The organism is Paenibacillus sp. P4_A9 (assembly GCF_056402415.1).
In genome coordinates this window covers 57,672-109,309 of sequence record NZ_JBFUHL010000014.1, presented here as the reverse complement: position 1 = coordinate 109,309, position 51,638 = coordinate 57,672, and the positions used below count along the sequence as shown (strand labels likewise).

41 protein-coding genes and 1 riboswitch (1 of these 42 only partly in view) are annotated in these 51,638 nt (G+C 44.9%); of the genes, 34 read left to right on the top strand and 7 right to left on the bottom strand.

Going from position 1 to position 51,638, the window contains the following annotated elements:
• Both AC1DVJ_RS12840 and AC1DVJ_RS12835 read left to right on the top strand, forming a co-directional pair.
• Nucleotides 1-1,316 (top strand): helix-turn-helix transcriptional regulator (locus tag AC1DVJ_RS12840; RefSeq protein ID WP_477591246.1); only part of this gene is annotated, 1,316 nt, incomplete at its 5' end.
• Between the two features lie 35 nt (nt 1,317-1,351).
• On the top strand, nt 1,352-2,494 hold the full coding sequence (locus tag AC1DVJ_RS12835) for a hypothetical protein (RefSeq protein ID WP_477591244.1): 1,143 nt from the start codon (nt 1,352-1,354) through the stop codon (nt 2,492-2,494).
• 99 nt (nt 2,495-2,593) lie between these two features.
• On the opposite strand, the gene AC1DVJ_RS12830 is transcribed toward AC1DVJ_RS12835, so the two are convergent.
• Complete coding sequence (locus tag AC1DVJ_RS12830; protein ID WP_477591242.1) at nt 2,594-5,833, bottom strand: hypothetical protein; 3,240 nt, start codon at nt 5,831-5,833, stop codon at nt 2,594-2,596.
• 317 nt (nt 5,834-6,150) lie between these two features.
• Here AC1DVJ_RS12830 and AC1DVJ_RS12825 point away from each other — a divergent pair, with 317 nt between their 5' ends.
• The 14 genes from AC1DVJ_RS12825 (at nt 6,151) to AC1DVJ_RS12760 (ending at nt 21,687) form a co-directional block, all read left to right on the top strand.
• A complete protein-coding gene (locus AC1DVJ_RS12825) occupies nt 6,151-8,448 on the top strand; it encodes a helix-turn-helix domain-containing protein (RefSeq protein ID WP_477591240.1) in 2,298 nt (765 codons plus the stop codon).
• 218 nt (nt 8,449-8,666) lie between these two features.
• Nucleotides 8,667-9,551 carry an ABC transporter permease gene (locus AC1DVJ_RS12820; protein ID WP_477591253.1) on the top strand — a complete coding sequence of 295 codons (885 nt, stop codon included), beginning with the start codon at nt 8,667-8,669 and terminating at the stop codon, nt 9,549-9,551.
• Between the two features lie 37 nt (nt 9,552-9,588).
• Entirely contained in the window at nt 9,589-10,479 is an 891-nt protein-coding gene (locus tag AC1DVJ_RS12815) for a carbohydrate ABC transporter permease (protein WP_477591238.1), read from the top strand.
• Nucleotides 10,480-10,508: 29 nt separating this feature from the next.
• Entirely contained in the window at nt 10,509-12,035 is a 1,527-nt protein-coding gene (locus AC1DVJ_RS12810) for an extracellular solute-binding protein (RefSeq protein WP_477591236.1), read from the top strand.
• Between the two features lie 44 nt (nt 12,036-12,079).
• Nucleotides 12,080-12,994: a dihydrodipicolinate synthase family protein gene (locus tag AC1DVJ_RS12805; protein ID WP_477591234.1), complete on the top strand. Its 915-nt coding sequence runs from the start codon at nt 12,080-12,082 to the stop codon at nt 12,992-12,994.
• Between the two features lie 43 nt (nt 12,995-13,037).
• Nucleotides 13,038-13,775 (top strand): histidine phosphatase family protein, encoded by a 738-nt coding sequence (locus AC1DVJ_RS12800; protein ID WP_477591232.1) that lies wholly within the window; start codon nt 13,038-13,040, stop codon nt 13,773-13,775.
• 162 nt (nt 13,776-13,937) lie between these two features.
• A complete protein-coding gene (locus AC1DVJ_RS12795; protein WP_477591231.1) occupies nt 13,938-14,861 on the top strand; it encodes a metallophosphoesterase in 924 nt (307 codons plus the stop codon).
• The gene (locus tag AC1DVJ_RS12790; protein WP_477591230.1) at nt 14,854-15,735 is read left to right on the top strand and encodes a metallophosphoesterase family protein; all 882 of its coding nucleotides are present in this window, start codon (nt 14,854-14,856) and stop codon (nt 15,733-15,735) included. The genes AC1DVJ_RS12795 and AC1DVJ_RS12790 overlap by 8 nt, the downstream gene beginning before the upstream one ends.
• A 12-nt stretch (nt 15,736-15,747) precedes the next feature.
• On the top strand, nt 15,748-16,461 hold the full coding sequence (locus tag AC1DVJ_RS12785; protein WP_477591229.1) for a metallophosphoesterase family protein: 714 nt from the start codon (nt 15,748-15,750) through the stop codon (nt 16,459-16,461).
• Between the two features lie 23 nt (nt 16,462-16,484).
• The gene (locus AC1DVJ_RS12780; RefSeq protein WP_477591227.1) at nt 16,485-17,495 is read left to right on the top strand and encodes an alpha/beta hydrolase family protein; all 1,011 of its coding nucleotides are present in this window, start codon (nt 16,485-16,487) and stop codon (nt 17,493-17,495) included.
• A 498-nt stretch (nt 17,496-17,993) separates the two neighbouring features.
• Nucleotides 17,994-18,722 carry a (Fe-S)-binding protein gene (locus AC1DVJ_RS12775; protein ID WP_477591251.1) on the top strand — a complete coding sequence of 243 codons (729 nt, stop codon included), beginning with the start codon at nt 17,994-17,996 and terminating at the stop codon, nt 18,720-18,722.
• The gene (locus AC1DVJ_RS12770; protein WP_477591225.1) at nt 18,719-20,233 is read left to right on the top strand and encodes a LutB/LldF family L-lactate oxidation iron-sulfur protein; all 1,515 of its coding nucleotides are present in this window, start codon (nt 18,719-18,721) and stop codon (nt 20,231-20,233) included. Before AC1DVJ_RS12775 ends, AC1DVJ_RS12770 begins: the two co-directional genes overlap by 4 nt.
• The gene (locus tag AC1DVJ_RS12765) at nt 20,226-20,966 is read left to right on the top strand and encodes a LutC/YkgG family protein (protein ID WP_477591223.1); all 741 of its coding nucleotides are present in this window, start codon (nt 20,226-20,228) and stop codon (nt 20,964-20,966) included. Before AC1DVJ_RS12770 ends, AC1DVJ_RS12765 begins: the two co-directional genes overlap by 8 nt.
• 13 nt (nt 20,967-20,979) lie before the next feature.
• Nucleotides 20,980-21,687, top strand: a complete 708-nt coding sequence (locus AC1DVJ_RS12760; protein ID WP_477591221.1) for a FadR/GntR family transcriptional regulator — start codon at nt 20,980-20,982, stop codon at nt 21,685-21,687.
• 351 nt (nt 21,688-22,038) lie between these two features.
• On the opposite strand, the gene AC1DVJ_RS12755 is transcribed toward AC1DVJ_RS12760, so the two are convergent.
• A complete protein-coding gene (locus AC1DVJ_RS12755) occupies nt 22,039-23,076 on the bottom strand; it encodes a diguanylate cyclase domain-containing protein (protein ID WP_477591219.1) in 1,038 nt (345 codons plus the stop codon).
• Nucleotides 23,077-23,147: 71 nt separating this feature from the next.
• Nucleotides 23,148-23,239: riboswitch (cyclic di-GMP riboswitch) on the bottom strand.
• A 267-nt stretch (nt 23,240-23,506) separates the two neighbouring features.
• Between AC1DVJ_RS12755 and AC1DVJ_RS12750 the strand changes: the two genes are divergently transcribed.
• The 12 genes from AC1DVJ_RS12750 to AC1DVJ_RS12695 all read left to right on the top strand — a co-directional run bounded on the left by AC1DVJ_RS12750 (nt 23,507) and on the right by AC1DVJ_RS12695 (nt 42,216).
• Nucleotides 23,507-24,388, top strand: coding sequence for a carbohydrate ABC transporter permease (locus AC1DVJ_RS12750; protein ID WP_477591217.1), 882 nt, complete (start codon nt 23,507-23,509; stop codon nt 24,386-24,388).
• Nucleotides 24,388-25,269 carry a carbohydrate ABC transporter permease gene (locus tag AC1DVJ_RS12745; RefSeq protein WP_477591215.1) on the top strand — a complete coding sequence of 294 codons (882 nt, stop codon included), beginning with the start codon at nt 24,388-24,390 and terminating at the stop codon, nt 25,267-25,269. The genes AC1DVJ_RS12750 and AC1DVJ_RS12745 overlap by 1 nt, the downstream gene beginning before the upstream one ends.
• A gap of 168 nt (nt 25,270-25,437) precedes the next feature.
• The gene (locus tag AC1DVJ_RS12740; RefSeq protein ID WP_477591213.1) at nt 25,438-27,231 is read left to right on the top strand and encodes a sensor histidine kinase; all 1,794 of its coding nucleotides are present in this window, start codon (nt 25,438-25,440) and stop codon (nt 27,229-27,231) included.
• A 40-nt stretch (nt 27,232-27,271) separates the two neighbouring features.
• Complete coding sequence (locus tag AC1DVJ_RS12735; protein ID WP_477591210.1) at nt 27,272-28,912, top strand: helix-turn-helix domain-containing protein; 1,641 nt, start codon at nt 27,272-27,274, stop codon at nt 28,910-28,912.
• A 111-nt stretch (nt 28,913-29,023) separates the two neighbouring features.
• A complete protein-coding gene (locus AC1DVJ_RS12730; protein WP_477591208.1) occupies nt 29,024-30,331 on the top strand; it encodes an ABC transporter substrate-binding protein in 1,308 nt (435 codons plus the stop codon).
• A 146-nt stretch (nt 30,332-30,477) separates the two neighbouring features.
• Nucleotides 30,478-35,196, top strand: a complete 4,719-nt coding sequence (locus tag AC1DVJ_RS12725) for an InlB B-repeat-containing protein (protein ID WP_477591206.1) — start codon at nt 30,478-30,480, stop codon at nt 35,194-35,196.
• Nucleotides 35,197-35,292: 96 nt separating this feature from the next.
• Nucleotides 35,293-35,421 (top strand): hypothetical protein, encoded by a 129-nt coding sequence (locus AC1DVJ_RS12720; protein WP_477591204.1) that lies wholly within the window; start codon nt 35,293-35,295, stop codon nt 35,419-35,421.
• A gap of 153 nt (nt 35,422-35,574) precedes the next feature.
• On the top strand, nt 35,575-37,122 hold the full coding sequence (locus AC1DVJ_RS12715; protein WP_477591202.1) for a multicopper oxidase family protein: 1,548 nt from the start codon (nt 35,575-35,577) through the stop codon (nt 37,120-37,122).
• Nucleotides 37,123-37,260: 138 nt separating this feature from the next.
• Nucleotides 37,261-40,317 (top strand): efflux RND transporter permease subunit, encoded by a 3,057-nt coding sequence (locus AC1DVJ_RS12710; RefSeq protein ID WP_477591200.1) that lies wholly within the window; start codon nt 37,261-37,263, stop codon nt 40,315-40,317.
• Between the two features lie 27 nt (nt 40,318-40,344).
• Nucleotides 40,345-40,878 (top strand): RNA polymerase sigma factor, encoded by a 534-nt coding sequence (locus tag AC1DVJ_RS12705; RefSeq protein WP_477591198.1) that lies wholly within the window; start codon nt 40,345-40,347, stop codon nt 40,876-40,878.
• Nucleotide 40,879: 1 nt separating this feature from the next.
• Nucleotides 40,880-41,389 carry an anti-sigma factor family protein gene (locus AC1DVJ_RS12700; protein WP_477591196.1) on the top strand — a complete coding sequence of 170 codons (510 nt, stop codon included), beginning with the start codon at nt 40,880-40,882 and terminating at the stop codon, nt 41,387-41,389.
• A complete protein-coding gene (locus tag AC1DVJ_RS12695; RefSeq protein ID WP_477591194.1) occupies nt 41,386-42,216 on the top strand; it encodes a hypothetical protein in 831 nt (276 codons plus the stop codon). Before AC1DVJ_RS12700 ends, AC1DVJ_RS12695 begins: the two co-directional genes overlap by 4 nt.
• 90 nt (nt 42,217-42,306) lie before the next feature.
• On the opposite strand, the gene AC1DVJ_RS12690 is transcribed toward AC1DVJ_RS12695, so the two are convergent.
• Nucleotides 42,307-42,594 (bottom strand): hypothetical protein, encoded by a 288-nt coding sequence (locus tag AC1DVJ_RS12690; protein ID WP_477591192.1) that lies wholly within the window; start codon nt 42,592-42,594, stop codon nt 42,307-42,309.
• Nucleotides 42,595-42,626: 32 nt separating this feature from the next.
• Nucleotides 42,627-42,950 (bottom strand): COG4705 family protein, encoded by a 324-nt coding sequence (locus tag AC1DVJ_RS12685; protein ID WP_477591190.1) that lies wholly within the window; start codon nt 42,948-42,950, stop codon nt 42,627-42,629.
• A 627-nt stretch (nt 42,951-43,577) separates the two neighbouring features.
• Here AC1DVJ_RS12685 and AC1DVJ_RS12680 point away from each other — a divergent pair.
• Nucleotides 43,578-44,108 carry a hypothetical protein gene (locus tag AC1DVJ_RS12680; RefSeq protein ID WP_477591188.1) on the top strand — a complete coding sequence of 177 codons (531 nt, stop codon included), beginning with the start codon at nt 43,578-43,580 and terminating at the stop codon, nt 44,106-44,108.
• Here AC1DVJ_RS12680 and AC1DVJ_RS12675 read toward each other — a convergent pair.
• Complete coding sequence (locus AC1DVJ_RS12675; protein ID WP_477591186.1) at nt 44,093-44,764, bottom strand: phosphatase PAP2 family protein; 672 nt, start codon at nt 44,762-44,764, stop codon at nt 44,093-44,095. The genes AC1DVJ_RS12680 and AC1DVJ_RS12675 overlap by 16 nt on opposite strands.
• Nucleotides 44,765-44,843: 79 nt before the next feature.
• Here AC1DVJ_RS12675 and AC1DVJ_RS12670 point away from each other — a divergent pair, with 79 nt between their 5' ends.
• The 5 genes from AC1DVJ_RS12670 to AC1DVJ_RS12650 all read left to right on the top strand — a co-directional run bounded on the left by AC1DVJ_RS12670 (nt 44,844) and on the right by AC1DVJ_RS12650 (nt 49,614).
• Entirely contained in the window at nt 44,844-45,518 is a 675-nt protein-coding gene (locus AC1DVJ_RS12670) for a response regulator transcription factor (protein WP_477591184.1), read from the top strand.
• Complete coding sequence (locus tag AC1DVJ_RS12665) at nt 45,515-46,936, top strand: sensor histidine kinase (RefSeq protein ID WP_477591182.1); 1,422 nt, start codon at nt 45,515-45,517, stop codon at nt 46,934-46,936. Before AC1DVJ_RS12670 ends, AC1DVJ_RS12665 begins: the two co-directional genes overlap by 4 nt.
• Nucleotides 46,937-47,019: 83 nt before the next feature.
• Nucleotides 47,020-47,634, top strand: a complete 615-nt coding sequence (locus AC1DVJ_RS12660) for an undecaprenyl-diphosphatase (RefSeq protein WP_477591180.1) — start codon at nt 47,020-47,022, stop codon at nt 47,632-47,634.
• Nucleotides 47,635-47,679: 45 nt separating this feature from the next.
• Nucleotides 47,680-48,798, top strand: a complete 1,119-nt coding sequence (locus tag AC1DVJ_RS12655; RefSeq protein ID WP_477591178.1) for an MGDG synthase family glycosyltransferase — start codon at nt 47,680-47,682, stop codon at nt 48,796-48,798.
• A gap of 21 nt (nt 48,799-48,819) precedes the next feature.
• On the top strand, nt 48,820-49,614 hold the full coding sequence (locus tag AC1DVJ_RS12650) for a polysaccharide deacetylase family protein (protein ID WP_477591176.1): 795 nt from the start codon (nt 48,820-48,822) through the stop codon (nt 49,612-49,614).
• An 83-nt stretch (nt 49,615-49,697) separates the two neighbouring features.
• Here AC1DVJ_RS12650 and AC1DVJ_RS12645 read toward each other — a convergent pair whose 3' ends face one another.
• Both AC1DVJ_RS12645 and AC1DVJ_RS12640 read right to left on the bottom strand, forming a co-directional pair.
• Nucleotides 49,698-50,366: a DUF2642 domain-containing protein gene (locus AC1DVJ_RS12645; RefSeq protein ID WP_477591174.1), complete on the bottom strand. Its 669-nt coding sequence runs from the start codon at nt 50,364-50,366 to the stop codon at nt 49,698-49,700.
• Nucleotides 50,367-50,401: 35 nt separating this feature from the next.
• On the bottom strand, nt 50,402-51,638 hold the 3' portion of the coding sequence (locus tag AC1DVJ_RS12640; protein WP_477591172.1) for an arsenic transporter. The gene runs 104 nt beyond the window's last position; 1,237 of the gene's 1,341 nt are visible here — the last part of the coding sequence; its start codon lies off the right edge, out of view; its stop codon occupies nt 50,402-50,404.

Sequence of the window (51,638 nt, the reverse complement as noted above, 5' to 3'; positions counted from 1 at the left end):
AATTGTACCAATTAGTTGATTCGAGGGCTGGTGCAAGAACGAAGAGCAGTGATGAGTTTGATGATATATTGGATTTTCTTGGTAGTTTAGCAAATAGTGAATCAAGTATGAAAAGCGAACTTCAGGGACAATTGCCTCAGTTGAAGGAGTTATTTGTATTCAAATTGCTGCAGGGTGACATTGATGCCAATGATATTGAACAAAAGTTAGCCGGATTTGGTTATGCTTATTGGTCTTCTTTTACCGTGCTGTCATTGCAACTGGATCAGTTGAAGAACACCCGCTTTCAGGAGTCCGACACGGATCTGTTGATGTTTGCGATCAATAACATTGTGACAGAGCTCGTTTCTCAGAACAATGGCTTGCAGCCTATTCTCTACAATCGTTCGCAAGTGACGGTGGTAGGAACCAATTCTATGGATGAGGAACAGTTTAAGCGTTCGATTGCTGAACTGGCGAATAAGATTCAACGTACGATTTTGCAATATATGAAAATCAAGGTCAGCATCGGCATTAGCCGACCGCACCGTTTTTTCAAAGAAGCTCCTCATGCGCTTCATGAAGCAGAAGAAGCACTAAAGTATCGTATTACTTTAGGTGAAGGCTCGATTTTGTTTATAGATGAGGTGCAGCCAAACAGGATGACTCGTGACTTTTTTCCTGAAGAACTTAGTCAAAAGCTGCTTGATGCAGTAAAGCTGGCTGAGCTTTCGATCGTAGAGGAAAGTTTGAAGTGCTGTATGACTGAACTGTTCAGTGATACGCTATCACAGCGTGAAGTGCAAATGGCGCTCGTTCGTTTCATTATCATTTTTATGAAGGAAGTCGAAGTCGAATCTGAATTGTACGAGAGACTCCATGCGACGCAGCGGAGCTTGTTTGAAGAGAAGGTCGAGATGAAGACGGCTCAGGAAGTGGAGGCGTGGTTTCGCGAGGTTGTTGTACTTCCAATGACACACTACATGGAGAGCCGAGCGAAGGATCATTACAAAACGATCTCAGACCGAATGCGGCATATGATTCATGAAGAGTTCGATACCGATATTACATTAGAATCGTGTGCAGACCGGCTGAGCTACCACCCTGATTATATAAAGAAGGTATTTCGTAAAGAAACGGGCATCAATTTCAGCGATTATGTGGGTCAGTATCGGATGGATATGGCGAAGCAATGGCTGCGCGAGACAGACTTGAAAATCAACGAAATTGCTGAAAAGTTAAGATATACAAATGCACAAAATTTTATTCGGTTTTTCCGTAAACTGGAAGGGAAAACGCCGGGGCAATATCGCAATGAGCATCGGGAAAATGAGTAATCAAAATATAGAAAGCAAAAGGCAGGGATGGACAAGTGAGCAGAAACTTGTACTGCAAACCAGAGAAATCTGATCTGTTTGTTCCGTGGGTAGACCCAGAGTCTGGCGTTACCAGTTATTTATTAAAAGATCGTCATGCGCCTTTTCAACAAGCATTTTACTTTACAAACTCAAATATGACTAATGATGGGCGATACATGTGGTTTTATKCGTCATATCCGCCATCGCCGGGTCAGTGTATGGGCATTGTGGACATGCAGAAGCAAGAAGTTCGGATTTATCCAGAGACACGATTTGTGTCAGAAGCACCATGGATTGATCCGGAGACAGGGGAAGTGTATTGGGCAATTGATGCCAATGTGTACAAACGGGGACCAGAGGCTAATGACGTTCCGCAGCTACTCGGTTTTTTCCCGAAATCAACATTTGGCAGCGAAATTCGCCGTATTACCACACATTTGACACGTTCAGCTGACGGAAAGAGTTTGAATCTGGATTTGATCGCCGGAGATACCTGGCGTTTGTGCACGATGGATATTGAAACAGGCAAGCTGGATGAGTGGCAATCGTTCAAGGCTTGTTATAAGCACGCCCAGTTCAGCCCAACTGATCCTGATCTTATTATGTTGTGTCAAGATCATTGGAACGATATTAAGACTGGTGAGCATTTCGGTTATAAAAACCGTATCTGGCTTATTCGTCGCGGAGAAGAAGCAAAGCCACTATATGCAGATGGTTCAGGCCGCAACATGCATATGCACACCCATGAATGGTGGGCGAAGGACGGAAACGGCATTTGGTATGTGGATTATGATTATGGTACGGAGTATTACGATTTATTTACTGGCGAGCGGACCAACGTATGGCCGCATGGCACATGCCATTCGCATGCCTCGACTGATGATCGATATCTAGTCGGCGATATAGGCACGTATCAGTGGAATAAAGGTCCAGCGTTATCGTTGGTCGCGTTCTATAACACTGTAACAAAAAAGGAAATTGCCATTGCGAGTGGCATGCCTAATCCGCCAGAAGTCACTAAGCGCGGGTTCTTCCATGCACACCCGCATCCGCAATTTGTGCTTGATGATGAGTACATCGCCTACACGTCTACAGTACGAGGGACACTAGATTATGCCATGGTGAGAGTAGCGGACTTGATCACCCGCACTTCATAAACAGTAGAATGGATTACAAACACTGAAAAAGTCGTTGTTTTGTTGCCTAGAGCAATAAAACAACGACTTTTGATTTATCCCCGATTATTTTACTTTTCATCACGAATCAAGATGGCACGACAACTCCATATACGTGATTGAACCGTCAGGTGCTGCGACTTTCAGTCTGTAGCCTGTTACAACAACTGCATCAGGACTTATTGCTGTTCCCGAAGCATCTACAACCGAAAGTGCTTTGACAGGCTTCAGTGAGATAATTCCATCTAGAACAGCTTGTACCAGAGCACCTGGTATAACAGCTAAACCACCCTTTTCCGCTACATCTAGCACTTTATTCGTATAAGCAAGATCTAACGCTGCATCGGGAAGCGCGACAGAACCAAGAAGGCTTGCAGGAAGAAAGACTGGATACACATAAGATTCGAGCAGATTTTCCTGGACAGCACTATCAAAATGAGTAGAACCTGTTACACTTTCCATGGTCAATGGAGGCTTTGTTAGATAATCTTTGATGAATGTCCTGCATTGAATGCCGCTAAATTCATAGCTGGAGACACCTCTTACCTGAACAGCACCGCCAACCAGACCGCCCAGCAAAATATCCAGATTGTTCAATTTGACGTTAGTGCCATTGTCAATCACAATGGCATAGCGGTCATACCTTAAAGTATCGTCATACGTAATCTTGCTGTCAGACACGGTTACTTGATCAACATATTTCATAAGGATGCCATAGGCAGGAAAGATGGTGGCATTGGTATACGCTGATGTCCGATAGTTGCCATTATTTTTAGCTTCTGCTATTACGCTGAAAGCATCTGATAACTGGGGCACAAACTTGGCTGCGTTATACGAAGCTGTTAACTGAACATTCTTTAAGGTAACATTTTTGACTGGATAAACGGTTCCTTCAATCATGGTTCCGACAGAACCAAAGTCCCAGGTATCTGCACCGGTGCCTGCACATCTTTTATATCCTTGGATCAGAATAGGAAAGCCGCCGTGTCCTCCAGCATTTCTAGACAGAACTGCACCATCTACTGTCACGTTAGAGAGAGAACCTGGTCTTCTGATCTCATTCGGAAGCCTTACGCTAATGCCATTCACTTGAGCCTCATAACGGGGCAACACACCAAAAGCGATACCACCTGATGTATTGGCCAAGTTTAACTTGGAGAAGAACACATTACGGATGTTGGAGCCATCATTGACCCAGATCGCAACACCTGTTTTGTTGGAATTGGTAGTCAGCGTCAAGTCAGTTACAGTAATATTCTCCATATCACCAACCGTTTCAGAACCCAATTGGAATACGTTCCCGCCCCTAATATCTCCTGCAACAATCTTCTCAATATGTATGTTGGAGACATGCCTTACGAATCCAAGAGAGAAGTCACTTCCCAACTTTGCTATATCATTGCTTGATTTAAGTGTCGTTACATTATAAGCAGAGGCATTGTTGTTGGCCATAAAGTTGAAAGTATCCCGCTGACGAAAAGCAGTGGAGTGAGGCAAAAGGATATTCTGAACCCGAATATTATCGCAGCCCGTTGTCAATATAGCGAACCAACCACCCTGCTCAATAATCAGCAAATGACTTTCATCTATCCCACCAATCACAATATCTTTAGCCAATTTTAATGAAATGGTTTTTGTTCCAGCACCCGCAGGTGTTGGATCGTCACCAATATGCAGATTCATGTTTCCGTAAATTTTGGCAGAGTTACCTATAATTTTAATGTTTTCTACGCGGACGCCCCACATAAGCGAGTCTTGCCAATAACAATGCCCAACGTCTTGACCTAGTACAAAAGGTAGATTCAAGTTGCTCTCCGTAGGGTCAATGTTAGGCAATACAACCAACTGGGAGTTCTCATCCAGATAAAGATGTACGTTGCTTCTCAAATGCAAGGTGCCTGTTCCAAAACTGGAGTTACCTTTGAAATAAACGATTCCACCGCCATTTCGACTGGCTGTTACAATAGCTGCATTAATGGAGGCGGTATTATCAGTTCCGCTGTAAATGTTTTGATTATCTAATGTGCCTGTAATAGTGGCATCAGCAACAGCACCAAACTGAGTTACATCGTACAAGCCTGTATAGTAGCTGACCACATTGGAGGAACCACCGTCCGTCATCAGCTTAAAGTAATACGTTGTATCTGACAGAAGATTGGTCAATACAGCCCTATGAGCAAATATAGCTACATCTGTATTTTCCCAGGTCAGCCCCTTATCCAAGCTAGCATGCACAAAAGTGCCAGCTTGTGAGGATAGAGCTTCCAAAACAGCAATTGTTGGTGTCGAATAGGAAACTTCTTCAGCCATTCTCACCAAATCGCTTACCGCGGTGGACACATTGAACTTGGTTGTTCCTGTTTCTGTGTAGTCCTCTGCAGCTGTTGCTGTAGTGCTAGGATAGCCTGAGCCAGTAAAGGTTGCAGTAAAGCTCCCTCCTGTAGAGGGAATGATCTTGTTTTTCAAAACAAGGGTCAGATCAACCCCATTGTAATTACTATAATCCGTGTTCTCAATTACAACCGTTTGCCCGCCGTTAGTAATTTTCACTTTAGTACGCAAATCATCATTGTTGCCTACATGAGTTACCCAATTCCTTCCAGAATGGTTGTAATTCGGTGCGGCAGTAACAGCATCATTGTTTAAGTCTACAAAGCCGCGCCCGATTAAGTCAAAACAATCTGTCGGGGAGGCCGTTATGCCGTCAGGTAAAGTAAAGATCAACGTGCCATATAGAAATTGTCTGTTTGGATTAGCTAAGTTAATTGAGTATTCCAGTACAATATCTTGGGTTTGTCCAATCGTATAGTGTGACAGATTGGCCTTCAACGTGGATATATGGAGCGCGTACTCTCTAATCGTTCCATTTTCAGCCGTGACAATAAGCTTATCACCCTGAGTGATGTCGTTGGATAGGGCCTTCTGAGCTCCGGCACTGTTCACAACTTCATAGGTTTGCATTGAGCTGTCCGTTGAGTCGATCTCTGCCAACAAATGCTCAACTTTGTAAAGGGGAACCATGTAAACAGAACTGGATCGCGTATCAATGCTAGAGATATGAATGCCATTGTTTAATGCCTTAATGTCCGTATTGGCAGAATCTTTAGGTTGAAATGCACGATCAGTTACAGTAATATTGGCATCATTGATTAACAATCTGTAGGATTTGTCGCTGTCAAGAGCGGGTAAATTCGTAACGATACAGGTAACTGTATCAGTACCATTTAACACGCTCATTTTAGCATCATACAAATTAATATTGGCAGTGCCATCATAAATAGAAATAACACTTGGCACCCGTCCCCCATCTACTGCAATCACAGGGGAAGGATGGTTTAGTGTAAAGGAAAATGTGTCCGCAGCTCTCATTTTAGAAGAGAATCCACTAGGTTTTGCAACAATCTTTGTGTTTGAAATTGTATTCTTATTTTGTTCCATTTGAACACCCTTAACATCAGTAATCAATTCAGTGGCTTAGAGTTTGGTCTGTAATAAATTAGGATAGGTTTCGTCCCCGACTTGAGTATTATATCTTAACTTGAACAAGGAAGTATATCCGTCAGACATATTATATAGACTCTAGAATTACAGCTATGCCAACATTTTCCACTCATTTCATTTGCATTCTAGGAGGAAACATGCTTAACTGGCGCCCATCCAAATATTTAATGAAACTAATCTTATTCAGTTTATCGATCTGCACGTTGCCTGTCATCGTCTTTGGCGGGATCTCCTTTATGGATGCCTCTGGCCGAATCGAAGACAAGGTCATTCAAGAAAAAATGCAGGTGCTGCATCAAACGCAAATGAGATTGGAGCAAGATTTGAAAGCGCTTGATAGTTCGATGACCCAGTTTAGCATGTCCACTCAAGTATATAATGCCCTGCAGCAAGACTTGACCCCGAATAATTATAAGCAAGCGGATCTGTTGCTCGAGGGGATGCAGGGTCTTCAGTCCTTTGAGCTGCCCGTGGTCAATGTGTATCTGCTTAGTATGGAGCATCGATGGCTGCTTCATAACAAAGGCGTGACCCCATTAGACGATTCGAATCATACCCATGAGCTTTTGGATTTTATTGGGAATCCGAAAAGCTCGTTTTGGAGTGTCGGAAAACGAAGCGGTCCGAACGATTCACCTACACCAAATGGACTTATTCAAAGCTTAAATATGGTAAAAAAGCTTCCTGTCTATTCATTGCATCCGAAAGGGCTGATCGTGGCTCAATTGTCGCCCAGTGCCATTCAGGTAGTGCTGTCGCAAAACGAGTTGAGCGAGACGATTGTTTTGGACGAAGCCGGAATCATCTTGGCTCATCCTGAGGAGTCCATGCTCGGGCAATCGATGTCTCCCATGCAGAACGTAGAACCATTATTGCAAACCAACGCCTCCAGCGGACATTTCTCCATGAAACTCGATGGACAAAGCAGCGAGATCCTTTATCGAAAATCTTCTTACAACGGGTGGACCTACCTTACCATCGTTCCTTTTGAAGTCATCAGCAAGGAATCTTGGGATATGGGGAAAATTCTCATTTTGTACGGTCTTTTGATCCTGGCCTTAATGTTCGTGATCGTCTTTCAAGGCTCCCGGGGGATCTACAACCCGATTCGCAAGCTGTACACGATAACCGTAGGCGAACGGAAGCCTGGCAAAGAACAATCAGCAGGTGATGAGCTCGGATTGATCGAGGAACGCATTCTCTCATTCCAGCGGATGCAGCTGCAAATGGCTGAACAATTGCAAAGCAACCAAGGGCAATTAAAGGATCTGTTTGCAATGAAGCTGCTTCAAGGCACCTTATCCTCGGAAGAAATCGAGGAAAAATGCAGATCGCTCGATCTTTCTGCCAACTGGAAATGGATGAGCATCTTGTCATTGCAAATTGATAAGTTGGAAGGCTCCGATGAGCGTGAACAGAATCAGGATTGGGCTGTCTTGTCCATGAATCGGTACCTAACCGAGATGATCCCTGATCATTTGAGGTTGAACCCCGTACTGATCAATCACATGCCAACGGTGCTGCTGGGCAGCCATCAGGCTTCGGTAGACGAGTTTAAGGTGTTTTTACATCGGACGGCAGATCTCATCCAAAAGGAGATGAAGCGGCATCTGGCGACCGATCTCAGCATTGGGATCAGTCGGCCATATCAGCACTTGCAGCATACGGGGACCGCATACGAGGAAAGCTGTGAGGCATTGAAATATCGGCTTCGGTTGGGACCGGGGGCTGTCCTTTTTATCGAGGATGTGGAGCCTGGCCGTCGTCAGCATCCGCTTGTTTCGAAGCAGATGGAGGATGAATTGGTCGAAGCGGTGCAAATCGGTGATACACAGCGGGCAGAGACGTTGTTCAGCCGCTTTATTGAAGAGATTTGCAGCCAAGAGATGACACACCGTGAATATCAGACGATTCTGCTACACCTGCTGACGGAAGTGCTGCGGGTCGTGCAAAACGCCGGGGAATCTGTAGAGTCGGTTTACCCTGACGAAGAATCTTTGTTTGATCGGATCTTCGAGCTTAAGACAGCACAGGAAATGGAATTATGGTTTAGCCGCAGTGTCATCAAACCTGCAGCCCAACTGATGGAGCGACACCAGGCGGCCATGTACAAATCGATTTCGGAGAAAGTGATTGAGCTGATCCGGGAGGAATATGATCAGGACTTGTCCCTTGAATTATGCGCATCGCGGATCAATTATCATTCGAGCTATGTTAAGCAGGTCTTCCGTAAAGAAATCGGGATGAATTTTAGTGATTATCTAATGTCGTATCGAATGAATATGGCAAAGAAGTGGCTGCTCGAAACCGACATGAAGATTTCCGATATTGCCGAAAAGCTGAGATATACCAATTCGCAAAACTTTATCCGCTCCTTCCGCAAAACGGAGGGGGTTACACCGGGACAATATCGCCAAACCGGCCAGTCCGGATAATCATGAGTATGAGCTACAGTCTCTCTTGATTATTTCGCAAGCGTGAATGCTTTATTTATATGGTATTTAAACACCTCCCTAAATGATTGTAGAGTGTTATCGCATTCCCCGCTACGATGAATGTGCGACAACAATCACCGAACATCAGACATATGCTGGGTTGCGGAATTTAGGGGGGACTGTGCTTGATTGTAGTTAGATCCAAGCTGGGAGGACGGATGGTACGAAACCGGTGGTTATATTTGATGCTATTACCCGGCGTATTGTACTTCATCCTCTTTAAGTATTGGCCGATGTGGGGGATAACTATAGCATTTATGGATTATCAGCCATTTCTCGGTATGACAGGAAGCAAATGGGTAGGCATGAAGCACTTTGTACGATTTTTTAGCGAGCCTTCCTTCTCTAAGCTTTTCATCAATACAATCGTACTAGCCTTTTATAACTTAGTTTTCTTCTTTCCGCTTCCGATTGCTATTGCGCTCATGTTAAATGAAGTTAGGTCAGCTGTTTTTAAACGAGTTGTGCAAACGCTTACTTATATTCCTCATTTCGTTTCTTGGGTCGTTGTCGTTGGTATTGTCTATATCTTCTTTACAACAGAAGGAGGACTTGTCAACGAAGCCATTGCAGCCTTAGGACTTGAAAAAGCTCCCTTTCTCGTCAGCGCCGAATGGTTTCGGCCGATGATTACAGCGGAAGTCATTTGGAAGGAAACAGGCTGGGGGACGATTATCTTCCTTGCAGCGTTGGCTGGCGTCGACTTGGATTTGTATGAAGCTGCCCGAATTGACGGGGCAAACCGTTGGCGGCAAATGTGGCATATTACCCTCCCTTCAATTCGCAGTACGATCATCATTTTGCTTATATTAAGGCTGGGTTCTTTTCTGGATAGTGGTTTCGAGCAAATATGGCTGATGCTGAACGCTATGAACCGCCAAGTTGGAGAAGTGTTCGACACCTATGTTTATACAACTGGAATTGAAAACGCTTTATATAGCTACAGTACCGCGGTTGGTTTATTTAAATCCATCATAGGCTTGCTGCTAGTCGTAGGCTCAAATTGGCTGGCTAAGAAATTTGGCGAAGAAGGCATCTATTAGGGGCCAGAGCCCGCCTTGAGATGACATCAAGAATGGAATGGGTGATGATATGCTGCAAGACAAATCGCTCGCAAGTCGATTGTTCAATTGGCTTAACAATAGCTTTCTCTTCTTATTTTCTATCGTTACTGTTGTCCCCTTTATCTATGTACTAGCCGCATCATTCACTGCGCCGGAGGAAATGCTGCAGCATCGCTTCACGCTTTTTCCGACCCAGTTCTCATTTGACGCATACCGCTACATCTTTTCCACCCCGACATTGACCAGGAGTTTATTGGTTACAGGCTGGATTACAATAGCGGGTACATTCGTTAACCTGCTTCTGACTTCGCTCATGGCTTATCCATTGGCCCGTAAAGACTTGGATGGCAGAAAAGTAGTTGTACTTATGGTTCTCTTCACGATGTTGTTCAGCGGTGGGATGATTCCGACGTTTCTTGTTGTAAAGCAGTTGGGTCTCTTAAATTCGTATTGGTCCGTCATTCTTGTAGGTGCAATCAATCCCTTCAATTTGATCGTAATGAGAAGCTTCTTTCAACAGCTGCCTGCCGGGCTGGAGGAGTCGGCTAAGATTGATGGCTGTAATGACTTGGGGATATTTTTTCGAATTGTACTTCCACTTTCCATGCCTGTCATGGCTACCTTTGCCTTATTTTATTCTGTGGGACATTGGAATTCTTTTTTCAGCGCCATTCTGTACATTAACGATTACTCCAAATGGCCGATTCAAGTGCTTCTGCGGCAAATTGTCATTCTGTCTGAGGGGGGAATCGGCGATGCCCAGGCGGTTAGTGAAACCTATATCCCTGTTGCACAGACCATTAAGATGGCAACCATTATTGTATCTACACTCCCCATATTATGCGTGTATCCATTCTTGCAAAAGCATTTTGCAAAGGGTGTTATGCTAGGTTCGGTTAAAGGTTAAACGAAAAAATAACTGGAGGTAGATTAACCATGAAGAAATTGAACCACTTGAAAATGACAGTAGTCCTATCTTGCATTGTGAGCACAACCAGTATTCTAGCAGGTTGCGGCGGCACGGAGAGTGATAATAAAAGTGTGGCGGGCACCTCGCAAGCAACTGCTAAGGCGGAACCAGTAAAAATCAGCATGATGAACATCTCTTACACAACGGAGCCGCCAAGCAAAGATAATCCGATATTCCAGGAAATTCAAAAGTATGCGAATGCACAGTTCGAGATTACCTGGGTACCTTCCACTGCTTACGATAACAAATTCGCCGCGACGATGGCTGGAGGCGATCTTCCGCAAGTATTACTTGCAAGGGATAGCAAATCTACCGCATTAGTGAATGCGACTCGATCAGGCATGTTCTGGGAAATTGGTCCATACTTAAAGGATTATCCGAATTTGAGCAAGCTTAACCAGACGGCATTGAAAAATTTGTCCATCGATGGCAAAGTATATGCTCTTCCTCGCTCACGTCCGCTTACGCGAAATGGTCTCTTATATCGGAAGGACTGGCTTGACACGTTGGGGCTAAAGGAACCTAAAACGCTTGATGACATGATCAAGGTCATCCGCGCTTTCGCTAATGATGACCCTGACCGCAATGGTAAAAAAGATACAATTGGGATCAGCATGGCAAGCGGCCCAAGCGGACTTGGAACGTTTGTCGTTTGGAATGGAGGGCCGTCCGGATGGGGGGTGAAAGACGGTAAAGTCATTCCTGAATTTATGACCGATGAGTTTATGACTTCAATCAAGCTATATAAGCAGTTTTTCGATGAAAAAGTAGTAAATCAGGATTTCCCTGTGGTGAAGGCAAGTTCGGATTTGTTCAACCAAGGAAAAGCAGGGGTATATTTCGGGAAAATTGACGATGTTGCGACTCGATTCGGCGAGCTCATGAAGGCGAATCCGCAGGCTAAACTCGATGTGATCGATACGGTGGAAGGTCCAAAGGGACGGAAAATACAGTCAGACCTTGGATTTAACGGAATTTTCACTTTTCCGAAGACCAACATAAAGACAGAAGCACAGTTAAAGCAGATTTTATCGGTTTATGATAAGCTGATGGACAAAAAAATGCAGGACTTGTTTGATTGGGGAGTCGAGGGAGTCCACTACAAATTGGATAACGGCAAGCCAGTGCGTCTCGACGAAAAATTGTATACGGATGTCTACACGCCAATGATGCAGATGAGAATCGATGACGGCTCTTTATCGATGAAGGGCACCCTTCCACCTGCGGTCGAAAAATACCAGAAAATGTTTAAAGAGAACGATGCCAATCCGAATGTGATGGTTAGTTCTGCGGCAGGTTCGTTCATTTCTCAAACCGATATAGAAAAAGGTGCGCAGCTAATGAAGGGCGTCACTGATAGTCAGATCCAATTTGTTATGGGTAAAATCGGCGAGGCCGAGTTGCGTGCTGCGATTGAGCAATGGCGTAAAAACGGCGGCGACAAAATTATTGAGGAATATACCGCTGAATACAATAAAGCTGGCGGTAAATAACTTGGAGTTGGACAAACGTACATCTTGAAATGGAGCGGAAGCTGATGAAGGCAGCAATTAATAATGGCGTTTGGCCAACAATGGTGACGCCTTTCAAAGAAAATAAAGAGATTGATTATCACGCTTTGGAGTATTTGATTGAGTGGTATATTGCTAAAGGGGTTCACGGTTTGTTCGCAGTTTGCCAATCGAGTGAAATGTTTTTTCTTTCCTTGAAGGAACGGGTGCAACTGGCTCAATTTGTAACAGAAACCGTAGCAGGGCGCGTTCAGGTTATCGCGTCCGGGCATACATCGGAAACGACCCAGGATCAAATTGAGGAAATCAAACGGATCTCAGCGGTCGGAATCGATGCATTCGTCATGGTGAGCAATCGGCTTGCCCAAGTGAGTGAGTCTGAAGAAGTGTGGAAGCGGAATGCGGAGACCATCCTGTCTCAAATCCCGGATATGGCATTTGGAATCTATGAATGTCCTGTTCCATACAAACGACTAATGTCGCCAGAGCTGCTGAAGTGGTGTGCAGACACAGAAAGGTTCCTGTTCCTCAAGGATACGAGCTGCGACCCCGACCAAATCAAGGCGAAATTAGATGCCGTAGATAGAAGCAGGCTGAAGTTATTTAATGCAAATGCTGCAACCATACTTGAATCGCTTAAGCTCGGGGCTGCTGGGTTCAGCGGCGTGATGGCCAACTTTCACCCAGATTTATATGTGAAATTGTTGGAGTTGAGTGTAGAGAATCCGGCAGCTGCAAGGCGATTGCAAGGTTTCCTTGGCCTTGCTTCAGCTCTCGAACGTCAGCTATATCCGGTTAACGCAAAGTATCATTTACAATTAGAAGGCTTGCCTATTGGCTTAACAACACGCTCAAACTCTGCAAATGGATTAACCGTTGCCATGAAACGAGAAATAGAGCAGCTAAGGGAAGTCGCCGGTGAGTACCGAAATCAATTTTAGGACACACATCAAGCAGTAACACATGGGAGGTTTGTGAGTACCGATGACAATAAGAATCTATGTGGTTAGACATGCCCAACCTGCGGATCAGGAGCCGGGCTACCCCGGTCACCCAAATGCTCCGCTTGGTGTGCGCGGACAAGCGCAGGCGGCATGTGTAGGAGAACAATTTGCAAGCTGGGGACGTCTGGATGCGATTTACTCCAGTTCGTTGCAGCGGGCGCTGCAAACGGCAGAAGCCATTTACCGCAGGATAAACGTGCCCTGGCACGTATGGTCTATCCTTTGTGAAACGGACCGCAGAGGCTGGCCGGCGATTCGCCAATTGGAGCTCGAAGGGAAATATGAGGCCCACGCTGCAGAAAAGGCTGCTATAAGAGCGTCCCAAAGCGAGCATTATCCAAGGCTGTCGCAGCTTGGAGAAGTATTCAAGGGAGCTCAGCCAAGTCAGCAATTCGATTGCCCGGACGTCTGGCAGCCAGGGTTGGAAGCGGAAACGAGGGAGAAAACCTATGGTCGCGCCAGACAGGCGATTGACGCTATTCGGCAGACATACGCAGGTGCCGACGTCCGCATCGCCGTTGTTTGTCACGCTGCGTTCGGTTCGGTCTTTCTGAACGAACTAATGGGATGTGAGCCGTGCGATCATAATCGCTTCAGCTTCTCGCATGCCGCGATCACTCGGGTCGACGTTGAGGATGACGGTTCCGTTAGCCTGCGGATGGTCAACTATGTGGGGCACATGCCGCAAGATATGATTACGGAAGGCATTGATTTGTAGATCAGATCCGAGGCACAAATGAAGAAAGACAGAACTGCTTGTTGGTTCTGTCTTTTTTAGAGATACGAATGTAGAAGCTTAAACCGGCCCCCAAACCGAATATAATCGTTGATTCGATGGATGAATTGTTGGCGCTTTATCGAAATGGAGGTGCATATCTTTATGTCAGCGAATGAAGAATTTAGCTTTATCATTATTCCGGATACCCAAACATTAGCTAAGTCGTATCCGGAGGTTTTCACCACCATGACAAGGTGCATCGTTGACCGTGCGAGCGAGCTGAACATCAAGTTCGTCTTGCATTTAGGCGATCTAGTCGATCGAGGCGCTGAATATGAATATGAGTATGAGAATGCAGTTCAAGCATTGCAATTGATTTATGATGCCGATATTCCGCTGCTCATCGCGCCAGGAAATCATGATTACGATATGCGCATCTCCTCGCTGGCCAGTCTTCCTGTAGATCCCAGCAGAAGCTTGAGCATGTTCAATAAGTATGTCGGCGTTCACCGGTTTCAGCATAAGCCGTGGTTCGGCGGTGTGTTTGAGGAAGGGAAGGCCGAGAACACGTACGCTTTGTTCGATGCAGAAGGAGTTTCCTTCATCATCCTCATATTGGAGTTTGGTCCGAGAGATTGTGTGATGGAATGGGCAGGACAACTGTTAAGGCAGCATGAGGAGCGGAAGGCCATCATTATTACCCATTCCTACATGTATATGCATGGAGAGCGAACAAAGCCGGGCGACGACCATAATCCTAAAATATACGCAGCGATACCAGATGCCAACGACGGGGAAGATATGTGGCAGGGGGTTTTGCGCCATCATAAGAACGTTACGGCGGTTTTCTCTGGTCATCATGTGGATGGAAATCTAAGTCACCGGACCGATCAAGGGATACACGGGAACACCGTGATCCAATGCTTTCAAAACTGGCAGAGCAAGGAAAACGGAGGGGAGGGCCGCATCAGAGTGGTGAATTATAATAGGCATGAAAAAACGATAAATCTGCAAGTATTCAATCCCGTAACAAACCGGTATGAAACCGAATCTGGCTGTGAATTGTCCTTCAATATCGATGAATAACATTCTGCATCCAACCGAAACTGTCGTAGGCGTCAAGGGGTTGAACCAGGCGATTACCGTGCTTCATGTGACGGATCTCCATTTGACTGAGGCGGATGGGCGCGATCCGGAAGCATTGCAATATGCGGATGAGTACCGCAATTTGTTCGATCAGTACCTTCCGAAGGATTCACCCTATCCTGTTTCGCGTAAAATGTATCTGGATCACATTGTGCAGCTCGCTAATCAGCGTAATGTAGATGCCGTCGTCTTCACAGGCGATATTATTCACTATCCAAGTGCAGCCAATCTGGAGGCACTGGCCGACGGTCTAAAGAACCTCCGGGCTCCTTATTTGTATACGATGGGAAATCATGACTGGCATTTTCCTCATTGCCCATGGAATGAAGATACACGCTCACAGTTCTACCCCAGCTTTATGCCGTTCTCGCATGGCCATCCTGCGGTGCAGGTGAAAGACATAGCGGGCATGCGACTCATTGCGGTCGACAACAGTAATTACCAGATCGATGCCGAACAGTTGAGCACACTCAACGAACTGCTGGCCTCGCCGGTTCCTTGTCTGCTGTTCATGCATATTCCGATCTACCTTCCCGAATTGGTGGAGAAAAGCATTGCGAAATGGCAAGCACCTATTCTGATGGCGGCGCCAGGCTGGAGCGAACCCAAAAAGGTGAAATGGCAAGTGCGTGACACCGATGCTTCTACACAAGCGTTTTATGATTTGATTAAGGCCAATGCGGCCAAATCGCTGCATGGTATTTTCAGCGGGCATGTGCACTTCGAACACGAAGAACGCGTATCCGGAGAAGTAAAGCAATATGTAACAATGCCAGGTTATGAAGGCTGTGTTCGAATCGTGCGATTGGTGTGAGGAGGCCCGTCATTGAAGGCACTGATTATTTCCGATATCCATGCTAATATTTATGCTTTAGAAGCCATTTGGAAACAAGAGAAAGACAGCGAGGTCATTTATTGTGCAGGCGATTTAGTCGATTATGGGCCTTATCCGAAGGAAGTGCTGCAGTGGGTCAGGGAGCACAAAGCCTTGTGTGTAAAAGGGAACCATGATGAGCGTGTAGCTGCCTTATATCGAAACCAAGATCAATTGTGGAATGTCCCGGTTGAGGACCGAACCTGGGCGCATGACAATGCGCAGAAGCTCAGCGAGACGGAAATCGAATTTTTGGAAAAGCTGCCTTGTTCCTTGGCGTTCACGATGGATGCCATCGGGTACAGCATGCAGCATATGTACAACAATTACGAGACCATCCCCAGTCTCGATCAGTATTACAGCTTCTGGAAAAAGCAGACTGAGGAGCCGATCAGGAGCATGCAGCAGAAGCGAATGATTTTCGGTCATACGCATCGGAGAGCCATCCATTACCTGGACAACCACGAGCTCTGGATGAATCCGGGAAGTGTTTCGTATCGAAGACCTGACGATCCATGCAAGAAAGCGCATTATATGACGATTACGGACGGCCGCATCGAAATGAAGAGCTTACAATACGATCGTACACCGCTGCTGCAGGCCGCCTTGTCCACAAAGCTGAAGCATCGAGGCGAGCTTGACGTAGCGCTTGTCTTTTTCGGGTAAGATTAGCTGAAGGGGTGGAAATCATGTGGAATCCAGACGATTATTTGAAGCATGTATACGAAGGCATTCAACCTTCCCACAGCTTCAAAGGACAGTCGAGGGCCGATTGGCAGCAATGGCGGAACGAATTTAGGGAGCATTTTGTCACGCTGTTAGGCGGTTTCCCAGAGCAGTCTCCAGCGCTCTCCCTTGAACTATTGGAATCGGTGGATTGCGGAGAATACACGAGACAACGGATTCAAATTCAAACGTTCGAGCGGCTATTTATGCCGGTGTATGTGCTTATCCCCAAGCAGGCCGATCGGAAGCGGCGGGCTGTCATTGCCTTGCACGGTCACGGTTACGGCAGCAGGGATATCGTTGGACTGAATCCCGACGGGTCCGACAAAATGGGCGAAGCCGGCTACCAGAACAATTTTGCCGTTGAGCTGGTGAAGAAAGGGTTCCTCGTTGCAGCGCCGGAGCTGCTCGGATTTGGAGACCGGAGGTTGACGGAGGACAAAAATGAACCGAACTCGTGCAATCGGATCTCAAGCTTTTTACTGGCGGTCGGCAAAACGATTGCATCTTACCGTGTGTTTGAAACCATGCGTTGTGTGGACTATCTGTTGACTCGTGACGATGTCGATGCGGATCGGATCGGCTGCATGGGCATCTCAGGCGGCGGATTGGTCTGCTCGTATATGGCCGCCGTTGACGAGCGGATTTCAGCGGCTGTCGTCAGCGGGTTCGCGAACACGTTTCAGGCCAGCCTTTTCTCGGTCCGCCATTGTATCGACAATTATGTGCCGGGACTCTCCTTAGCGGCGGAGATGCCAGACGTACTTAGCCTGATCGCGCCGCGTCCTTTACTTATCGAAGCCGGTAAAGACGACCGCATTTTCCCTGAACACGGTACTCTACAAGCTTACGAAGCGCTCAGTACGGTTTATTCCCTGCTGGAGGTCAGAGATCGGCTAGAGCTGGATCTGTTCGAGGGCGGCCATCAAATCTCTGGGCAAGTGGCCTATGATTGGTTGGATGGTTTGTTATAGGCGAAAAATATAATGCAGCGGCGATCCCCTAGTTTTGTTCATTCAAGTAACGGGAGATTTGCTTAATAGATACCTTCAAACGGAACAGGAGCTAGCTTGGCTCGATGGACTCTGGTTTGCTTTGCCTCGCAGGCGCGAGTTTAGTTAAGATAAAGGTGAAGGTGAAGGAATAATAGTTCAAAGTATTGAAACGGGATCCGTAACTGTGGATCCCGTTTTATTTCGATTTTTGCAGCATTTCCTTACAATCGCGGGATTAATAATCCGGTTATGATCGCGGCAAAGCATAGCTTCACTGTTCATTTCCTGTATTGTAAGGAATATAATCAGGCATATCTTCTGCCTACCAAGCTCGATAAGGACCCAAAAGCATAGTTAAGCATAGTAGAAGATTATTTTACAGATCCCACATATACCCCTTCTCAAGACAAGGGGGTTTATGTTACACTCAACTTGTCTGACAACCTGATAAGTTTACGAAAGAAAGTGGGGCTTCTCATGAAGGTTTCCTTATTTATTACGTGTTTAAGTGATGCACTATATCCGAAGGTGGGCGAAGCGATTGCACGTCTGCTCGGTCATTACGGTGTCCTGTTGGAATTGCCAACGGTACAAACCTGCTGCGGCCAGCCTGCTTATAACAGTGGCTACTGGGATGAGGCGCGTGCGACAGCGAAGACGATTCTTACTGCTTTTGAAGATAGTGATTTTGTGATTTCACCTTCAGGCTCTTGCACGTATATGATTCATCACTACGCGAATCTATTTAAGGATGAGCCGGAATGGATGGAGAAAGCCACGCAGCTTCAGAACAAAACGTACGAATTTACGCAGTTCCTTGTAAGTGTCCTTAATATCACGGATATGGGTGCTGTTTTTCCACATAAAGTGACGTATCACCCCTCCTGCCACGGAAGCAGGCTGCTCGGCGTCAAGTCAGAGCCGCTTGCCCTTTTGCAAAATGTAAAAGAAATGGAGCTAGTGCCGCTTCCTTTTGCCGATGATTGCTGTGGATTTGGAGGGACGTTTTCGGTGAAAATGGCCGATATTTCCGGTGCGATGGTGCAGGAGAAAGTCGATCATGTGAAAGAAACCGAGGCAGAGGTGCTGGTTGGACTGGACTTGGCTTGCTTGATGAATATTGCGGGCAATTTGCGCTATCGAAACGAGCCAGTGAGAGTTATGCATCTAGCTGAGCTGCTATATGAAGGGGTGAAGCGCGCATGAGTCAAGCGACGGGAAAGTCAACGGTTAAGGAGCGGGCAGATCTAGCGCTAAATGATGAGTTTCTGCGCAAGGCCGTTAAGTTTACAACGGAGCGACTGCGCGGCGGTAAGCTTAAGGCAGCAGCAGATCACGGGAACTGGGACGACTGGCGTGAGCGCGGCAGACAGATTCGGCTGCATACGATCGCGCATTTGGATTATTACTTAACGACGTTTGCGAACAATGCGAGAGCGAATGGGGTTCATGTGCATTTTGCCGATACGGATGTTGAAGCTGTACAGATTTCACTCCAGATTGCAGCCGCGAAGGAAGCAAAAACCGTCGTCAAATCTAAGTCGATGGTGACCGAGGAGCTGCATTTGAATAAGGCGCTGGCCTCCATTAACGTTGAAGCGATTGAAACGGATCTAGGCGAGTACATCATTCAGCTAGCGGATGAAACGCCATCCCACATCATCATTCCTGCTATTCATAAAAATAGATATCAAATCGCCGAGCTGCTGTCGAAGGATGCTGGGGAGACGTTGGCTCCGGATACGACGATTCTGGCGGGTTATGTTCGTAAGAAATTAAGAGAGAAATTCTTGGAAGCAGATATTGGGATGACGGGCTGTAATTTTGCCATTGCGGAGAGCGGATCGATGGTCCTGTTCGAAAATGAAGGCAACGCCCGCATGGTCACAACGGTGCCCAAGACGCAAATCACGCTTATGGGGATGGAGCGCATTATTCCTACGTGGGCGGACCTCGAGGTCATGGCGACCTTGCTCCCACGTTCGGCAACAGGGCAAAAGCTAACCGTGTACATGTCCGGTATCACGGGCCCGCGCAGAGACGTAGATGCGGATGGTCCGGAAGAGATGCATATCATCATTGTAGACAACGGTCGCTCGCAGCAACTCGGCGATCCTGAGTTTCAAGAGCTGCTTAACTGCATCCGTTGCGGCGCATGTCTGAACGCTTGCCCGGTTTACCGCCATATTGGCGGCCATGCTTACGGCGGCACGTACAGCGGCCCGATCGGCGCGGTGCTCACGCCGGCGCTCAAGAAAAACGTGGCGGAATGGGACGACATCGCCAACGCTTCAAGCCTTTGCGGAGCCTGCTATGAGGCCTGCCCGGTGAAGATTCCGCTTCACGACATGCTCGTCTCACTGCGCAGACGCAAGGTCGAAGCAGGTCACGGCGACAAGATCGAGGCAGCGGGTATGAAGGGCTTTGCTGCGGTGATGGGGAACTCGAAGCGTTTTAACGCCGTGCTCAAACTGGGTAGAATCGGCCAAAAGCTAGTCGTTCGTGACGGTGGCATCCGACTGAAAGTAGGGCCGCTCAAGGGGTGGAATTCGTATCGTGTGACGCCAAGCCTGCCGAAGGCATCTTTCCGTGACGGCTGGAAAACACTCGAGCAAGAAATTCGCCATGGACTAACGGAGGCCGATCCTGCAATCCAAGCAAGAATGGCTGAGGCATTGGCAGCACGGGGCAAAAAGGGAGGACATCATCATGGCTAAACGAGACATTACGCCAGAATGGCAGGAGAAGTTAAATGAGCTGGATCAGCAATCCCTAGCTGAGCAGGAACGTTTCATCGAAGGCATCGCCCAGAAGTTAGGGCGTGCACGGGTAATCGAGAAGCCTGCGCATCCTTTCCAAGGGGCTTCGGATAGCTGGAAATCTTTTAACTGGTCACCTGAGGAGCGCATAGAGAACTTCACGACGAACTTCCATGCCGCAGGCGGGTACGTCGTCAGAGTACCTTCGATGGAAGCCGCGAAAGCAACCATCCAAGAACTCGTCAACACGTTAAGTGTGAAGCGTGTTATCCACCAGGATCAAGCGGAGCTGCATGCGCTGGAACTAGCCGATGCGCTGCCACAAGTCGATCTCTCCGTTTGGAATACCGATGAGGATACGAACTGGAAGGCCAGCGCAGCGAATGCTGATCTGGGCATTGTCCTAGCGGATCATGCGGCGGCTTACACGGGATCACTAACTGTGTTATCATCGAAAGAAAAGGGCAGATCGGTGAGCCTGCTTCCTACGGCTTTGATCGTCCTGCTGCCGATTGAACGATTGCGAACGAGACTAGGCGAAATACTCGCCCCACTCGATCAGATAGCAAGGAAAGACCTGCCTGCCGGCATCCATTTCATATCCGGTCCGAGCCGTTCGGCGGACATTGAGAACGATTTGACGATCGGTGTTCATGGTCCAGGGATTGTGCACGTGCTACTTATCGGATAGAAGAGGTACTCATATGGAAGTTATGAAGCTGCAGAAACAGAATCACTATGACGAGATCGCCCAACAGATCAAAGAGATGATCGTGCAGGGACAATTGAAGATGGGGGATAAGCTTCCTTCGACGAAGGAGTTGTCCGAACGCTTCGGCGTCGGGCGTTCCACAATGAGGGAAGCACTCAGCGCCTTGAAGGCGATGGGTCTCATAGAGATCCGGCAAGGCGGCGCATGTCGCGTCATTCGGCAAGCACCTGCCGAGGTTTCCCTACCGGAGTGGACGTCTCTTCGCATGAATCGCACGACGCTCCTCGAGCTCATGGAAGTGAGACAATCTCTAGAAATCTCAATCGCATCCATTGCTGCGCGAAAACGAACGGCTGAGGACTTAGCGCAGCTTCAGCTCATCATGCAAGACATGGAGAACTCCGTAGGCGACGACGCTGAGGGTGAACGAACCGATCTTGCCTTCCATGAGCTGCTCGTGCAAGCGACACATAACGCGATTATGGTGCAGACATGTGACTCGATCCGCAATGCGATGGAAATGATGATTCGCGACATCCGCCGTGCGGAGCTATATGCGAATCAGGAAGTGGCTGTCCAGCTTTTGAAGGAACATAAGGTCATTTATGAAGCGATCCTAAGCGGAGATCCGGTGCTGGCTTCTGAGGCGATGCGTGAGCATTTGGAGCATGTAGAGAGTATTTTGATCAAATATATATGAATACCCAGAGGGGCTTCCCACATCTCATTGAGGTGAGGGGAAGGCCTTTTCTTGTTTGGCTTAATAAGTCGGCTAAATTCCTCCGTGGACGCGTTAGTTCATAGAGGAAAGCGTAGAGAAGTGGCCCTGCGAATGGAATTAGTCGAAAAAATCGACTAACTCGATAGAAGGCGTGATGGGTACCGTGGGTGCGCAATTTTACCAAGCTCGGCTAGTTCTGGGGCTAAACGGTACACAGAGGTCCTGGTGGTCCGATTTCCGAGGATTTCCGTTGCACTTCGTTTCGGTAGACATGAACTACAATGGCGTCCAGTGCTCGGATTAATCGACTTTTCCGAAGGCAGGGTTCAGCTAACCTTGCAAATATTGTTCAAAAACAATTCTCTGGGAACATTTCATTTGCATACCTGGTTGGAAAAATTGGTAATTGTTTCGCCCCTGCTCTTTAGCTGCATACATGGCTTGGTCTGCATGATTAAGCAAAAGCTGCTGCGTATCTCCATCGAAGGGATACATGGAAATCCCAATATTCGTAGACACATAAATGTCGCCAATTTCCATATGAAAAGGAATCTCCAGCAAGGCGATGATGTTCTGGGCTTGCTCCATCATCGAGTGTTGATCCCCTTGGGGAAGTAAGATGACAAATTCATCCCCGCTCAATCGGGAGACGGATCCATGCAAGGGTAAACAATTAGCAAGTAAAGCAGCAAATCTTTGAAGCGCGTGATCCCCAATCAAATGACCGAAGGAGTCATTAATCCATTTGAACCGATAAACATCCAGAAACATAACGCCTAGGGTCTCATTGTTATGTTGAGCACGAGATAGAGCACGCTCAAAAAGCTCATTAAATTGATTGCGATTAGGCAATCCTGTTAAATGATCAAAGTACGCTAATTGATGCATTTGTTCTTCGGATTTCCTGATTTCGGATAAGTCACGCAGGCTGGCTGTATACATCTTATTTCTCCCATAAACCATATCCGTTATGATAATTTCGGCCGGAAATGTGCTGCGGTCTGCCCGGTAAGCCGTAATTTCGATGCGTTTGCCCACGATGGAATCAGACTTCTGATGCAGCAGTTGATATAAACTAGCAGCAGCTTGTCCATCCTGATCGATCGGAAATAGGAAATTGAATAAAGTACGTTTAAGCGCCTCTTCACGCTTGTATCCGAATATGGCTTCTGCTGCAGGATTAAATTCAATAATCTTGCCCTTAGATGTAAACATGAGAATACAATCGATGGCTGATTCATAAATGGAAGCCCCAATAAGGAACCTCGAACGGATGGCTCTCGTTCGGAATGCGACAAGAAGACCTACTAGAAGACCGACCAGTGCACCGCAAACGGCTATAAGAACGGAGATACTTGCAATTGGCAAAAGAGAGCCCTCCTACGATTTTCACGAAATAAAAAAAGGATCATCCCGAATAAAGGATCATCCCCTTCATATCCGGCAACCTGTCAACCATAGCATCCCATTCGGAATGCGTTAGGCCATGGCTTTGCGTCTCATTGTTTCCAATGATTTGCCCTTTTCATTGCTGTTTTATTATTATAGTGTAGGTGAAATTCACCTGTATATAGCAATAAATGTTGTCTACTGTCGAACGTCAAAAATATTTTGAAAAGGGTGCATTTTTCTGGAATATAGCTAAAAAAACCGACTTAGTCACTGTGGAAAAGTGGCTAAGTCGGTTTTTGCTGTATGTACACAAAAATTATCAATCGAAAGCACAAAAATTATCATGTGAAAGCGTGTCCAATCTCTCTAGAATTAGCTTTAAATTAGGATGGAATGAGGGAGATACATGAATAACATCATGCAAAAGAGAGTACTTATTTTTTCTTTTCTGGCATTGCCGATAGGATTGCTACTGTTATTTTTGATTTATCCTACAGTGAAACTGTTTCAATACAGTATGACCGATTGGAATGGGATCAGCAGAGACTTACATTTTGTAGGATGGGATAATTACTTGAAAGCGTTCAAAATGTCGCAAGTCTGGCAATCGCTTTCGAATAACTGGCTTTATTTTATTATCCACGCCGCGCTTATTCCGTTTGAGATTTTACTTGCTGTCATGTTGAATGCGAAAATGCGGGCGAGCGAATTTTTTCGCTCAATTGTTTTGCTGCCCTACATTATTAATGGTGTAGCTGTGGCTTATATTTTTAGTTATTTGTATAACCCCGTGAACGGTCCCGTGAATGAGCTGTTGACTGCCGTAGGTTTGGAGGGCTGGATTCATAACTGGCTCAGTGACGTTAACATTGTTAATTATTCACTTGTCGCCATTTCGCTATGGCGGTTTGCAGGCTTTCATATCATTTTATTTCTGGCAGGGGTACAGTCGATTCCAAACGATCTTTACGAGGCTGCGACCATTGACGGGGCGAACAAAATGCAGCAAATTCGCTTTATCGTGCTGCCGGGGATTCGACGCGTCATTGAAATTATTTTGTTCCTAAATATTCGCGGCGCACTCCAGGTATTCGATATTCCGTTTCTCGTTACACAAGGAGGACCGGGAAATGCAAGCAGTACGTTTACGATTTTCACCATCAATACCGCGTTCAAATTCAATAGCTACGGCTTGGCTTCCGCGATGGCCATTATGTTAATGGTGATGATTATTGTGTTTACGTTCATTCAAAACTTATTGATCCGTGAGAAGGGAGAAAAAGAATAATGAGCAAGTCCCACCTACAAATCGCAACCAAATCGCAAAAGCTGGAAAAAGCCGTTTTTTTCGCTAACCTCGGCAAAATCTTGTATTACGTCATGTTATCCGGGATCACGCTGAGTATCTTCATACCCCTGCTTGTCGTTGTTTTCGCAGCCTTCAAATCAGCGCCGGAGCTGGCCTCAGGTTCGCCATTCTCCCTTCCGAACAGCTGGTCATTCCAAAATTTCAAGGTTGTCTTCGAGATGACGAATATGCTCGTCGGATTTCTGAATTCCATCAGCATCACCGTCTCAAGTGTGGTTATCAATGCCATCCTGGGGGCGATGACAGCTTTCGTTCTCAATCGGTTCAATTTCCGTTTCAAGAAAACGATATTCCTGTTATTTATCGTAGCGTCTGTTGTGCCTACCTATACGACGGAAGTGGCTCGTTTTCAAACCATTAAGTCATTGGGCGTCTATAACACACTCTTTGCCCCGCTCATTATTTATGCGGGAACCGATTTGATGCAAATTTTCATTTACTTACAGTTTATTGAGAAAATATCCAAACAGCTCGACGAAAGTGCTTTACTGGATGGGGCATCGTATTTCCGAATTTTCCGCTCTATTTTATTTCCGCTCATGCTTCCGGCCACGGCCACGTTAGCCATTATTAAAGCGGTAGATATCATGAATGACATGTACATCCCTTACTTATATATGCCTTCCAAGAAATTAAGCACGTTATCGACGGCTCTGATGACGTTCGTAGGTGAACGAGCGACGTATTGGAATGAGCTCTCAGCGGCTATTATTGTGGTCATGCTACCGACAATTTTGATGTATTTGATCTTGCGTAAATTCATTTTCGCTGGATTAATGGACGGTGCAATGAAGGAATAAGTTGTGTAGATACATTTGGGGGAAGACATGTTGTCTTCCTCTTGTGCTAGAAGGAGATATTTGGGATTTTTTGTGGAATTGACGCCACCTATGATCCATTCTAAAATGACGATAGTTATTGTAGAATATTGTCGAACAACAGGAGCTTTATAAAATGGGGGCGCTTACATGCGTATGATAAAAAAAAGATGGCCAATCACATCGATTCTGTATGTCATGTTCTTTTGTGTAATTGTCATGCCGATCGCTTTGGTTACTTCTTTATCATTACGGGCTTACACAGATATTTTGCTGACCAACATCACTTCACGCACGATGCAAACGCTGGAGCAAGTATCGTATTCCATCGACCAAGAGCAGAGTAGATATATTAGGACAAGTGCCGCCATTGCCACGGATAAAAATCTCATCTCCCTTGCCACCGCTTTCCATCGCAGCAGCCAATCTAACGAGCAATTCAGCTATTCCAGCCAAATTGAAAATCAAATAAAGAGCTATTTGCACGATATGCCTGACATCGTTTCAGCGATGTTTGTTTATCGTGATGGAGGCGCTTATTTCTTTGAGGGAACCCATTTTCATAACATTAACACGCGCATTGACGAAAATTTATTGAAAAGCACGTCTCTCTATAAGCAAGCGCTCAAGAACCAAGGACGTGTGATGTTGTTCGGTTCCGAAGAGAATGAACTGATTCAATCGGGCGATAAATATATCGTATCCGCTGCCATTGCCCCGCAATTTGAGAAGTCATTTAATGATGTTGAAATGATCTATTTCGTGATTCAAGCCAAGATGTTCGAGAATCTGGCCGAGTCCAGCTCCAACCAAAACGGCAGCTACATCATCCTCGACGGCAATGGAAATATCATGCTGGATACGAGCGAAGATAAAAATAATACGATTGAAAAGCAAACGATTGAAGGGGCGCGAAATCAGAAAAATGGTCATTTTGAAACGATCGAACAAGATGGCAAGATGTTTGTAACCTTTATGACGATGGAACGAACCGCGTGGAAAATTATCTACATTACGCCCTATGATCAGATGACTGCACAGGTTAAGCAAATATATTCGTTTATTATAAATGTGTCTGCCGCAGGGCTTGTCTTATTTCTCATTGTGTCGTTCTTCCTTGTTCGAAGTATTGTTGGGCCTATCAAATCATTAATCTATCAAATGAATAAAATGAAAAGCGGCTCCTTCCAAGTAGATTTAGATCTTCAAGGTCCATTAGAAATTTATTCACTCGGGAAAACATTTCAGAATATGGCAGTGCGCATGCAAGAGCTCATTATCGAAAGGCAAGAACAAGAAAAATTGAAAAACCGTGCAGAGATCGACGCACTTCAATCTCAAATTAATCCGCACTTTCTGGTCAATACGCTCAATGCGATCAAGATCATGGCCATGCTATCGAAGGCGACGAATTTAGTAGAAATGACAGATTCTCTCATAAAATTGCTATCTTCTACGTTTCATCGCGGTGGATCTTATATCCAGCTATTTGATGAAATGCAAAGCTTAGAAAAATATATTCATATTATGAAAGTTCGCTATGGTGACCGTTTTAAAGTCGAATACGATTTTGATGAGGAGATAACCAAGACATACATTCTCAAGCTTCTTCTGCAGCCTATTGTTGAGAATGCGATTATTCATGGATTTTACGGCAAGGAAGCGATGGGGATCGTCAAAATTACCGGTAAACAGTACAATAATCAACTGATCCTTACCGTTACGGACAATGGGAAAGGAATGGAGCAGCGGACGATGGAAGCGTTGTTGCATGAGAAGAAAGTGGAGTCCTTATGCGGGATTGGGATTGCGAATGTGAATGATCGCATTCGATTGAATTACGGGGAAGCTTACGGATTAATTATTAAAAGCGAGCTCGGTTTGGGCACGGAAGTTGTCGTGACGTTGCCACTGCTATTCAAGGATCCTGACCAGCTTTCATAAAGCCTTACAGACAGATAAATAGATGAAAAGGGGGAAGCGCATGTTTAGAGTGATGATCGTCGATGATGAGCCGCTAGTGAGACTAGCCCTGAATGCGATTATTCCGTGGCGTGATTTGGAATGTGTAGTTGTAGCCGAAGCAGCGGACGGTCACGGAGCTTGGGAAAGAATTTCCATCCATCAGGACATAGATATCATGATTGTCGATATGAGTATGCCGGTTATGGATGCGCTCATGCTGTTAGCTAAACTGCAGGAAGCAAATCTGCCTCATACGCCGATGAGCATTGTGCTAAGTGCCTATTCGGACTTTGAATTTGTACGGAAAGCATTTCTACTAGGTGCTGTCGATTACATTATGAAAGCGGATCTGGATCCGGAGCATATTATGCCTGTGATTGGAAAAACCGTCAGTCTGTTGAAAGAAAAATCCGTGACATCGGCTAATTTGCATAAACACCATTATGAGTTAGATAGTAAGCAGCGAGAAACCTGGCTTCGAGGTCTGATCTGCGATAAGGATTATCTTTATAGCCATAATGTTGCGCAAGACGATGCCTTTCAACAATGGGTAACCCAATACGCCAGCTATCAGGTTGTCCTCATATCTTTACTGCCGGATAAACCAAATCATTGCGTGCAGATGTCGGATGCTGTGGAGACGGGCAATTATGAGCATTTAGCAAGAATCATCAACCAAGGGATGGAGATGGTTAAGCATCCTTTTGAGCTAATTGTCGTTCGAGAGGATGAAATTTCGCTTCTTCTCTGTTTTGAGTCCTCGACCAGCTATTTAAATTTGCGGGGGAGTGTAATGGAACTCCTTGACTCTTTACGTAATACGGTCAAAAACTTTCTAAACGTATCGCTTTCAATCGGTGTATCCGATTCGTGTAAGGATTGGAGAAACTGGCATCTCAAGTACAGCCAGGCAAGAAAATTGGCTTGTTTGAGATTCTCCGAAGGGCCAGCGCGCGTGTATTACCCGGAAACGATCTCTATGAACGAGAATTCGCATCTGGTGCCGTGGGATCACGCCTTGATGATGCAACGCATGGAGAATGGAGATATCCAGTGGCAGCAGCAGCTGTACGCTGGCATACGCCAATTAAGTGGTGTATCGCATGTAACTTTGGAAAGCTCACTCCCTGTGTACGAGGAGTTAATTTGGAATATTGGCGCATTGTTGCACGCCAAGGCGATGAATTGGACACATGTCATCGAGACACGACGTAGACCCTATGAGATTGTTGAACAATTTACGTTTCGTGATGATCTGCATGAGTGGATTGAGCAGCTTGTACTCCGATTTGCAGAGTTACTTCATCCGGATAAAATACGCGAGGAAAACCCGCAACGCTTAGTCGAGAAGGTTAAACGATACGTTGAGAAGCATTATTGCAGTGCCATCACGCTGGGGCAGGTGAGCGAATGGGCTCAGGTAACCGAGAGCCATCTCAGCAAACAGTTTGTAAAAGAAACGGGTGAGCATTTYATTGAATATGTCACCAAACTCCGTATTAATGAGGCAACCAGGCTAATTGAGAGTGATATGAAAATGTATGAGATTGCCGTAAAAGTGGGGTATGAGAACCCCGAACATTTCAGTCGTGTCTTCAAAAAATATCGAGGAATGAGCCCTCAGAAATACCGGGATTGTTATACGAAGAAAAAAGTGTAGACCCCAAAATATATCATAGCAATGACTAAATATATCAATGAAAGCGTATTCTGACTTTTGTAAGATAAGGGTGTAAACAACTTACGAACTTCAAGGGGGTCAAGAAAGATCATGAAGAGAAAATTAGTAACATCCGTACTTTCTATTGCCTTAACATTTGGGTTAGCTGGATGCAGCGGGAATACGGCAACTACTGGCAGTAGTTCTTCGGCAGCACCAACAACCGCAGGTGGCTCTAAAGAGAATGCCATTACATTAAAGCTGGCGATGTGGGATAGCGACAGTGAGTTCCTCGATAGCTGGACGAAAAAAGTAAAAGAGTTTTCAACGATCATGCCTAACGTGAAAATGGAAGTCGAAACATTCAAGAGTGATGGCGACTATCTGCAAGCGATGAAAGTAAGACTAGCCGCTAACGAACTTCCAGATATCATTGAGTTGAAACCGAATTTCATCAATGACTTTAAAGCTGAACTCCTTCCGCTGGAAGATTTAAGTGTTACGGCCAAAAATACGAAAGCAAAGCAATTTGCTGTAGATGGCAAAATCCTTGCGCTGCCGATGATCTCTTTCCCTGAGCTTGTGTACTATCATCCAAGTGTGTTCAAAGAATTGGGCTTGAATGTACCGACGACCTGGGAACAGTTTGTAAGCGTTTTATCAGCCATTAAACAAGGTGGGAAGTATCAGCCATATGCAATGGGTGGAAAGGACTCCTGGCCGAATTATCCATTTAATGAGTTCATGCCAATGTTGGCATCTAGCGATGAGAACTATTATGACAAAATTGCCGCAATGGACAAGCCGTTTGATAAAGGTACACCATTCTATCAAGCCTATAGTGATATTCAGATGCTATATGATGCCAAAGTCATGGGGGCTGATCCACTTGGTTTAAGTAATGATCAAGCAACTGGATTGTTTGAAGCGAAAAAGGCTGCTGTAATCGCTGCAGGCTTGTGGTACTTACCGCAATATAAAACAAAAGTGGGCAATATTGATGATTTGGCAGCTTTCCCACTGCCGACGCGTCATTCGGAGACAGAGCCGTTGAAGGTGATGACGTTTACGGATAACTTCTTCGGGATTAACAATAAATCCAAAAATAAAGAAGCAGCAAAGAAATTCCAAGAGTGGATGTTCAGCTCAGATGCTTACTCCTTCTACGTAAATAAAAAGCAATCGAATTCCGTGATGGAAGGCGTTAAAGCGGATGTCCCTTTCTTAAATGACTTCTATAAAACGAACAAAATCGAAGAATTCAACTATCGCCCAGGCGGAGAGAATTTCAATAAGTATGTCAATTCGATTCAGTTGGATTGGAAAAAGCTTGGACAAGATATGATGGGCGGTAAAGCGCTGGATAAAATTACGAACGAACTAAACAGCAATTGGACGAAAGCAAGAGCTAGCAAGTAACGGCGGTACATTTTGTGAAAAGCCTCTGGCAGCACGCTGCCAGAGGACTAATTTAAACGAAATACAGGACTAGCAGAAAATGTGTTTATTGTTAGCGCTTACACAAGAGTAAGAGTTATTTAACATCTTAGAGGGGGGTTTTCGTATTGATTAGAAGTAACAGTAGAAGAATATTGTCTTCGGTCCTCGTTTTTAGCTTGATCGTTACAATGTTCTTTGGGGTAACTGGTCAGAAAGCGCAAGCGGCTGCATCCATAGAATTGAATCCAGACATTATGCATAAGCCATGGGAAGGTTGGGGGACAGCATTAGCCTGGTTCGGTAACGTCACGGGCGGGTTTGCAGACGCAAATAGGAAAGCGCTTGCAGATGCGCTGTATTCGCCAGAAGGTCTCGATTTCAATATTGTCAGATATAATATCGGCGGCGGCGAAAATCCGGCTTACGATACGATGCGTCAAGGCGGGGAAGTGCCTGGATTCGCTCCGAATCCTCCGGCACCTGGCCAACCTCTTCAATACGATTGGACACAAGATGCCAATCAACGTTGGTGGCTGCAAGCGGCTAAGGAAAGAGGCGCTAACCTGTTCGAAGCATTCTCCAACTCCGCTCCTTACTATATGACAGTAAGTGGAAGCACAACAGGGAATGCGAATGCGTGGCAAGATAACTTGAAATCTACGGAATATGATAATTTCGGAGGATACTTAGCTGAAGTGGTCAAACATTTCAAGGACGACTGGGGCATTAACTTCAGAACGCTATCCCCAATCAATGAACCGAATACGAACTATTGGGGATTCGGCGGCGGCCAAGAAGGCTCTCACTGGGATCAAGCTTCGCAAGCGCATATGATCAATGCGGCTCGCGCGGCGCTTGACACCAAAGGACTTCAATCTACTAAAATTGCCGCGATGGATGAAACGAGCGTCGACACATTCGCAATCAACTGGGATTCCTACGATGCAGCGACGAAAGCAAACGTCGGCCAAATGAACACTCACACGTACAGCGGCAACAACCGTCACTGGGTAAGAGATCGTGCTAAGGAAGCTGGCAAGACGCTGTGGATGTCCGAAGTCGATTTGGGACCATCCGGCATTGCCCACAACCATAACGATATCGAACCGGGTCTTGCGCTTGCAGAAAGAATCATGACGGATATTACGTGGCTGGAGCCGCAAGCATGGGTGATCTGGCAGGCTATTGAGAGCGAGAAAAATATGCAAGCGGACAAAGAAAATATGAACTGGGGCTTGCTCCATGCTGACTTCGATACTCAGGAGTGGTTCTATTCGAAGAAGTATTACGCGATGGCTCAATTCAGTAAGTTCATTCCGCAAGGCTCGCGCTTCATCGGCGACAACGATGACAATACGCTGGCGGCTTATGACGATGCTAACGGCAAAATTATCGTTGTATACAAGAACAACGATTCGAGCAGCAAAGCGATTTCTTTGGATATGTCCAAGTTTGATGCGGTTAACGGAACAGCAACACCTTACGTTTCGTCCGCAACGGAAAACGTGGCACAGAAAGCAGCCATTACTGTTGTGAACAAAACATTGAACACAAGCGTTCCAGCAAAATCGATTACGACATTCGTTATTGATGGTGCCGACAACAATGTTATTCCTCAAGACGAGATTACGGCAACAGCAACTAGCTCCGCATCCGGTGAAGGTCCTGACAAGACGCTCGACGGCAATAACGGCACGATGTGGCATACGGCTTGGGACGGCAGCTACACAGCTCTTCCGCATTCCATCACGTATGATCTGGGCAAATCCTATGATGGTGTGTACAAGCTGAAATACTTGCCAAGACAAGACGCGGATTGGAACGGCGTCATTACGAAGTATGAAATTTCGGTCAGCACAGATGGAACGAACTTCACGAAAGTGGCTGAAGGCAACTGGGCTGGAGACAAAACGGAAAAAACGGCAACCTTCAATGCACACGGCGCTACGCATGTGAAATTTACAGCGCTGGCATCGGTAAGCGACGAAGGCAAGCAATTTGGATCTGCTTCTGAGATCAAGCTGTATAATTCGACTGGATTTACAATTAACAAGACTACGCTGACGAATGCTATTACGGGAACAACGGCGTTCATCAACGGATTTACGGGAGCTCCTTCTTCTTTGGTGGCATTGGAAGCGCTTAAAGCTAATGCCGACGCACTTATTGTAAGCCCTACGGCTACAGAAGAAGAGATGGCGAATGTGGCGAATCAATTGGCTGCTGAAATTGAAAGCGTTCAATCCCAATCGAACGGATTCAATGTGTTCTATGCACCAGAAGCGCATTCGACTACCCCGGTCAGCAATGTGAAGGATGGCAACAGCTCTACCTTCTATGAAACAAACTGGGCCAGCGGGGGAAGAAATTATCAACCGGGCGACTATATTATCCTGGATCTGGGCGCAAGCAAAGCCGACATCGGCAAGATCGTCTATACGCCTAGACAAGACGATGACAACGGCCGGATCAAACAATACAAGATCTATACAAGCAATCAAGATTTGACTGGTACTACAGTTAACGGTACGCAAGCTTACCTGGACGCGAACTTTACGCTCGCAGGCACAGGTTCATTCGATACGTCGCAGACAACCGAACAATCGGCCACATTCAAATCGAAAACCGCCCGTTATGTCGCCATTCAGGCGATCTCGACAGGTAGCGACGCCAACACCCTTGCCATTGCAGAGCTGGCCGTCCGTCAACAAGCGGTCACAAGCATCGATGCAAGCAGTGTGACGGCGGCGATCGCTCAGCTCAATTCGGTTAAAACCGGATTGAATCCGCAAGTCGTAGCGTCGATTGACACACTCATTGCGAATATCGGCGATGTTTCGCTGCTCACGGTAGAAGGCGCTGTATACTACACGACCGTTCTTGAGGATATGTACGACTTGTACTCGAGCGTAGGTCATCTCAACTCCTTCAAGACCGGAGAAGTATGGCTGGATAAAGGCGGTATGCCGATTCAAGCGCATGGCGGCGGCATCATGTACGACGAGAAAACGAAAACGTACTATTGGTACGGAGAAGATAAGTCCGAGAAAAACGTCGGCTCGGGATATGTACCGGTAACGGGAGTACACGCATATTCGTCTAAGGACCTGTACAACTGGAAAGACGAAGGCATCGCATTGCCGGTATTTAACAACCCGCAACTTGGCGAAGTTACTTTGCCTGCCGGTAATCTGCCGCTGTACTTGGATGAAAATTCCACGACGTACCAGAACAGCGGGGTACCATTCGATCCAAACCGTTCAATAACGGTTACTGATAGAAATGCCGACTATACGAAAAACATGAAATCGCCAGTGAATTCGCTGAGCAAATTCAACTCTCCGACACGCATCGCCGAGCTGAATGCGCTTTACGCGGATAAGACAAACGCTCAGAAGCAAGCGATGTACAAAGACTTCAACTGGGATAAAGTCATGGAACGTCCGAAAGTCGTCTACAACCAGAAAAACGATAACTACGTCATGTGGTGGCACCAAGACGGCCCGATCGCCGGTTCTTACTGGACGGCGGAAGGCGGAGTTGCAGTCAGCAATTCTCCAAACGGACCGTTCAAGTACCTCGGCACGTTCCGCTTGCCGAATGTAGGTTCAAGCAACGGCAACGAAGGCATGCTGCGCGATATGACGCTGTACGTCGACGACGACGGCAACGACGCGACGAATGACAAAGCGTATCTAGTGTACGCATCCGAAGAGAACGCCACGACGGTCATCACGATGCTTAATGACGATTACACCGATGCAGCCAAGAATGCGGACGGCCAGGCGGTGGAAGGCGTTCACTATGTCAGAGCATTCACCGGCTGGAGGGAAGCGCCAACGATCTTCAAGCAAAACGGCGTCCATTATATGATTACGTCGGGCTTGACGGGGTGGAATCCAAACCCAGCCAAATATCACATTTCGATGAACGGCATGTTTGGTCCATGGTGGGATAAAGGCGATCCGAGCGTAAATGACTGGTCGGGAACGACGTTCTGGAGCCAAAGCACGCATGTGCTTCCTTACCGGGACGGCAATGGCGAGCTCGTGCCGAATAAATTCATCTTCATGGGCGATCGGTGGAAACCGGAAAATCTGAGTGATTCGAGATATATTTGGCTCCCGATCGATTTGAATACGCAGAACCAAACGATTTCGATTAGCTGGCATGACGAGTGGAATATGTCCGTGCTCAAAACCGGCACGAACGTGAAGTTCAACAGCAACGGGGGCACTGCGGTAAGCACCGTTCGCGGCTTGGCTGCCGGATCGACGATAACCGCACCTACTGCTCCGACCAAATCCGGGTATACGTTTGGCGGTTGGTACAAAGACGCTGCGCTTACCCAAGCATGGAATTTTGCAAGCGATACGGTAACGGCAGCGGACACTACGCTATATGCGAGATGGAACGCGTCGGCAAGTGTAACGGTAACTTACAACAGCAACGGAGGCAGCGCAGTCGCATCCTTTACCGGCGTACCGGGAACTATAATTCCACAACCGGCAAATCCGACGAAATCGGGCTATCAATTCGCTGGATGGTATAAAGATACGGCACTCACTCAAGTATGGAATTTCAGCGTAGATACGGTAGGGTCGAATATCACGCTGTATGCGAAGTGGGTCCAAGTTGTTACGGTAACGTTTAACAGCAACGGAGGCAGCGTAGTCGCTCCAATGACCGTACCTGTCGGATCGAAAATTATCGCACCGACTCCTCCAACGAAGGCTGGTAAAACGTTCGGCGGTTGGTACAAAAACTCGAATTTCAAAAACGTGTGGAATTTCTCCACCGATGTTGTAACTGTAAATACGACGCTGTACGCTAAATGGAATTAGTGCTTTAGTTCCAAGTAGGAACGGTAACACCAAATAGCAATTCGGGGGAGCTTGCTTTCATAGCGGCTCCTCTTTTCATTCATGTGAGGTGAACGTATGAGAATCCTAATTGTAGCTGATGATTATTGGGCTTTAGAAGATGTCATCACGATCATTCTCAATTCCGATCCTAGTTGGGTAGTAGTTGGGGTGGCTTCCGATGGAATAGAACTTGAGAAGAAATAGGGTATCGATAACATTAGCAAATCCCAGTAAATCAGATTTTTGATTTACTGTTTTTTTTATGCAGAAAACTTTCATATATTGTTTATAAGGAATTAAGATTGGGTGTTAGAATGAGACTCATCGAAATGGAAGATTGAAGGGGAAACGGTTATTATGCGCAAATGGGTAAAAAATTTGTTGATTACGATCGTGGGTTTACTTTTGATAGGCGGTGGAGGTGTCTATATCCTTGCTCGATCTTCAGCACTACCTTCCAGCATGAACATGGGCTCCATGGGACATGACATGAGTGCGATGGCGGGGATGGAACATTCAACAGGGATCAGTGTAGCAACGCTAAAAGAGGGCAATAGTGATGCCCCCGTGAAATCTTTTGATTTAACGGCCGAGGAGAAAGAACTGGACATTGGTAATGGGAAAAAGGTGCAGGCATGGACCTTTAATGGAACGGCACCAGGGCCAGAGATTCGTGTGCAAGAGGGAGATCGTGTGGTTGTCCATGTGACAAATCTTCTCCAAGGAGGCGTGTCGATTCATTGGCATGGTGTTGAGCTTCCGAATGCGGAGGATGGTGTTGCTGGGGTGACGCAAGATGCGATTCCAGTCAATGGCGACTATACGTATAATTTTATTGCCAAGCAGCCAGGCACCTATTGGTACCATTCACACCAAGAAAGCGAAAAACAAACGGGCAAAGGACTTTACGGCACCCTGATTGTTGAGCCGAAGCAGCAAGAGAACATCTATGCGAGAGACATTGTATCCGTTCTACATCAATGGGATGACAGCACCTATACCTTAGATGGAACAAGTGTTGGGCAGCACTATGACGCTAAACCAGGTGAGATGGTTCGCCTACGTCTGATTAATAGCGGAGATTCTACCTATCATATGGCGCTAGTTGGCAGTCCATTTAAAATTATAGCGATGGATGCACATGATATTAACAAGCCCACATCAATGGATGGTATACCGTTTGCGATTGGATCTGGACAGCGTTTCGACATTGCATTCACAATGCCCGAACACGGTGCTGTACAGCTGGTCAATGTGGATACAAGCAGGAAGACATCCAATATCGTGAAAAAATTATTCTTTACCCCTTCATCTGCGGCGAAGAATCAGGCTTTGAAGGCTACTTTTGGCGATGGAGAAGTGCCTGCAGTCGATCTCACGATGTTATCTAAGAATCCTCTGTTCGATATGAATACGTACGGCAGCCCAGTCACAAATGACACGAATCTGCTTTCATTGAATTCGAAGTTCACAGCGTCCTATGATATGACTTTAGGAAACAAGCTTGTTTTCTTCTATGGCGGTTTTACGATGAGATTTACAATCAATGATCAAGTATTTCCTGATATTCCCATGTTGACCGTCAAAACCGGTGATCTCGTTAAGATCCATATCGATAATCAATCGGCAGATAATGATCATCCTATTCATCTGCATGGTCATTCCTTTCAAGTGATCTCGCATAATGGTCAGCCCCTTACGGGTAGTCCTATCACCTTAAGTACGATACTTGTCAAAGCAAATGAGACCTATGATATCGCCTTTGTTGCTAACAACCCAGGCATTTGGATGCTGCACTGCCACATCCTCGGTCATGCGTCCAACGGGATGGATATGATGGTGAATTATGTGGGCGTGACGACTCCATACAGCGTAGGGAAAACGTCTGGTAATTTGCCGGATTGAGGACATAGCTGGACGAAGTGATTAGCACGAACTGACCTGCACATTTGAGCAGGTTTTTTTATTTTATATCCAATCTGAACATTACTAGCATTAGCCCAGTCCTTTTACTTTGTAAACACAAAGAGGGAGAGATGCACAATGAAGAAAATAATCGAAGGCTCAATGCAAAGGGCGATTCTAGTGATAGTTTGTATGTTGCTTATTTTGGCATGGGGAGGCGTCTCCGCCTTTCAAATGCAGCGTGATTATTTACCAGGCATTAATAATACGACTCTGCTTGTTTCGGTGCGCGCCTCAGCTTACCAGGCAGATCAAGTCAAACAAATGGTAACACCCAAACTAGAAGATGCCATTCGGTCATCGGATGGTTTAATGGATGTAGAAACAAATTCATATGACGGCGGACTTTTAATGAATTTGTACTATCCAATGGATTTTAATATGAAACAAGCGGAAAGTGAGATTAAACAAGCACTAACAAGTGCTGTCCTGCCGTCTGACGTTGGTGCTCCCGTAGTCACTCGTGTAACGACAAGTACATTTCCAATATTGAGCTATAGTTTAACTTCGAACAATGTCAAAATTGACGATACTGCACTTCGATCTTCGGTTGAAGCCGATATTGTTAAGCAACTGAAATCCGTTCCAGGCGTAGCAGATGTGCGTGTTACGGGTGCAGCAAACAATGGATACGTATTAAATATTCGCATGCAGGATCTAATCAAAAGTAGATTAACGATGGATGATATGAATCAATCTCTAGCCGCCGCACTGCCGAATTGGTCCACTGGAAAAGTATCAAACAATAAAGACGCATTTCCATTAACGGTGAATGGTTGGAACTTATCGGACCAAGAGCTAAGCAATATACCGATAAAAAACAAACAAGGCACAAGCGTCTCGTTAGCCAGCGTGGCTGATCTATCCCACTCTTTGACAGATATTAAAACAGTCTCACGTACAAATGGGAAAGCAAGCATACTTCTAGATGTACTAAAAACACCGTCTTCGAATATTACGGATGTGGCCAAACTAGTCAAGGAGCGCGTCACGCAAATATCGTCAATTCAAAATAATGATGTTTCGTTAAACGTGATGCTTGACCGCGAACATGAATTGAATGCTTCCCTATTGGGGCTTGTACGCGAAGGACTTTTGGGTTGTCTTTTCTCCATGCTGTGCGTTTTCTTCTTTTTCCGTAATGTACGTTCAACGCTGCTCATTGTTGTATCGCTGCCAATTTCACTGCTTGCCACGACGGCTGTTTTGAAATCAATGGGGATAACACTTAATATTTTGACTGTGTCCGGACTAATTGTTGCAATGGGTCGAATTGTTGATGATTCCATTGTCGTTCTTGATAATATGTATCGCAAATATCAGGAGAAAAAGGAGCAATCCACCTTACATGTCCTTTCGTCTGCTGTAAAGGAAATGCTGCCTGCTATTTTCGCCTCGACCGCAACAACCATCGCTGTTTATGTACCAATTGCCATGGTTGGCGGCGTTATCAGCGCATCTTATTCTGGCTTTGCATGGTCCGTCGTCATTGCTCTTATTGTATCTTTCTTTGTTGCGATGCTGGTCGTTCCAACTTTTGCATTTATGGGTTGGAGAAATGACACATCGAAGGCAGTGACGCTTGAACGGATGATGAAACCAGTCCTGGGTTTTGCCTTTCGGCATAAAAAATGGATTACTTCCATTTCGCTTCTTATTTTCATCGTTGCAGGGATATTGGCTGCCACACTTCCTATTAGCCTGTTGCCTACGGCAAATTCAGGCGATGTAGCCATCCAAATTGAGCTCCCGAAGGGTAGCGCACTGCCTGAGGTTGATACAGAAGTCCAAAAAGTTGAAAACGTGCTGAAGGGAAATCCGAATGTTTCCTCATTTTCAGCTAATTTCGGATCAACCATGATGCCGCAAGCAGATGATGTGTTTGACGCTGGGGGCGGATTTATTCAGCTGCCGAATATAGCTAATATGTCTGTCGCATTAAAGGATAAAAATAAGGTTGATGCGGTCATTTCCGATTTACAAAAATCATTACCATCATTGAATCAACAAGTGGTTTATACCGTATCGAATCAAAGTATTGCTGGTGATGATAAGCAGATGAAAATCATGCTTTCTGGAGCAGGTCAGAAAACACTTGATGACGCAGCGCAGCTCGTTAGAAGCAAGTTAGTTGAAGTGCAAGGTCTTAGCGTGCAAGGGGCAACGGATCTAACAAACGGAACGCCTAAATATGCAATTACCCTTGATAGGGTGAAAATAGAACAAGCGGGCGTAAAAGTTGACGATGTTAAAAAAGTAATCGGGCAGTATATGATAGGTGGAAAAGACTTCGATATCCAGGTAGATCATAAGTTGATTCCGGTGGATATGTACATCACTCGGGCGGCTAAAGAAAATGCAACTTCAACCGATGTGCTTGCAGCACTTGCTGCTGAAACGGTAAGTGGAACAGACGGGCAAAAAATCAGAATCGATCAATTGGCGACGATTGCGCCTAACCAAGCGCCATCATCCATTCAGGAACGTGATGGGCAATTATTTTCAACAGTTACCTTACAAATCACTTCTAAGGATATCAGCAAAGTTTCAGCTGCTGTTGACCAAAAGCTTAAGAGTATCTCTTTACCAAGTGGCGTAACATACTCTACGGGGGGTATTACAGAGCAGGTAAAGCAAATGATTATGGATATGTCCATTGCCGTTGCTTTTTCCATATTGCTTGTATTACTAATTATCAGCGGAGTTTTTAAGGGGTGGAGAGCCCCACTAGCAGTTCTGTTAAGCATTCCGCTTGCCCTAAGTGGTGTTGTGCTTGCACTTATACTCTTTGGTGGCGAATGGAACTTAGCCGCGTTAATTGGTGTCTTGATGCTTACAGGGATTGTCGTCACGAACGGGATCGTATTGATTGATAAAATCGAGAGAAACCGTAGAGAGGGGCTCGCATTTAATGATGCGATTATGCAAGGCAGCCTCTCTCGGGTAAGACCGATCTTCATGACCGCAGGCACGACCATTTTAACTCTTTTGCCATTGGCATTGACGCATAGCGCAGATACTGTTATTTCGCAAACACTTGGTATTGTCGTGATTGGTGGTATGATTACTTCAACTTTAAATAGCTTCCTGGTCATTCCAACATTCTATGAGTGGCTGGTAAAGAAGAAATCCTAACACCGCAATCTGGGGGGAAGAATATGCGTGGATCAAGAATTATTTAACTTAATCGATAAGGCGCGAAGTGGTGACAAAGAAGCCTTTGCCTTACTTGTGAAACGATATAAAGATAGTGTTTTTCGTTATTCCTTTGGGATGCTTGGAGATCGTATGGAAGCGGAGGATGTCTCTCAGGAGGCTTTTATTAAAGCCTTTTATTCACTCTCCAAGCTAGAGAATAGTTATGCCTTCACTTCTTGGTTAAAACGCATCGTATCTAATTTGTGCTATGACCGCATTCAAAAGCAAAAGAAAAAGAATTTCGTATCGGGTGAGTTCATCGAAACACAACATTCAAACCAAGAAATGGAACAAACGGATCTCCATATGACGATTGAAGAAGCGATGAACAAATTAAGTCCGGAACATAGAGAAGTCATTATCCTAAGAGATGTTGAAGGTTATTCCTATGATGAGCTTGCGGGGATGCTAAACATTCCGCTCGGAACTGTAAAATCACGTATTAGTGCAGCAAGACTGTTGTTACGTAAAGAAATGCTTCGTGAAATGGAGGAATAAAATGTCAGACCATATAGAAGATCTGTTATCTGAATACATGGATAATGAATTGAATGATTTGGACCGACAACAAGTCGAAGGGCATTTGCAGACATGTTCGCAATGCCGGGCGTTGCTCAGTGATTTATCGGAATATAAAAATCAAGTTTTTAACGCCATTCATGCGATAGAGGCACCAGAAGGATTTGAAGATAACGTGATACACGCAATTGACTGGAATTTGTCGCCCGAAAATGCTTCTAAAGGGAGCAAGTGGCTGTTGGTTCCACTGGTTAGTGCCTTGTGTTTCGTAACGATTGTTTTGGTTGTTATGGGGCCTTTCCTATTTAAATTAGGATCTATCTTGCTCAAAGTTACTTATAATTTAATGAGTGTATTCGGAGACATCCTGGGTTCAAACACGTATTTAATTGTAGGTTTGATTGGGTTTTCGGTCGTTCTCATTGTTACATCGAGCCTTTCACTCAAACACTTGCTCAAACCGAATGAGTATAAGGGGGCTAATCGGTGAAAAGGAAGGGGTTTATTTTCATAGCAATCATGTTTTGCGCCCTTTTGCTTATGATACCCACGAGTGCAATGGCAAAAGGGATTTTTGAACATCAAGATACGGTTGTGCCTGCCAATCAGGTGGTTGATGATGTTGTGGTTGTCGGTGCAGATACAACGATTTGGGGAACCGTGAACGATTCGGTCATAGTTTTTAACGGAAACCTACAGTTAAAAGCATCTGCAAAGGTAAATGGTTTTGTTTTAGTTGTTGGTGGGCAGATCCAACAAGAGGAAGGTGCGTTCATTGCAGATGAGATTATCAATCTATCCTTTGATAAGGCTACTCAAAATAGTCTGTTGATCGGCGGAGGACTCGTCATTGGAACATGGTTACTGCAATTAGCAATCAGTATCGTTTTGATTGTATTGCCTGTATTGACGATTCTGATCCTCAAAAAGCGTATAGATCCATTTGTCGTTCATGCCCGGCAAGCATCTGGCCGATTATTAGTTATTGGTTTTTTCAGCAGTCTCATCCTGATTGCACTTACCGTGCTTCTACTTGTTACGATTATTGGAATTCCATTTGCCATTGTGTTACTCATTGCCGTTTTATTGGCTAACATAATCGGAATGGCGGCATTAAGTATGATAGTAGGTGAAAAAGTTCAAGGGATGTTTGGACGTTCTAACTGGGTTATTTCGTTAACCGGTTCGATTCTATTGGTTTCACTCATGAATATTCCTCTAGTCGGGGTTATTCTTTATGTGGGGATACTGGTGTTTTCCATTGGTATCTTAACCCTATGGATTTTAGGAAAAACAAAGAAAGGCAGCCGTCCATAATGGATCGGTTGCCTTTTTTCTTTGGTGTGAGATTACGTCACGACTCCCGTTTACGATACACTCTCTCGGGGCGCCCTACGACGCCATAGGTCAGATCGGCGAATACTTCGCCAGAGGAGACCAATGCTCTTTCGTTGCTGATGCTGTCGCTGCGGATGTTGGTATCAAATCTCGCTTCGTGACAGAAAGGTAAATGACCAATAGCAGAATCGCTGCAATGAATACTGCACTTGTAACCGTAGCACCTAAGCCTAACCCGCCATTATCTTGTGATTGTGATAGGAAATCCCCGATTGAAGCACCCAATGGACGCGTCATGATATAGGCAATCCAGAAAGCCAGCACAGCATCAAGCCCTAATCGCCACGCGACAGTCATGATGGCAATAACCGCACAAACGATGGTACCTGTTACCTCACCTCAAGGGGGAGACCCAAGTTGTCTGTCAAATTATCCGTAACAAGTGTACCGAAGATGCTGATCAAGAATACCGTCAACCAATAGATTCTTGGTATATACGTCGTAGACTTAAACTGAGCATAAATGGCTGCAAGCAACAGGACTCCAGTTACAATGGAGGTACCCGTCAATCCAAAATTGAGATTTACGTTGAGGAAATCAGCAGCCGTTTCCCCGACTGTGGTACATAAGATTTTTATAATCCAAAAATAAATGGTGACCTCTGGGACTTTACTTAACAAGCTTTTCGTCTCATTTGATTTGTTCGTTTCCATTTAGCTATCTCCTTTCAGCATCGACTTGGTTATTGTACATGTGTCACATGAGAAGATGATGAGAATTAGTTATTTTGACGAAGTTCAAGAGAGAAGTAGTTAAGCAGCGTTAGAAAAGTTTAATCTATGAAACTTGCCCTCGCATCTATGAATTATGAGAATATCATATATTAACTCAATTGAAAGGAGTTGATATATGATGCTTATGGTGAACCAGTTTTATGGGATAGTTTACAGAAACACCAACGGAACAACAACCGTTTTTAATGCGCGAGTTGTGGCAAGAGGGTTAACTAGAATAAGAATTAAATTCATGAACTCAAGAGGTTTTATCGTTTTTAGATTTCTTTTCATTCGCCAAATTCTTAGATTTATCTTAATCTAATACGATTACAAAAAAACTMCAATCCCATGTTAAAGACGGATTGGAGTTTTACTTTACTTACGTCGCAGCCGTAAGAACCGGCCGTTTGCTCGCGCAAAATGCAGAGCTTTGAACCGCTATTCCAATTATCATATTCAAATAATATGATTCTCACTGTTTTCTCATCTTCATCACGTAATGTATATAACAGATGATGAGGATGCGTTTGTTCCTCATGTGCACTGAAATATATGAAATAGGGAGTGAAACAGAAATTGAGGACATTATGGAAAAATGATGAAAAGTGGGTTTTATTAAGTTGCGCAATTACACTTGTCTTCGTTATTTACGGCGTATGGAATATGTTTCATTTAACTTCTACACAATGGCACGATCGCGCATTCAAGGGTCTATATAAAAATTATGGATCTCAAGCAAGAATCATTTTATTCGCTGTATTGGCTTATTATATTTTGAAGATATTACTCCAAAAACGATGGATGAGTCATGGCTCACTCTTAAAAAAAGGTGTGATTTTCCTAAATGGAATCACTAGAAAATGGCATTCGCCGCTCGCTATTCTTGCAATCGGACTTATCGTACTGCATATTATTGGAGCTTTTCTTTATGAATTCAAGTTAGACTTTGCCCACATTAGCGGTCTTGTAGCTGGAGTTGCTTTATTACCTGTACCTATCGCAGGGGTGTTTCGTTACCGAAGACTGGATCGGAAATGGCATATGCGATTTGGGCTTAGCTTTGCAATTCTATTTTTGATTCATGCATTTCTTTGAAAAGCTAGGGAAGCCCTTTGAGCGCGGTTCTCCATATACCATTGGAAGATCCAAACGCAGAAGGTGAACCAGAAGCCGCTAGCGAAATAGGCGCCAACAATATCACTCGGGTAATGGACACCGAGATAGATCCGGCTAATACCAATCATGAGCATCATCAGTATACTGATCAAAATGACCGCCGTTCGGCCTCGTTTTGTAGGGACGTGTCGCCACAATAGAAAAGCAAGTGCGGCATACAGCGCAAAAGCCTCCATGGAATGACCGCTCGGAAAGCTGTACCCGGTCTCTTGAATTAGCCTGTGAAGAGAAGGGCGCTCCCTTTGAAAAATCATTTTCAAGATCAGATTCAGGATTGCTGTACCCGCCACAAGGACTAGAAATAGAACTAATTCTAGTCGGTGATTAAGGAATTTGAAGAAGAGGAATAAGCACCCTATTGAAATGACAATAACAACGGGCGTAGAACCGATGAACGTAAAAACTTTCATAACGGAAGTCAGCCAGGGTCTTTCCATTCCTTGAATTGAAGAGATCACGTTGCTGTCAAAATGTGCAATCGACTGCCCTTTTAATAGAGATGCCACCACTGCAAAACAAAGAACAGAAATAATGCTTAGAATAAGGAAAATAGTGACTTTTAATTTAGAATTCATTGCGAAGTTAGCTCCAATTTGTTTTCTCATATACTTCCCTTATAGTAAGGAGAATAGTACATGAAGGGAGATGTCGCCGATGAAGCGCATATTACTTATAGAAGATGAAAAAAATCTCGTCCGGTTTATCCAATTGGAGCTCGAACACGAAGCTTTTGTAGTGAAAGCTGCTTACGACGGGAAAACGGGCCTAGAACTAGCCCTTCAAGAAGATTGGGATCTGATTCTTCTGGATATCATGCTGCCTCAAATGAACGGAATTGAGGTCTGCCGTCGTATTCGTGCTGCCAAAAAGACACCCATCTTAATGCTGACAGCGAGAGATAGTGTAGAGGATCGTGTTTCTGGCTTAGATAGCGGGGCAGATGATTATATACCAAAGCCTTTTGCCATCGAGGAGTTATTAGCTCGGATACGAGCTGTGTTTCGTCGTATGGAGCTTGAAGGAAATGCGCAGCATGCACAGCTTTCTTTTCAACATATCACAGTGGATTTGGATGCGAGGTTGGTTTATAAAGATAAGCTGCTCGTTGAGCTAACGAAGCGGGAGTTTGATTTATTAGTGATGTTCATGAAAAACCATCATCTAGTTCTTACGCGAGATATGCTGCTGGACCAAGTTTGGGGGTTTGATTCGCTCGTGGAAACGAATGTAGTGGATGTGTATGTGAGATACTTACGAAACAAATTGGATCAAACTGGGGAGAATAGCTGTATTCAAACTGTACGTGGAATAGGATACGTGATGAGATGAGAGGACGTTTAACGAGATCTATTCAAAGTCTTCCTATCAAATGGAAGCTCATGTTGGGCGCCGCAGTGCTAATCTTCCTGCTATTTGCCTCCTACAATTTTGCACAATATTTAGTACTGAAGCAGTGGATGATGAAACAAGAGGAAGATAAAATCCAAGTCAATATGGTACAGTTCCAAGACTATTTCCAAGATAAATTGGCTGCAACCAAAGACTTGCCAATTGCGGAAAGCCAACTCTATATCGAGAAAATGACGGGTAAAAACCAATTGGTGCGTATCCTCGACAAGGAGGGCAAGCCGCTAGTAACCGTTGCGAACCATTTTGTCGTGAATTGGGTGGTGCCAAAGTCAGTCGTTGTTCCAGAGCTTTACGACACGATGACGCACAAAGAGGATCATATTCTCATTTACCGGAGTCCGTTAGTCGCAGGAAGTTTCGTTGGAACCATAGAGCTAGCGAGTAACTTGGAAACCTTTGATCATTTCAGTGAGACCTTGCTATGGGTGATGTTGATCGGCGGGATTTTAGCGGTTTTTATAAGCGGGATCAGCGGTTTAGCCATTTCGAGGCAGTTTATGCGGCCGATACGAGCACTGGCATCAACGATTCGCAGCGTGAAAGAGAAAGGATTATCCGAACGTGTTACCGATATTCAAAATGGAGATGAATTATCTAGCTTAGCCAAGCTATTTAATGAATTAATGAATCAACTTGAATTTTCTTTTCTTCAGCAAAAACAATTTGTAGAAGATGCCTCACACGAACTGAGGACACCGATTACGATCGTGGAGGGCCATTTGTCCTTATTGAATCGATGGGGGAAATCTGATCCTGCTGTTCTTGATGAATCCTTGGAAGCTTCACTACAAGAAGTTAGGCGTTTGAAAAAGTTGGTTCAAGAGCTGTTAACCTTAACGAAAGTAGAGGCCAACTTGATTAGTGACATCACACCTATCCAATTGGAGCCGCTCATACAGGAGACGTTGAAACGGTTTGAAGTCATGAATGCTGATTTCGAATTTATTGCGCATACGGAAACCATTAGAGAAGTCATGCTGCTCATGAATCCGTTACATTTGGAGCAAATGCTGATGATCATCCTGGATAACGCAGTCAAATACTCGAGTGTGACGAAACGGATCGTTATCGAAGGGATCCGCCTGAAAAATGAGGTGCAAATCATTGTACAAGATCATGGTATCGGGATTCCTGAAGCTGATTTACCTTTCGTATTTGATCGCTTCTATCGGGTCGATAAAGCGAGAAATCGTGAGATTGCAGGCACGGGACTTGGTCTTGCGATAGCGAAGCAACTCGTACTCAATTACCAGGGAGGCCTGACGATAGCAAGTGCGGAAGGTGAGGGTACCCGTGTACAACTGACTTTCCCTCTTCACCAAATAGTGGATACTTAGTTTCTCATCTTCCTCTCATTTTCATCAAGTAAAGTTACTGTAAGTCAGCACGAGGCATTCAGTAACGAAAGAGGATGATGATTGTGAGTATCTCAGATTTGGATTATCAATGGTTTCAACAGATTAATGAGCTTGGGCACACCTTGTCCGCTCTTAATCCCATCATGCGTATGTTTGCTTCCTATGCGGAGTATGTGTTTTACCTCGGTGTTATTGTGTATTGGTTTACGAGGCATGCGGTCAAACGGCAAATGGTTGCAGAATCACTCTTGTCTGCTTCAATTGCATTAAGCTTCAGTGGGTTGATCGGTCATTATTTCTATCGCGATCGTCCCTTCGTGACACATTCCGTGCTGCAATTGCTTGCACACCCCGCGAATGCTTCATTTCCAAGTGATCATGCTATTGGGGCTTTTGTGATTGCGACATCGATTTGGTTATTTCGTCGAAAAGAAGGAACCGTGTGGCTTCTATTAGCATCCTGCATCGCGTTCTCGCGGGTATGGACCGGTGTACATTATCCTTTAGATGTACTAGCTGGTGCCGGAATTGGTATCATTGCCGCGGTTGCTGTTCATCAACTTTTTGGGCGTTCTACATGGGCACTGAAGTGTTTGAAAGCGATCATTCACCTGTATGAAGCGATAGAGTCTAGAGTTTGGAATCGTGAAGTCACACACGAAACATTGACGAAATAAGGGGATACCTTGAGATCTTGGTGATGAAAGGTGGTTTCTGCTTGCATGAAAACGAATCCTCGTGTATTAATTCTTACGGCTAGCTACGGGAATGGTCATCTACAGGCTTCAAAAGCCTTATATCAGCAATTCAAAGAGCAAGGAATCGAACATGTGAAAATCGTTAACCTCATGAAAGAGGGGCACCCGTTCATCAACTTAATTACGTCCACGCTGATTAACACCAGTATAAGAAGCTCACGCTTCGGTCTTGATTACTATGGCTGGTGTTATTATTTAACACGTGAAACGAAACAAACAGCGCTCTTCCAGAAATCGATGACCTATCTAGGCCAGCGTAAATTAAGAGAGCTCATCGAGCAAGAGCAACCCGATGTCGTTGTTAATACGTTTCCATTTGGAGCTTCCCCTGAAGTTTGCAGCTCAATGGGGGTTCCGAACTTCACAGTACTTACGGATTACGCTTTGCATGCAAGTTGGCTACATAAGAATGTCGATAAATATTATGTAGCTACAGAAGAATTAAAGCAGCAAATCGTTTTTAAAGGTGTTAGTAAAGATTGCGTCGAGGTAAGCGGTATTCCAATTCGTCAAGAATTTGCAACGGAAAGCACACTAGCCCGAGGTCGAAAAGGAAATCTCATTCTCATTATGGCAACCGATAGCAGCGTAAATAGCTATATGGAGGACATGCTTAGTGCTTTAGCCATATTTCCTCAATTCCGTATTATCGTGATTTGTGGGCACAATGAGAAATTACGTCATAGACTTCTTGAAATATTCGGTTTTAACAGAAATGTCTGTATATTTGGATATGTGGACAACGTGCATGAATGGATGTCACAGGCGGCCTGTATCATAACGAAAGCAGGAGGATTAACAATAACGGAAGCGATTGTCCTTCGACTGCCACTTTTCATTTATAAACCGCATGCAGGACAGGAAAAGGAGAATGCTTTATACCTCTCGAGTCGCGGGGTTGCCTCAATCTCGAATAGCTTGGAAGAATTAATCTCGAACATGGATTATTTTTTTCAACGTCCCAGTCTGTATGAAGAAATAAGAAGACGCATGGCAGACATGCAACGAAGTCAAGCAGCTGCTCATATCGTCAGTGATATTACGCATAGATTAGCTAGGGAGTCGATCCCATTATCGATTTAGAAGTGAATTGGGGGGCTCTAGATGAGGATACATCTACATGACAGCCATTATGGATCGCATATCGTATGGTCGATACTTATCGGACTTCTAGTTTATACAATCATACCTACAGTCATTGTTCGCTTAGGTGGATTTGGGGCCTATCGTAAAGGGAAATATGCAGCGGGGATTGCGCTGACGTTTGATGATGGTCCGGATCCCGTATTCACACCGCAACTCTTAGATATTTTAAAATCACATGGTATTCAAGCGACTTTTTTTGTGCTTGGCTCCAAAGCAGAGAAATATCCCGAACTCATCAAAAGGATGCATGCAGAGGGACATTTAATCGGCATTCATAATTATAACCATTGGACAAATGCTTTTCTAACACCGAAGAAGGTCAGGAAGCAATTACATGATACCGTAACGGTCATCGAGAAAATGATTGGCGTCACACCCATCCATTATCGACCGCCATGGGGAATTATTAATATATTTGACTTTCTGCTTATGAAACAATTCCGACTAGTATTATGGTCCCTAATGGTTGGCGATTGGCGCTGTAGCGGGGGAACAGAAAGGATCAAGAGAAAGTTGTTTGCTAGGATGCAAAGCAACGCCATCATCCTGCTGCACGACAGTGGGCAGACATTCGGTGCGAATCAGCATGCGCCAATGTTTATGTTAGAAGCGTTGAGGGAATTTGTGAAAGAATGCAGGTTGCAAGGGATTCCTTTTATGCGAATTGATCAAAGAATGCTGATGGATGATCAAGCGACTATTCAACCCAGAAGAAATACGAGGTTTGTAGAACAAAAAGACTCCTTGGTATGATGTTCATGGGTCCCAGATACTGGTCAGCGTCGGATCCAAAAACAAACGAAGGAGTCTAAAAGATGCATTCTACTCAACATCAATCATGGCGTATATACCGTTTTTAAATGCTGTAAATTCCAAATTACTTTATCTCCACTTGCATTTATCAGCTCTACTGAACCACTATCCGCTTTGTGAAGTAAACCTATTTTATTCGTGTTATCTCCAAGGTCAAAAACAACTAGGTTTCCTTCTAATTTTTTACACTGTCCTTCAAAAGTTCTTGATAAGGTAACATTGAAAGGACTCAATGGAAGTGATTGACTATTAAGCGAATACGGTGTGAGATGAGCGTGATAAGGAATTAACCATTTTAGATGATTCATAGACACAAACATAGTTTTATAGACCGGCGAGTAGAAGACAAAATAATCATTCATAATGCTGGTTAAATAGCCATGGATTGTTTTATTGCCAGTTACATAAATCTCTACAAATCTCCCTTTTGCATTATTTAATATCTTTCGAAATGAAAGGCTGTCATCCTGATAATCGATTGGCATTTCATCAGATAATTGCTCAGGTTCCGTACTAGACTCTGAATTCAATCTGACATTCTGGATGTTGACTAAGGGGATATAGTAGAACTGTTGTTTATTAGCCATGACCATAATATCCAACCCTAAATCAATTATTTTACCTGTACAAATATTATTTCCTGAAATTTCAACGATCACTTGTTGACCAACAAATTGTTGAAGCACACGCATACGAATAACCTCCATTTTTAATCATATCTGCCGAATTAAAATATCCAGGATACCCAAAATGCTAGAATGACTAATGTGAAAATAACAGTGATGGGGATGACGGTAGAAGTTACCTTCAAGTATTGGCCCCAACTTAATTTTACTTTTCCTTTTTTGATAATATGCATCCACATGATGGTTGCAAGCGTTCCTATTGGTAGAAGAAGGGAACCGATATCACTCCCAATCACACTCGCCAGATAAGAAATTTTTAATGTAAGGGGATCAAGCCCCATATTCGTCAAAGTTAATGTTCCTACCATTAATGCTGGATGATTGTTGAATAAATTCGATAAAATAGAAAGCAAAATTCCCATCATTACACTTGCATGAACTAAACTGCCAGAAACGAGTGGTTGCATAAGATGGATGAGCATTTGAGTTAATCCGATATTATGCAGACCATATATAATCACATACATACTGAAGGCAAACACGAGTATATACCAGGGAGTTTTTCTAATCATGTCTGTAGGTGCAATTTTCAAATAATACCAACGCCATCCCAACAGAAATGCAGAACCGATAACCGCCATTAATGGAACTGGAAAATGAATGAATGAGGCAACAAATAGGCTTATTCGAACGCTGAACACAAAAATTAAGATATTTCGCATGATTTTGGTTTGATTTTCTTTCGGAATCGGTGACGAGATGTCCTTAAGCGGATGTGTTTGATGTAAGGGTACTACTTTAATTGGTGGTAGGCTTCGAGGTAATACACGATAAAAACTGAAATATAAAAGGACTGTAAGTAGCACTAGGCCGAGTGAAGCAGGGACAAACATCATCGCTGTGTGCATATACAGGTCCATATGAACAATTTTTAAAGCAATTAAATTTACAATGTTACTAACGCCAATCGGTGCGCTAGAAGCTGTTGCAATTAGTGCTCCGGACAGTAGGTAAGGAATTTTTTGGTGGTTTTTAAGGCCTAATCGATGAAGTAGCATAAGTAAGATCGGTGTAGTAATTAAAATACTACCGTCGTTGTTTACAAACAGGGTCATCAGAAAACAAAATAAGTTTGTGTACCAGAAGAGACGTATTCCTGATCCTCTTGCTCGTTCTAGAAGCTTCTCAGCAGACCAATTGAAAAATCCGAAACTTTCTAAAACAATTGCCATGACAATCGTCGCCATAATGGTTACGGCTGCTCCACCTATCGTTTCAGTTATTTTACCTAAATCAGATATAGTAACACTGCCGCTAAGGAGGACAAATATGGCGCCA

Coding starts and splice junctions, on each gene's coding strand:
- AC1DVJ_RS12825 (WP_477591240.1), top strand. CDS start 6,151: ATGCTTAACTGGCGCCCATCCAAATATTTAATGAAACTAATCTTATTC.
- AC1DVJ_RS12820 (WP_477591253.1), top strand. CDS start 8,667: ATGGTACGAAACCGGTGGTTATATTTGATGCTATTACCCGGCGTATTG.
- AC1DVJ_RS12815 (WP_477591238.1), top strand. CDS start 9,589: ATGGGTGATGATATGCTGCAAGACAAATCGCTCGCAAGTCGATTGTTC.
- AC1DVJ_RS12810 (WP_477591236.1), top strand. CDS start 10,509: ATGAAGAAATTGAACCACTTGAAAATGACAGTAGTCCTATCTTGCATT.
- AC1DVJ_RS12805 (WP_477591234.1), top strand. CDS start 12,080: ATGAAGGCAGCAATTAATAATGGCGTTTGGCCAACAATGGTGACGCCT.
- AC1DVJ_RS12800 (WP_477591232.1), top strand. CDS start 13,038: ATGACAATAAGAATCTATGTGGTTAGACATGCCCAACCTGCGGATCAG.
- AC1DVJ_RS12795 (WP_477591231.1), top strand. CDS start 13,938: ATGTCAGCGAATGAAGAATTTAGCTTTATCATTATTCCGGATACCCAA.
- AC1DVJ_RS12790 (WP_477591230.1), top strand. CDS start 14,854: ATGAATAACATTCTGCATCCAACCGAAACTGTCGTAGGCGTCAAGGGG.
- AC1DVJ_RS12780 (WP_477591227.1), top strand. CDS start 16,485: ATGTGGAATCCAGACGATTATTTGAAGCATGTATACGAAGGCATTCAA.
- AC1DVJ_RS12775 (WP_477591251.1), top strand. CDS start 17,994: ATGAAGGTTTCCTTATTTATTACGTGTTTAAGTGATGCACTATATCCG.
- AC1DVJ_RS12770 (WP_477591225.1), top strand. CDS start 18,719: ATGAGTCAAGCGACGGGAAAGTCAACGGTTAAGGAGCGGGCAGATCTA.
- AC1DVJ_RS12765 (WP_477591223.1), top strand. CDS start 20,226: ATGGCTAAACGAGACATTACGCCAGAATGGCAGGAGAAGTTAAATGAG.
- AC1DVJ_RS12760 (WP_477591221.1), top strand. CDS start 20,980: ATGGAAGTTATGAAGCTGCAGAAACAGAATCACTATGACGAGATCGCC.
- AC1DVJ_RS12750 (WP_477591217.1), top strand. CDS start 23,507: ATGAATAACATCATGCAAAAGAGAGTACTTATTTTTTCTTTTCTGGCA.
- AC1DVJ_RS12745 (WP_477591215.1), top strand. CDS start 24,388: ATGAGCAAGTCCCACCTACAAATCGCAACCAAATCGCAAAAGCTGGAA.
- AC1DVJ_RS12740 (WP_477591213.1), top strand. CDS start 25,438: ATGCGTATGATAAAAAAAAGATGGCCAATCACATCGATTCTGTATGTC.
- AC1DVJ_RS12730 (WP_477591208.1), top strand. CDS start 29,024: ATGAAGAGAAAATTAGTAACATCCGTACTTTCTATTGCCTTAACATTT.
- AC1DVJ_RS12720 (WP_477591204.1), top strand. CDS start 35,293: ATGAGAATCCTAATTGTAGCTGATGATTATTGGGCTTTAGAAGATGTC.
- AC1DVJ_RS12715 (WP_477591202.1), top strand. CDS start 35,575: ATGCGCAAATGGGTAAAAAATTTGTTGATTACGATCGTGGGTTTACTT.
- AC1DVJ_RS12710 (WP_477591200.1), top strand. CDS start 37,261: ATGAAGAAAATAATCGAAGGCTCAATGCAAAGGGCGATTCTAGTGATA.
- AC1DVJ_RS12700 (WP_477591196.1), top strand. CDS start 40,880: ATGTCAGACCATATAGAAGATCTGTTATCTGAATACATGGATAATGAA.
- AC1DVJ_RS12690 (WP_477591192.1), bottom strand. CDS start 42,594: ATGACTGTCGCGTGGCGATTAGGGCTTGATGCTGTGCTGGCTTTCTGG.
- AC1DVJ_RS12685 (WP_477591190.1), bottom strand. CDS start 42,950: ATGGAAACGAACAAATCAAATGAGACGAAAAGCTTGTTAAGTAAAGTC.
- AC1DVJ_RS12675 (WP_477591186.1), bottom strand. CDS start 44,764: ATGAATTCTAAATTAAAAGTCACTATTTTCCTTATTCTAAGCATTATT.
- AC1DVJ_RS12670 (WP_477591184.1), top strand. CDS start 44,844: ATGAAGCGCATATTACTTATAGAAGATGAAAAAAATCTCGTCCGGTTT.
- AC1DVJ_RS12665 (WP_477591182.1), top strand. CDS start 45,515: ATGAGAGGACGTTTAACGAGATCTATTCAAAGTCTTCCTATCAAATGG.
- AC1DVJ_RS12655 (WP_477591178.1), top strand. CDS start 47,680: ATGAAAACGAATCCTCGTGTATTAATTCTTACGGCTAGCTACGGGAAT.
- AC1DVJ_RS12650 (WP_477591176.1), top strand. CDS start 48,820: ATGAGGATACATCTACATGACAGCCATTATGGATCGCATATCGTATGG.
- AC1DVJ_RS12645 (WP_477591174.1), bottom strand. CDS start 50,366: ATGCGTGTGCTTCAACAATTTGTTGGTCAACAAGTGATCGTTGAAATT.